The sequence below is a fragment of the Archangium sp. genome (assembly GCF_045802675.1).
In the GTDB taxonomy this organism is placed as follows: Bacteria; Myxococcota; Myxococcia; order Myxococcales; family Myxococcaceae; genus Archangium.
Window position 1 is genome coordinate 1 of the sequence record NZ_JBJMQO010000061.1, and the last position, 49,329, is coordinate 49,329.

General features: G+C 68.7%; 32 protein-coding genes and 3 pseudogenes. 17 read left to right on the plus strand and 18 right to left on the minus strand.

Features of this window, described 5'->3' with window-relative positions:
* On the plus strand, window positions 1-1,539 hold a 1,539-nt coding region (locus ACJ8AN_RS17680), incomplete at its 5' end, for a T6SS phospholipase effector Tle1-like catalytic domain-containing protein (RefSeq protein WP_407756553.1).
* Between the two features lie 9 nt (window positions 1,540-1,548).
* Here the strand turns inward: ACJ8AN_RS17680 and ACJ8AN_RS17685 are convergent.
* Both ACJ8AN_RS17685 and ACJ8AN_RS17690 read right to left on the minus strand, forming a co-directional pair.
* The gene (locus tag ACJ8AN_RS17685) at window positions 1,549-4,740 is read right to left on the minus strand and encodes a tetratricopeptide repeat protein (protein WP_407756554.1); all 3,192 of its coding nucleotides are present in this window, start codon (window positions 4,738-4,740) and stop codon (window positions 1,549-1,551) included.
* A gap of 124 nt (window positions 4,741-4,864) precedes the next feature.
* Window positions 4,865-5,338 carry an N-acetyltransferase family protein gene (locus ACJ8AN_RS17690; protein ID WP_407756555.1) on the minus strand — a complete coding sequence of 158 codons (474 nt, stop codon included), beginning with the start codon at window positions 5,336-5,338 and terminating at the stop codon, window positions 4,865-4,867.
* Between the two features lie 128 nt (window positions 5,339-5,466).
* Here ACJ8AN_RS17690 and ACJ8AN_RS17695 point away from each other — a divergent pair, with 128 nt between their 5' ends.
* The 3 genes from ACJ8AN_RS17695 to ACJ8AN_RS17705 are packed head-to-tail and all read left to right on the plus strand — an operon-like array spanning window position 5,467 to window position 7,467.
* Entirely contained in the window at window positions 5,467-6,336 is an 870-nt protein-coding gene (locus tag ACJ8AN_RS17695) for a WGR domain-containing protein (RefSeq protein WP_407756556.1), read from the plus strand.
* Window positions 6,337-6,355: 19 nt separating this feature from the next.
* Window positions 6,356-6,766, plus strand: a complete 411-nt coding sequence (locus tag ACJ8AN_RS17700) for a hypothetical protein (protein ID WP_407756557.1) — start codon at window positions 6,356-6,358, stop codon at window positions 6,764-6,766.
* Complete coding sequence (locus tag ACJ8AN_RS17705; protein WP_407756558.1) at window positions 6,763-7,467, plus strand: hypothetical protein; 705 nt, start codon at window positions 6,763-6,765, stop codon at window positions 7,465-7,467. Before ACJ8AN_RS17700 ends, ACJ8AN_RS17705 begins: the two co-directional genes overlap by 4 nt.
* A 9-nt stretch (window positions 7,468-7,476) precedes the next feature.
* Here the strand turns inward: ACJ8AN_RS17705 and ACJ8AN_RS17710 are convergent, their stop codons facing one another.
* The 3 genes from ACJ8AN_RS17710 to ACJ8AN_RS17720 form a co-directional block, all read right to left on the minus strand.
* Complete coding sequence (locus ACJ8AN_RS17710; protein ID WP_407756559.1) at window positions 7,477-8,307, minus strand: hypothetical protein; 831 nt, start codon at window positions 8,305-8,307, stop codon at window positions 7,477-7,479.
* Between the two features lie 311 nt (window positions 8,308-8,618).
* Window positions 8,619-8,951, minus strand: a complete 333-nt coding sequence (locus tag ACJ8AN_RS17715; protein WP_407756560.1) for a fatty acid desaturase — start codon at window positions 8,949-8,951, stop codon at window positions 8,619-8,621.
* Window positions 8,875-10,521, minus strand: coding sequence for a glycosyltransferase family 39 protein (locus ACJ8AN_RS17720; RefSeq protein ID WP_407756561.1), 1,647 nt, complete (start codon window positions 10,519-10,521; stop codon window positions 8,875-8,877). Before ACJ8AN_RS17720 ends, ACJ8AN_RS17715 begins: the two co-directional genes overlap by 77 nt.
* A gap of 385 nt (window positions 10,522-10,906) precedes the next feature.
* Here ACJ8AN_RS17720 and ACJ8AN_RS17725 point away from each other — a divergent pair, with 385 nt between their 5' ends.
* Complete coding sequence (locus ACJ8AN_RS17725; RefSeq protein ID WP_407756562.1) at window positions 10,907-15,178, plus strand: protein kinase domain-containing protein; 4,272 nt, start codon at window positions 10,907-10,909, stop codon at window positions 15,176-15,178.
* Between the two features lie 72 nt (window positions 15,179-15,250).
* Here the strand turns inward: ACJ8AN_RS17725 and ACJ8AN_RS17730 are convergent, their stop codons facing one another.
* Window positions 15,251-15,658 (minus strand): hypothetical protein, encoded by a 408-nt coding sequence (locus ACJ8AN_RS17730; protein ID WP_407756563.1) that lies wholly within the window; start codon window positions 15,656-15,658, stop codon window positions 15,251-15,253.
* 240 nt (window positions 15,659-15,898) lie between these two features.
* Between ACJ8AN_RS17730 and ACJ8AN_RS17735 the strand changes: the two genes are divergently transcribed.
* The 4 genes and pseudogenes from ACJ8AN_RS17735 to ACJ8AN_RS17750 all read left to right on the plus strand — a co-directional run.
* Window positions 15,899-17,062, plus strand: coding sequence for a cyclic nucleotide-binding domain-containing protein (locus ACJ8AN_RS17735; RefSeq protein WP_407756564.1), 1,164 nt, complete (start codon window positions 15,899-15,901; stop codon window positions 17,060-17,062).
* Window positions 17,063-17,667: 605 nt separating this feature from the next.
* A complete protein-coding gene (locus ACJ8AN_RS17740) occupies window positions 17,668-18,480 on the plus strand; it encodes an acyl-CoA desaturase (RefSeq protein WP_407756565.1) in 813 nt (270 codons plus the stop codon).
* A 141-nt stretch (window positions 18,481-18,621) separates the two neighbouring features.
* A pseudogene (locus ACJ8AN_RS17745) lies at window positions 18,622-18,690 on the plus strand (hypothetical protein); the annotation flags it as partial.
* Window positions 18,691-18,943: 253 nt separating this feature from the next.
* Window positions 18,944-19,400 (plus strand): annotated as a pseudogene (locus ACJ8AN_RS17750) (response regulator); the annotation flags it as partial.
* 379 nt (window positions 19,401-19,779) lie between these two features.
* Here the strand turns inward: ACJ8AN_RS17750 and ACJ8AN_RS17755 are convergent.
* From ACJ8AN_RS17755 to ACJ8AN_RS17765, 3 genes are all read right to left on the minus strand, one after another.
* Entirely contained in the window at window positions 19,780-21,225 is a 1,446-nt protein-coding gene (locus ACJ8AN_RS17755) for a B12-binding domain-containing radical SAM protein (RefSeq protein ID WP_407756566.1), read from the minus strand.
* A 66-nt stretch (window positions 21,226-21,291) separates the two neighbouring features.
* Window positions 21,292-22,155: an acyl-CoA desaturase gene (locus ACJ8AN_RS17760; RefSeq protein ID WP_407756567.1), complete on the minus strand. Its 864-nt coding sequence runs from the start codon at window positions 22,153-22,155 to the stop codon at window positions 21,292-21,294.
* A 108-nt stretch (window positions 22,156-22,263) separates the two neighbouring features.
* A complete protein-coding gene (locus tag ACJ8AN_RS17765) occupies window positions 22,264-22,704 on the minus strand; it encodes an alpha/beta fold hydrolase (protein ID WP_407756568.1) in 441 nt (146 codons plus the stop codon).
* Between the two features lie 132 nt (window positions 22,705-22,836).
* Between ACJ8AN_RS17765 and ACJ8AN_RS17770 the strand changes: the two genes are divergently transcribed.
* On the plus strand, window positions 22,837-23,244 hold the full coding sequence (locus ACJ8AN_RS17770; protein WP_407756569.1) for a c-type cytochrome: 408 nt from the start codon (window positions 22,837-22,839) through the stop codon (window positions 23,242-23,244).
* A 65-nt stretch (window positions 23,245-23,309) separates the two neighbouring features.
* Here the strand turns inward: ACJ8AN_RS17770 and ACJ8AN_RS17775 are convergent, their stop codons facing one another.
* The 3 genes from ACJ8AN_RS17775 to ACJ8AN_RS17785 all read right to left on the minus strand — a co-directional run bounded on the left by ACJ8AN_RS17775 (window position 23,310) and on the right by ACJ8AN_RS17785 (window position 25,547).
* Complete coding sequence (locus tag ACJ8AN_RS17775) at window positions 23,310-24,191, minus strand: aldo/keto reductase (protein ID WP_407756570.1); 882 nt, start codon at window positions 24,189-24,191, stop codon at window positions 23,310-23,312.
* Window positions 24,191-25,006 carry a hypothetical protein gene (locus tag ACJ8AN_RS17780; RefSeq protein WP_407756571.1) on the minus strand — a complete coding sequence of 272 codons (816 nt, stop codon included), beginning with the start codon at window positions 25,004-25,006 and terminating at the stop codon, window positions 24,191-24,193. The genes ACJ8AN_RS17775 and ACJ8AN_RS17780 overlap by 1 nt, the downstream gene beginning before the upstream one ends.
* An 88-nt stretch (window positions 25,007-25,094) precedes the next feature.
* A complete protein-coding gene (locus ACJ8AN_RS17785) occupies window positions 25,095-25,547 on the minus strand; it encodes a Spy/CpxP family protein refolding chaperone (protein ID WP_407756572.1) in 453 nt (150 codons plus the stop codon).
* Window positions 25,548-25,946: 399 nt separating this feature from the next.
* Here ACJ8AN_RS17785 and dnaE point away from each other — a divergent pair, with 399 nt between their 5' ends.
* The 5 genes from dnaE to ACJ8AN_RS17810 all read left to right on the plus strand — a co-directional run bounded on the left by dnaE (window position 25,947) and on the right by ACJ8AN_RS17810 (window position 37,747).
* Complete coding sequence (dnaE, locus tag ACJ8AN_RS17790; protein WP_407756573.1) at window positions 25,947-29,522, plus strand: DNA polymerase III subunit alpha; 3,576 nt, start codon at window positions 25,947-25,949, stop codon at window positions 29,520-29,522.
* Window positions 29,523-29,589: 67 nt separating this feature from the next.
* Window positions 29,590-30,417, plus strand: a complete 828-nt coding sequence (locus ACJ8AN_RS17795) for a crotonase/enoyl-CoA hydratase family protein (protein WP_407756574.1) — start codon at window positions 29,590-29,592, stop codon at window positions 30,415-30,417.
* A gap of 5 nt (window positions 30,418-30,422) precedes the next feature.
* Window positions 30,423-31,226: an SDR family oxidoreductase gene (locus tag ACJ8AN_RS17800; protein ID WP_407756575.1), complete on the plus strand. Its 804-nt coding sequence runs from the start codon at window positions 30,423-30,425 to the stop codon at window positions 31,224-31,226.
* A gap of 140 nt (window positions 31,227-31,366) precedes the next feature.
* Window positions 31,367-36,973: a lamin tail domain-containing protein gene (locus ACJ8AN_RS17805; RefSeq protein WP_407756576.1), complete on the plus strand. Its 5,607-nt coding sequence runs from the start codon at window positions 31,367-31,369 to the stop codon at window positions 36,971-36,973.
* Between the two features lie 321 nt (window positions 36,974-37,294).
* The gene (locus ACJ8AN_RS17810) at window positions 37,295-37,747 is read left to right on the plus strand and encodes a hypothetical protein (protein WP_407756577.1); all 453 of its coding nucleotides are present in this window, start codon (window positions 37,295-37,297) and stop codon (window positions 37,745-37,747) included.
* A 74-nt stretch (window positions 37,748-37,821) separates the two neighbouring features.
* Here the strand turns inward: ACJ8AN_RS17810 and ACJ8AN_RS17815 are convergent, their stop codons facing one another.
* Window positions 37,822-40,338, minus strand: a complete 2,517-nt coding sequence (locus tag ACJ8AN_RS17815; protein WP_407756578.1) for a glycogen/starch/alpha-glucan phosphorylase — start codon at window positions 40,336-40,338, stop codon at window positions 37,822-37,824.
* Between the two features lie 378 nt (window positions 40,339-40,716).
* On the opposite strand from ACJ8AN_RS17815, the gene ACJ8AN_RS17820 reads away from it, so the two are divergent.
* A complete protein-coding gene (locus ACJ8AN_RS17820) occupies window positions 40,717-41,304 on the plus strand; it encodes a TIGR02265 family protein (protein WP_407756579.1) in 588 nt (195 codons plus the stop codon).
* A gap of 18 nt (window positions 41,305-41,322) precedes the next feature.
* Here ACJ8AN_RS17820 and ACJ8AN_RS17825 read toward each other — a convergent pair whose 3' ends face one another.
* From ACJ8AN_RS17825 to ACJ8AN_RS17845, 5 genes are all read right to left on the minus strand, one after another.
* Complete coding sequence (locus tag ACJ8AN_RS17825) at window positions 41,323-42,399, minus strand: class I SAM-dependent methyltransferase (RefSeq protein WP_407756580.1); 1,077 nt, start codon at window positions 42,397-42,399, stop codon at window positions 41,323-41,325.
* Between the two features lie 165 nt (window positions 42,400-42,564).
* Window positions 42,565-43,740 (minus strand): peptidoglycan DD-metalloendopeptidase family protein, encoded by a 1,176-nt coding sequence (locus ACJ8AN_RS17830; RefSeq protein WP_407756581.1) that lies wholly within the window; start codon window positions 43,738-43,740, stop codon window positions 42,565-42,567.
* 208 nt (window positions 43,741-43,948) lie between these two features.
* Window positions 43,949-45,442, minus strand: coding sequence for a SpoVR family protein (locus ACJ8AN_RS17835; RefSeq protein ID WP_407756582.1), 1,494 nt, complete (start codon window positions 45,440-45,442; stop codon window positions 43,949-43,951).
* Between the two features lie 27 nt (window positions 45,443-45,469).
* Window positions 45,470-46,579, minus strand: coding sequence for a DUF444 family protein (locus ACJ8AN_RS17840; RefSeq protein ID WP_407756583.1), 1,110 nt, complete (start codon window positions 46,577-46,579; stop codon window positions 45,470-45,472).
* Between the two features lie 15 nt (window positions 46,580-46,594).
* Entirely contained in the window at window positions 46,595-48,655 is a 2,061-nt protein-coding gene (locus tag ACJ8AN_RS17845) for a PrkA family serine protein kinase (RefSeq protein WP_407756584.1), read from the minus strand.
* Between the two features lie 316 nt (window positions 48,656-48,971).
* Between ACJ8AN_RS17845 and ACJ8AN_RS17850 the strand changes: the two are divergent.
* Window positions 48,972-49,329 (plus strand): annotated as a pseudogene (locus tag ACJ8AN_RS17850) (hypothetical protein); the annotation flags it as partial.

Sequence of the window (49,329 nt, forward strand, 5' to 3'; positions counted from 1 at the left end):
GGCGAAGACCGGCTCCAATGGGCGATGGGCAAGCTGGAAAAGCGCATCAAGGACTCGGGCGGCAAGGGGGGCACGATCAACGTGGCGCTGTTTGGCTTCTCCCGTGGTGCTACACTGGCACGCGCCTTCGCCGTGCGCATCGCCAAGCTCAGCGAGAAGAAGTCAGGGGTCTGGCATTTCATTCCGGCCCGGCAGCCCATCCGGTTGTACTTCCTCGGGCTGTTCGACACCGTGGCTTCGGTTGGTTTGGCGATCAGTGCGAACAACAACGGGGCAATCGGTCAAGTGAGCCCGGGGGGGGCGATGAGCCAGCGCTATTCTCCGTCCATGGGTTCCCGCGTGGACCCGAACTCTCCCTGGGCAATCGCCACCGGAGCCACACCCGGCGCCGACCCGGCCAAGGGGTTGTTCGACGGTCATAGCTCCTGGGCGGATGAGCTGCACGTTCCCGAGATGGTGGAAGGATGCTTCCATCTGGCGGCCGGCCATGAGATTCGAAACTCCTTCCCCCTGGACAGCGTCCTCCAGGGAAACTTCTACCCGAAGAATTGCTGGGAGATGATCCTTCCCGGCGTTCACTCGGATGTGGGCGGTGGCTACCGCCCGGGTGAAGGGGCACGAAGCTTGAAGCCCGGCTCGATGCTGAGCCTCATTCCGCTGCGGCTCATGCGCGACACCGCGCTCCACGCCAAGGTTCCCCTCCTCAAGACCATCCCCGATAAGAAGCGATTGAAGGACTTCGGAATGGATGAGGGCAGCGCGGGTGAATACAAGAAGCTCCTGGAGCGCTTCAATCACTACATGAATGCCGTGAAGGGCGGAGCGGGCGAGCCGCTGGGCCGGCAGGTGCTGGCCCACATGCGCGTCTACTACCAGTGGCGCTTCTACAAGATCGCCGCCAACATGAAGGCGTGGAAGGCCGGGCTGCCGACGCAGGACGAGGCCATTCTGCGTGAATACGAACCACGCTGGGCCGCGCAGAAGTCAGCAACGCAAGCCGAGATGGACAAGCTGGATGCTGAATCGAAGAGATACCACGATGACTATGACAAGGCCATGTGGAGCATGATCCGGCAGTCCAGGCCCGAGTATCAAGGAGGACCCACCCGGGAGCAGCTCGACGGGGTGCGGAAACTCATGGACACCTCGAAGCAGAAGCGCAACGAGTACCTCGGCGTCAAAGCCGTCCAAGACACGCTTCCCGGCTCGGATGGCTCGTTGGAGAAGAACCTGCGCCTCTATGACGCGCAACTCCTGACCGATGCCCTGATGCTCAAGTTGATGTCCTTCACCGGGAAGCTGCGCCCCCATTACAAGGCGCTGCTCGATGCCTACGAGGCCGAGTTCAAACACAACAAGGGTCTGCGCGACGAGAAGATTATCGCGTTTTTCGACGAGTCCGTTCACGACTCGTTGGCCAGCTTCGCCGGGGATGCAACGCTCCCGTCCGACCCTCGCGTCATCTTCATCGGAGGCAACACGCGGTTGCAGTATGCCGTGAAACAGCCACAACGCCCCTCGGTCTCGCAACTCGCCTGAAAGACTCCCTCACGGAGGGGGCGACAGCGCCGTTGATACGGGCATGGCCGTCTTCGGGCCGTGCCGGTCGAGCAGGGCGTCCAGCTCGGCGAGCGCCTTGGCGTGGACGGTGGGCGAGTGGGCGAAGGTGGCGCGCGCCGTCTGGGCGAGCTTCAGGGCCCGCTCGGGTTGCTGTCCCGCGTCCCACAGCGCGCGGGCCAGGGCGAACTGCGTGGTGGCCCGGTACGCCGGGCGCACGGGTTGGTTCTCCACGACAGCGAGCACGCGCTCGAGCACGGCGACGGCCTCGGTGGCCCGGCCCAGCCGCTGCAGCGCCTCGCCCTTGCCCTCCAGCGGCAGCACCCCAATGGGCGAGTCCACGCCCATCTTCTCGAAGAGCGGCCGCTCCTTCTCGAAGAGCGTGAGCGCTCGCGCGGGGTCTCCCAGCTCGAGGTAGGTGCTGGCGATGCTCACGCGGATGAGCGCCGTGGTGATGTGCTCGGGGCCCAGGCTCTTCTCGCGCAGCTCCAGCGCCTGCTGGCGCAGCTTGAGGGCCTTGTCGTACTGGCCTCGCGCGTCGTGCAGGTCCGCCAGCCCGCCCAGGGCCTTGATGTAGACGTGCTCGGACTGCCGCAAGTCCTTCTTCGCCAGGTCCATCACCTGCTGGAAGGTGCGCTGCGACTCGGACAGCCGCTCCACCATCATCTGCATCTCCGCCACGTTCACCAGCGCCCGCATCAGCTCCGGGCTCTCCGGGCCCGTGCGCTCGTGGAACAGGCGCGCGGCTTCCTCGTAGTGCTTCAGGGCCTCGGCGTCGTGGCCGTCGGTGGCTTCCAGGTCGCCGTAGGCGATGTGGAAGTTCGCCCACTGCTCCGAGCCGTTCCGGTACGCCTGCTTGCCAATCTCCTGCACCCGGTCGAGCAGCTGGCGCGCCTCGGGGGTACGCCCCTGGATGGCGTACATGTTCGCCAGGTTCATCAACGGCTGGGTGAGGAAGGGATGGTCGGGCCCGAGGTTGTTCTCGCCCAGGCGCACCAGCGTGACGAGTGCCCGCTGGGAGTCCTCCACGCGGTCCAGGTTGTCCAGCGCGGCCAGCGAGTTGGTGGCGTAGCGCAGGGTGGTCGCGTGCGCGGGGCCGACCGTCTGCTCCGCCAGGGCGAAGGCCCGGTCGAAGGCCTCATAGGCCTCGGGGAACTTGCCCTGGTGGTAGAAGACCAGGCCCCGGTTGTTGAAGAAGATGGCGCGCAGCTCGCCGTGCTCGCCCAGCCGGTCCAGCGAGGCTTCCGCGAGGTGCTCCCAGCGCTCGGTCTCCTCCTGGCTGCCGCGGCTGCTGTAGTAGCCCATCAGCCGCACCGCGGCCGCCGTCGCCACGGTGTCGTGCCGCGAGCCGTGCGCCAGCCACAGCGCCCGCAGGAGCAGCGGCGCCACGCCCTGGTTCTCCTCGGAGAGGATCTGCGTCCAGGCCTTCATGAAGAGGGCCTCGGCGTGGAGGGGGTTGTAGCCGAGCGTCGCCACCCGGGCCTCCACCGCCGTGGCCAGCTCCAGGGCCTCCTTGTACTTACCGGCCTCGACGAGCGCCTTGACGCGGGCGAGCTGGCCGCGCGCCACGTTCACGGACTTGCGGACGATGGCGTCCTCGGGCGGCTTCACCTCGGCCATCAGCGCTTCCACGTCCGCGCAGCCCTGGAGCGGGCGCAGGGCACTGGTGGCGGAGATGGCCCTCTCCACCACGGTGGCATCGGCGTCGGTGAAGACCTCGGTGAGCGCGGCGAGCTCCTGCCGGCGGCTCTCCAGGCACGCCATGCGCAGGGACATGACGCTCTCGGACTGTTCGCCGCGGATGCGCGTGGCCTCGCACGTGTCCTGGTGCATGTCCGCCCACGCCTCCGTGTACGCGGCGAGCGCCGTGCGCACGCGGCTCCAGGTGTCGGGCGCGTAGGACAGGCCGGTGCCCACGAAGGCCTTCTCGATGGCCCGCTGGCGCGGCGTGTCCCAGATTCCCGTCAGCTTCTGCTGGCTGCCGGTGCACAGGTTGGCCAGGCGCTGGCGCCACGAGGTCCACGCCATCACGCTCGAGCCGATGACGAGCAGGCACAGGGCCACGCCGCCCACCCAGCGGCGGCGCACCCGGGCGGGGTCTCTCTCCAGCACGGCCAGCAGCGCGTCCAGTGAGGGGTAGCGCGACTCGGGCGCGGTGTTGAGGGCGCGCAGCAGGGCGCGGTTCACCCAGGGCGGCACCTTGGAGTAGGACGGCGGCGGCTTGATGCGCCCGGCCAGCACGTTCTCCCGGCGCTCGCTCGCGGAGGCCCCCTCGAAGGGGCGCTCGCCATAGAGGGCCTCCCACAGCGACACCGCGAAGGAGAACTGGTCTCCGCGCGCGTCGGCGGTGGCGCCACGGAATTGCTCGGGCGCCATGTAGGCCGGCGTTCCCATCACCGCGCCCCGCTGCGTCAGCTCCAGCTCCAGCAGGCTGTGCGGCTTGACGGGGCCGGTGCCCGGGGAGGGCGTGCTCTCGACGGACACGGGCTCCGGGGGCGCGTGGTGCTCGCGCGCGAGGCCGAAGTCCGTCACCCGGACGCGGCCGTCCTTGCCCACCAGCACGTTGGTGGGTTTGAAGTCGCGATGCACGAGCCCGGCGGCGTGCGCGGCGGCCAGTCCCCGGCCCGCGTCGAGGAAGGCCGCGAGACTCTCCCTCCACGTGCGCGGCTTCTCCCGCTGCCATTGCAGGAGCGTCTGGCCCTCCACCAGCTCCATGGCCATGAAGACCTGGGCGCCGTGCTGGTACACGTCGTAGACGGCCACCACGTTGGGGTGGGAGAGCCGGGCCATGGCCTGCGCCTCGCGCAGCAGCCGCGCCCGTCCCGAGGCCAGCTCGGTGCCTCCCTCCAGGTCATCGGGCGGCAGCAGCTTGAGCGCCACCTTCCGGTCCAGCACCGAGTCGTAGGCGGCGTACACCATCCCCATGCCGCCCTCGCCCAATGGGTCGAGCACCACGTACCGGTCCAGGGGCGTGCCCCGGCCCAGCGTGGGCATCCCATCAGGTCGGGTGCGGGAGACAGGCTCCGCCGGGTTCTCCGTGCCGAGGTTGACGGTGCGGCGCTCGTCCTTCACGAGCGTGCGGCGCTCATCCGTCTCGACCGTGCGCCGGTCCTCCGGCACGGCCGTGCGGCGCTCGTCGTCGGTGACGAGCGTGCGTCGCTCTTTGTCGTCGAAGGACCCCATGCAGCCTCGCTCCCGTGCAGGATGTCACGCCCGGGTGGAGGCGAGAATGCATCGTTGCGCCGATTCCGTAATCAACGGGCCACGACGCCGTGCGGCAGGCCGCTCGGAGGGCAACCGGGCCCGCTCACGCGGCGCGCGCGAGCCGCTGCAATGCGTCGCCGGTGACGCGGAAGACGGTCCACTCGTTCATCGGCGCCGCGCCGAAGGACTTGTAGAACTGGATGGCGGGCTCGTTCCAGTCGAGCACGGACCACTCGAAGCGGCCGCAGCCGCGCTCCACGGCGAGCTTCGCCAGGTGCGACAGCAGCTTCTTGCCGTGCCCCTTGCCCCGGGACCCGGGCAGCACGAAGAGGTCCTCCAGGTAGAGGCCCGGCTTGGACAGGAAGGTGGAGTAGTTGTGGAAGAAGAGGGCGAAGCCCACCACCTGGCCGCCGTCCTCGGCGAGAACCACTTCGGCGTAGGGCTTGGGGCCGAAGAGGTGCTGATTCAGGTCCTCCTCGCGGAGGACGACCTCGTGGGAGAGCTTCTCGTACTCGGCCAGGGCCCGGATGAGCCGGGCGATGGCGGGGACATCCGCGGGGGTGGCAGAACGAATCATGCGCGGGACACTACCGCCGCGGAGGCGCGGGTGAAGCGCCATCCGCGTCGTCTGGAGTGGGAGCGCCACCGCCGCCCGTAGTAGCGTCCGCCGGGCATCCGCACACCCGGTACGGGAGGGGCAGCACCATGCGCAGGTTCGAGTTCGTCGAGGGCACCAGCGCGAAGTTCTGGATGGCCGAGGTCCAGGGCAGCACCTTCGTCGTGGTGTACGGGAGGCTCGGCACCGAGGGCCAGCGCAAGGAGAAGGAGTTCGACGACGAAGAGAGCGCCCGGCGCGAGTACGACCGCAAGGTGGCCGAGAAGCTGCGCGAGGGCTACCGCGAGGTGTCCTCCGAGGCGCCCCAGGCCGCTCCCAAGGGGGCGAAGGGCGCGGCGGCCGCCGCCCCGAAGCTCTCGCTGCCTCCCCGCGTGCGAGGGGGCAAGCCCTCCGCCGAACAGGTGACCGCGGCCGTGGCGGCGCTCACCACGCTCGACGCGCTCGTGGGCGGACGGAGCTGGAAGGTGGCGCAGCAGGCCCGCGGGGCCCGGCGCGCGCTCCGGACGCTCGGAGGCGTGGACCCGGCGAAACACCCGGCCCTGGGCACGGTGTTCACGTCGTTGATGGCGAAGGTGGTGGCGCCGCGCGGCGAGCCCCGGCTGCCCCTGTGGGTGGCCATGGAGCTGCTGTCCGAGCTGGACGCCTCGGCCTTCCCCCGGACGCTGGAGCAGTGGAAGCGCGCGCCCGCGGGGGCTCCGTCCCAGGCCGCCACGGCGCTGCTGTCCCGTCAGGCCGAGGCGCTCGGCGAGCCGGAGCTGGCGCTGCGCGTGGGCACGCTGCTGGAGGAGCGGCCCCGGGCCCAGGGCGGTGAGGGCTGGGAGAAGCGGTGGAGCGAGCTGCGCCCGCACCTCGAGGGACACCTGGTGGCGGGAGGCAGCTCGCTGCCGGCGTGGCTGCGCTCGCTGGATGCGGGGGAGGACTCGCGCCTCGCCGAGCGCCTGTCCCGCCTGGGTGCGTGAGCGGTGTAGCGTGAGGGACATGACCACGTCCCGCTGGTGTTTGTGGCCCGTGCTCGCGCTGTGCGCGGCCGGGTGTGCTTCCGGAAAGGGGGCCTCGCGCTCCTCCTCGGGTTCCGCCACGGAGCAGCGCGCCGCGGAGCTGGAGGCGCGCAACGCCGAGCTCCAGGCCGAACTCAGCGCCAGGCAGGCCGAGCTCGTGAAGTCCTTCCAGACCGTGTCCCAGGCGGAAGGCGCCGCCGGGCTCAACAACCTCGCCTGTGTCGGGGTGTCGCCGGTGAGCGCGCCGGTGCCGGGGCTGCCCCGCTCGGGTGCCGAGCATGCCCGCTTCTCCCTGCGTGGCCAGTCCTACCGCCTGATGGCCACCTTCGCCGCGTCCCGCACGCAGGGCGCGTGGCGCCTGGCCCCGGGCACCTGCAAGGTGGGGCCATGAGGGCGCTCCGCCTGGGCCTGTTGGCCCTCTGGGCCCTGTGCGGCGCCGGTTGCGCCTCGGGTGCCGCGCGCGTGCGGTCGGCCGAGCTGGAGAACCAGCGCCTCACCCGCGAGCTGGAGGCCACGAACCGCGCCCTCCAGTCCGTCACGTCCTACGCCGAGGAGCTGCGCGCTCCGGGCAAGGCGGGGCGCTCCTTCTCCATGTACTACTCGCCCGCCGCCCTGCAGCAGCTGGCCTCGCAGCTGTTCCCCATGAGGATGGCCGCGCGCAGCTTCCACCAGCAGCTCGACGGGGACGTCATCATCGAGCGCCTCACCGACGTGCGCTTCGGCCCCGCCAACACGCTCACCTGCAAGGCCCTGATGCGCGGCGAGAACATCCGCTACACCGGCAGCGTCCCCAAGGCCTACCAACAGGAGGTCCGCAAGTTCCAATCGGGCGTGGCCGCCGGCGTGGTGGTGGACCTGCTGGTGGAGCTGTCCCTGGGCAGCGACAACACGCTGCAGGCCCAGGCCCACGCGTCGCACACGCGTCTCAACGCCAACTCGAGCCCCAACTCCGAGAGCATGTTGAGGCAGCAGATGAACGAGCGCGTATTGCGTACGCCCTTCGTCTTCGACCTCACCATCCCGGGCGGCAACGCCGTGCCGCGCCGGATGGTGCTCACCACCAACCACCTGGTGGTGACGTACGCGCCGTAGCGCGCGCCGTCAGTTCCCGCCCGCGGCCGTGTTGGGGGCGGGGGCGGGGGCGGGCTTCGACAGGTCCGCGATGCTCGCGGGCTGCTTGTCCATCTCCTCCACCGGGTAGCCTTGCGCCGCCTCGAGGTAGCGCGGCGGCTTCACCTTGCGGCGATCCTTCTGGCTCAGGCCCTCGGGAGACACCAGCGTCGGCTCGCCCCCGTTGGCGCCGGACTGGACGATGTGCCCATCACAGAAGAGCCACTCGGTGCGGCCGTCCGCGAACCGGCGCGCGTAGTACAGGTCGGTGCTGCCCACCTCGGGGTTCTTCGCGCACCACGTCTGGCGCGCCGTCTTCTCGCGCTCGGGCGCCTCGGCCAGCCACTTCTTCTGCGCCTCCTGTACCGCGAGCAACTGCGTGGCCGCCTCCATCCGCGCCCGCGACTGCTCCACCAGCTCGCGGCCCTGCTTCGTCAGCTCGGGGAAGGCCCCGGACTTCGCGTAGCCGCACTTGCCCACCGCGCCGAGGTTGGCCTGGTACACGTCCAGCACCTTGCCCAGCGAGCCCGAGGCCTCCTGGAGCAGCTCCACGGCGCGCCCATGGTCCACCGAGTGCGGGTTCTTCACCTGCTCGGTCGAGGACAGGAAGTCCGTCAGCAGCTTGTTCACCCCGCCCAGCTCGTCCGCCACCGTGCGCGGCTCCGCGTCACAGATGTTCACCCGGGCCTTGGAGTAGTCGCGGTAGTCCGCGCTCGCGAGCCCGAGGCTGTAGCGCACCGGCGCCACCTTCTTCGCCGCACACGCGCCCAGCGCCAGGCTCATTCCTCCGATGATCCACAGCTTGCGGTTCATGAAATTCATGGCGCGGGACTCTATCGGACGGAAATCGTCCGGTCGATCCGCTGTGAGCTCCAAGCAGTTTGTTTGCACCACGAGCACGGCCGCTTCCTCGCTCCATAGGCGATGGGCACGCCGCGGCTCAGCTCACCCGGGCGAGCAGGGACTCGGGCACACCGATGCGCTGGGGCTCGATGCCCAGGCGCACCATCTGCTGCGCGTCCCAGGCTGCCGGGTCGGGTGCGTGTACGTGGAGATGACGGCGATCCGCATGGGCGTGCCTCGGACGAAGAAGAGGGGAGTGGGAGGGGCGCAGCTTCGGAGATGGGCGTGCTTCAGGCCGCGCGGGCTTCCGGCTGGGACTCGGGAGCGCGCTGGCCGGGAAGCTTCACGTCCCACGCGAGGCCACACCCGCGCAGCAGCCGGATGAAGGCCCAGCCCGGATCCAACTGCCACCACGCCTGGCCGTGCCGCGCCGAGCCCGGGAAGGCATGGTGGTTGTTGTGCCAGCCCTCGCCGAGCGCGAGCACGCTCACCCACCACACGTTGCGGCTGTGGTCCTTCGTGTCGTGACCGCCGTGTGACGGCGCCTCAGAAGCAGCGCGTGGCGCCCTCGGCGTCCGGCTGGGGCCGGTGGGCCAGCGGCAACCCCTTGCGGGCGAAGACATTGTAGTGCCACACCCAGCCGAAGGGGCTCAGGTCCGAGGGGATGCTGCACAGGTACTCGTACTGCTCGGTGAAGCCCGGGGCCTCGATGAGGGCGCGGTCCTGCTCGTAGGCCGCGCGCAGCGTCAGGGGCCTGCCCTCGAGCCAGACGCGTCCCTGGAGGAGCCACGGCAGCTCGCCATTGAGGCGCAGCACCACGAACGAGGGCTCGTCCGCGAGCACCACCCGGGCGATCTCCCGCGCCCCCGCCTTGTCCGGGAAGAAGAGGTAGCCCTGGTAGCCGCCATGGCTGGTGTGCAGCACGCGCGCCACCCGCGCATCCGTCAGGCCGCCCGTGTCGATGACGCGCAGCCCGGAGCGGTAGGCCACCGCGCCCACGTCGAGCATCGCCACCGAGGTGCCCGGCCCGGCCAGGGACATGAGCCACGGGCCGAGCGGCTCGCGCGCCCGGACGGAGGCGCGGGTGCCCCAGTGCACCTCCTCGAGCACGCTCCGCAGCTCGAGCAGGGCGGCGGGCAGCACCGCGGCGGCCGCGAGCAGCACCAGTCCCGCGCGGGCCGGAGTCCGTACGCCCTCGCGCGGCCGCTCGCCGAGCAGCTTCCAGATGAAGACGAGGGTGGTGGCGGTGCCCACGGCGGCCAGCGGCACCAGCGGCACGAGGAAGCGGTAGTGCGGAATCCAGTCACCGCCCACGGAGGCGATGTACCCGGTCCACACCGTGGCCAGGAGCGCGAGCAGCCGGAAGCGTGGGTCCGCCTTGAGCGCGAGCGCCCACAGGCTCAGCAGCGCGAGGTAGCCGTAGTGCGCGGTGCCGTACCCGGCGAGGTAGTCCAGCCCGGAGGCGAGGCGGCCCGTCGCGTCGAGCGGCACCTTGGCGAGCAGCGTGTTGGGCGTGAGCGAGCCGAACCACTCCGCCTTGAGGGCCTGCACCGGCACCACGAGCACCAGCGTGGGCAGGGCGAGCGCGAGCCAGCGGCGCCAGCGGTCCGGCTCCTCGCGCCAGCGCCACAGCGCGCTCACGCCGATGAAGGCGAGCGGCAGGCCTCCCTCGGGGCGGAAGAGGAGGGCCAGGGCGAGCGCGAGTCCCGCCAGGCCCTCGTCCCGGGGCGAGCGGGCGCGCACGTGGAAATAGAGGCCGAGCGCCACGAGGGCCGCGAAGGGCGCCGTCTCGAGGCCGTTGATGCACGCCACCGCGACGCCCGTGTGCAGCGCCACCAGCAGCCCCGCGAGCACTCCGGCCGCGCGCGAGCCGCTCAGCTCCCGGGCGAGGGCCATGGTGACGCCCAGCAGCACGAGCCCGCACAGGATTCCGAACAGCTTCACCGCCAGCAGCGGCTCCACGCCCAGGCGCAGAAGGGCGGCTTCGAGCACCACCATCGCCGGACTGGTGAAGCCCTCCACGCGCTCGCCCGGGTTGAAGACGGGCCCGTTGCCCGCCGCGAGGTTCTCCGCGTAGCGCAGCAGGATGAAGGCGTCATCCACCCGCATCGGGAAGAAGAGCAGGGTGTGGACCACCAGCAGGAGCCCGAGGACGGAGAAGGCGATGACGTGGGCCCGGGTGTCGCGTGACATGAGGCGGCGGAAGATACCATCCGCGGCCGGGCTATCGGCTGGAGATCGCGGTGGAGAGGGGCAGGGCCCGCTGCCGGTCCGGCGTGGAGCGGTGCTCGGGGAGTGCCTCGTTCATCCAGCGCACCACCCGGCCCCAGCGCGTCCAGGCTCCAGCGCGCCGCGGCGAACAGCCGGTAGTCCGCCGAATGGTGCTTGGGTCCGCTGCTCCCTACCGCTACCAGCACCCCGGTGAGGCCGTCATCAGGCGAGCTGGAAGGCGCCACCGGGAGCGGAGGCTACGTAACCCACCAGCTCACCCTCCACTCGCTCATCCTGACCGCCCGAAACTGCGAAACTCGAACTTAGACACTGCTCGGGGGGTGGCATCGCAGCATATGATCTGCCGATGTCAACAGCGCCGGAACTCGAAGTGGGGGGAACGCTCAACCGACGATTCATCGTCGAGCGGCGTCTCGGTGCGGGCAGCTTCGGCATCGTCTACGAAGTCTACGACAAGCAGCGAGAGCTCAAGGTCGCCCTGAAGCGGCTTCGCCAGTTCGACGCCTCGACCGTCTACCACTTCAAGCAGGAGTTCCGCTCCCTGGCGGACGTGACGCACCCGAACCTGCTCGGACTGCACGAGCTGTTCTCCATCGACGACCAGTGGTACTTCACGATGGACCTGGTCGAAGGCGTGGACTTCCTCGAGTACGTCCGCGGCGCCTCCGAGCAGCTCCCGAGCTCGGTGCCCTCCGGCCCGGAGTCCGGCTACCTCCCGACGATGCGCAGTCAGTCCCAGCCGGAGCGGGACACCCACGTGTCCGGGGGGAAGGTGCTCCAGGCGGTTCCATCGGTGAGAGAGCTGCCGCCGCACGACTCGGGCAATAGCGGGCGTGGCACGCAGGTCTTCGGCCAGGTGGCGCCTGCCCCGATTCCATCGGTGAGAGAGCTGCCGCCGCACGACTCGGGCAATAGCGGGCGTGGCACGCAGGTCTTCGGCCAGGTGGCGCCTGCCCCGACTCCACCGGTGAGAGAGCTGCCGCCGCACGACTCGGGCAATAGCGGGCGTGGCACGCAGGTCTTCGGCCAGATGGCGCCTGCCCCGACGGAGTCGCAGAACCTGGACGCCCTGCCGCTCGGGAGAGGGCTGCCCTCGGCGCCGGTGCACATGCCGGGGACTGACCCGAACGATTCTATCTCCGTGGTGGAGACGCTGAGGTCGGAGGGGAGTGGCGGCCTCCCTGTCGGTTCGCGGCAGCTCCCCGAGCGGCGACATGGAGGGACGCTGGACGAAGCTCGCCTGCGCAAGGCGATGACGCAGCTGGTGGCCGGCCTCGGCGCGCTCCACCAAGCGGGTAAGCTGCACCGGGACCTCAAGCCCTCCAACGTGATGGTCACCCGCAGGGGCCGCGTGGTGGTGCTCGACTTCGGCCTGGTGGCGGAGCTCTCGCGCGAGAACGTCTACCGCGGCCTGGAGATGGTGATCTCCGGCACCCCGGCGTACATGGCGCCGGAGCAGGCCGTCGGCCGCGACCTCACCCCGGCCGCGGACATGTACGCGCTGGGGGTGATGCTCTACGAGGCGCTCACCGGCGAGCTGCCCTACGGCGGCAGCGCGCGCGACATGCTGCTCCAAAAGATGAACGAGGATCCACCGGATCCCCGCACGTTCGACCGCCAGCTGCCGGAGGACCTCTGCGAGATCTCCATGCGGCTGTTGAGCCGCGATCCCGCGCAGCGGATGACCGGCGCGGAGGTGCTGGCGCGCCTGGGCGGCGAGGCCGGCGCCGTTCGCGCGCCCGAGCCCCTCTCCCGGCGCGACCAGGACACCGGCATTCTCGGCCGCGAGAGGCAGCTGGCCGCCTTCGCGGAGGGCCTGACCGGCGCCCGGCAGGGCAACACGGTGCTGCTCTTCGTCCACGGCACCTCGGGCATGGGCAAGAGCGTACTCGTGCGCTCGTTCCTCGATGCCCTCTCCCGGGAAGGCCAGGCGGTGGTGCTCGAGGGCCGCTGCTACGAGCGCGAGCAGGTGCCGTACAAGGCGCTGGACAGCCTGATCGACTCGCTCACCCGCCACCTGATGCTGCTGCCGCCCAGCGACGCCGAGCAGTTGCTGCCGCGCGACATCCTCTCGCTGGCCGGGCTGTTCCCGGCCCTCAAGCGCGCGCAGGTGATCGCCAGCATCCCGGCACGGGAGCCGGCCACGGACCCGCACGAGCTGCGCCGCCGAGGCACCACGGCCCTGCGTGAGCTGCTGCTCCGGCTCGCCCGCCACCGGCCGCTGGTCCTGTTCATCGATGACCTGCAGTGGAGCGACAGCGATAGCGCCGCGTTGCTGTCCGATCTGCTCAGCCCACCGGAGTCGCCGGCGCTGCTGCTGCTCGCCAGCTACCGCACCGAGGACGCCGAGCGCAGCGCGGTGGTCACGGCGCTCAAGCCACGGCGCGGCCAGCAGACGGGGGCGCGCTTCCGCGAGGTCGAGGTCGGCCCGCTGAGCCCCGAGGACGCGGGCAACCTCGCGCTGGCGCTGCTGGGCGAGGACCACCCCAACGCGCGCAATGACGCGACGACGATTGCCCGCGAGTCCGCGGGCAGCCCGTTCTTCGTGGCCGAGCTCTCCTGGTACCTGCGGGCGCTCCGCCGCGAGGGGAGCGTGCGCCCCGCCGACTGGCTGTCGCTGAGCCGGGTCATCGCCGAGCGCGTCGAGAAGCTCCCCGAGCAGGCCCGCCACCTGCTGGAGGTGATCTGCGTGGCGGGGCGGCCGCTGCCGGTCGCGGTGGTGAGGAAGATCGCCGACCTGCCCGCTGCCTCCGAGTTGGAGACGCTGTCGCTGCTTCGCGGCGAGCGGTTCGTCCGCACCAAGGAGCCGGATCTGGTGGAGGCCTTCCACGACCGGATCCGCGAGGCGGTGGTGGCGAACCTGCCCGCGCCGACGCTCCAGGGGCTCCACCTGCGGTTGGCGGAGACGCTGGAGGCCGCGAGCGCGAAGACCGCGCCGGGCGTGCTCGCCTACCACTTCCTCTCCGGGAACAACCTGGCGAAGGCGCTGCGCTACAGCTTGTTCGCGGCGCGCGAGGCCCAGGCGCAGTACGCCAACAGCGAGGCGAGCTACCACTACCGGCAGGCGCTCCAGCTGCTGACCTCGGGCGCCATCCGCGACGAGAAGGAGGTCGCCAGGCAGGTCCGGAAGGTGAAGGAGGCGCTGGCGCACACCCTGCTCCAGGCGGGCAGCTACGCCGAGTCCGCCGCGATCTTCCAGGAGTGCCTCGCCACCGAGAAGGACCCGCGCGCGCGCGCCGAGCTCCACTCGGGGCTGGGCCGCGTGCGCCAGGAGCAGGGCGAGTCGGGTACGGCGATCCAGGAACTGGAGAAGGCGCTGCGGCTGTTCGGGCTGAAGGCGCCGAGGTCGCTCGTGGGGCTGGGGCTGAAGATCCTGGGCGAGGTGCTCCTGCGCGCGTTCGGCACGCTGCTCCCGTGGCTGCTGCTGCGGCCAGTGTCCGAGGAGCGCCGTGGGGACTACCTGCGGCGTCTGGACACGCTGGTCGCGCTCATCAAGATCTACTACTTCGTCGACATCAACAAGCTGACCTGGGCCACGCTGGTGCTCAACAACATGGCCCAGCGCGTGCGCTCGGACTATGCCTCCAGCCTGGCGCGGTCCTACTACGGGACCCTGCTGTTCGGGGCGGGGTTTCTCGAGAGCTCGGTCAAGAAGTGCGAGGCGGGAGTGGAGCTGGCCCGGCGCGCGAAGGACCCGGCGACGGAGGCGATCGCGCTGTGCCGGCTGGCCGTACAGGCCACCTTCGCGAACAAGCTGTCGCGGGCGGTCACGCTGCATGAGCAGGCGGGCGGGATGCTCCGGCAGGTGGGCGAGATGTGGGAGCTGCAGACCAGCTTGATGATGCTGGCCACCAGCCGCTTCTTGAAGTCGGAGTTCAAGGCAGCCGAGGGAATCTATATCGAGATGGGCGCGCTGGGGCTCCAGCTCAATGCGCTGATGCACCAGGGCTGGTCGCACGCGTGGGCGCCATTCTGCCGGTACCTGCTGGGCACGCAGGACGCCGCGAGCGTCAGCTCGGAGATCGAAAAGGCGCACGGCATCAGCGTGCAGGTGAAGGACCTTGCCAACCAGTGCGCGGCGCTGAACCACCTCGCGAACATCGCGGTGCGCGAGGAGCAACCGGAGGAGGCCGCCCAGCTCGCGGACCGGTTGTTCCGCACCATCTGGCGCTACCATGTGCTGGTGCCCTTCCTCCAGATCGGCCTGGTGGATGCGGCCGAGGCCGCGCTCTACGCGCTGGAGACGGGAGCCACCTCGGTGAAGCGCTCGCGGCTGTTGAAGATCGTGCGCCTCTCGCTGCTCAAGGCGCAGTTCGTCGCCGGTCGCTACCCCTACCTGGCCGGGCCGACCCTGCGGGTGAAGGCCCGGTACGCCCGACTGAGGGGCCGCACCCAGCAGGCCGAGTCGCTCTTCCGGCGGGCGCTGGAAGTCTTGAAGGATACGCCCAACCGCTGGGAGAAGGGCGTGGTCTGCTACGACGCCGCGGTGGCGCTGCCGCATCTGCGCGAGGAGATGCTGGAGAAGGCCGAGGTGATCTTCACCGCGATCGGCGCCGAGGCCGAGCTGCGGCGGGTGCGGCGCCTCACCGAGGCTCCCGCCGAGCCGAGCGAACGGTAGAGCGCGCTCGATGCGATGATCCTGGCCGGGGCCCGCCTCGCGGGCCGCGAGGGCAGCTCCACGTGCTCCAGCTCAGGCCAGAACGGAGAAACGGATCCAGGCGGCGGCGACCGCCGCGGCGCCATACGTGAGGATCTCCACGTCCTCTGTCCACGGCTGGGTGCGCTCGAGGGCACCCCAGATGTGGATGGCCGTCATGATCCCGCATACCAGGTAGATGAAGTCGAAGAGGGGGAGGTGGGCCTTGGGATCGGGGATGGCGCGCACGACGATGAGGATGGCGGCCAGGGCGAGCCCTCCGAGACACCGGCCGAAGTAGACGGTGAGCCAGGTGTTGCCCTCGGGCATCGGCCAGCGGAACCAGCGGGCCCACCTCAAGGGCATGAACAGCAGGGGCAGCGCGTAGAGGCAGGAGAAGGAGATGGTGACTACCAGGAGGAACCAGCTCGCGAGCGGGTAGTCGGCATTGATCAAGGGCATGGCGTGGGCAGGCGCGGCTGGCTGCAGCCGCGACAGACGAAGCCTACCCTTCTCCTGGGGCAACGCATAAGGCGAATAGACGGCCTGTGGAGGGTGAGGGCAAGCGCCCCGGCCTCCGGCTCACCGGGGCGACGTCCTCCGCCGGGGTTCTGTCTACGTCCGCCTGGCCGCCGACTTGCTGGGCTTCCCGCCCCTCCTCCGAGGACCCCGGGTCCTCGTGGTACGGTGCGCGGCAGAGCCATGAGTCAGCCGAATCCGACCCGACCCGACGTGCTCTCCTTCTTGCGGCGGCAAGCACTGACGGAGAAGCTGAGCGAGGCAGAGCTGCAGGCCCTGGTCTCCGTGGCGGAGCATCGCCTGTGCGCGGACGGGGAGGTCATCGTCCACGAGGGCGAGCACCCCGACGCCGTCTTCGTGGTCCTGCGGGGGCAGGTGGACGTCTCCAAGGACGTGACGCACCTGCCTGATCCGGACGATGAGTACCCCGACGAGCAGACCCTCACCCAGCTGGGCGAGGGCGCGATGCTGGGGGAGCTGTCCTTCCTGGATGGAGAGCCGGCCTCGGCCACCCTGCGGGCCAGCGGGCCCTGCGAGCTGCTGCGGGTGACGCGCAAGGGGCTTGCCCAGGCCTCCTCCATGACTCCCACCCTGGAGGACAAGCTCTCCGTCGCCATCGCCCGCATCATGGTGCGCCGGCTGCGAGCCATCAATCAGAGCCATGTCGAGGCCCTGCACCAGCGGCTGCAACAGGCGCACCTGCGCAACCAGTTCGCCATCTTCTTCGTGATCACGCTCGTCCTCTTCGGCATCGCCTCCGCGGTGCAAAAGCTCATCAATCCGGGGCTGCCGCCGCTCTTGCAGATGCTGTACTCGTGGGGCATGTTGCTGCTCACCTTCGCGCCGATTGGCTGGTTCGCTTGGCGCCTGCGGCTGTCCCCAAGGACGTGGGGGCTGAGCTGGCGCAACGCCGGCCGCAGCGTGCGGGAGTCACTGGTGCTGACAGCCGGCCTGGTCGCGCTGGCCGTGGGCTGGCGCTGGCTCAACAGGGCCCCCCAGGAGCCGCTCGTCACCTGGGGCTCCTTGGCCAACTACTCCCCGGTGGAGTTCGCCGCCTTCTTCTTCGCCTACGGCCCTCACAGCTTCCTGCAGGAGTTCATCGGACGGGGCGTCATCCAGGGAGCGCTCACCCGGTTCCTCCCCGAGTTCAGGCCGGAGGTGCCCGTGGTGTTGACCTCGGCGCTCTTCGGAATCTTCCACCTGTACGTGTCCGTCGCGTTCGCCCTCATCACCTTCGTGGCGAGCCTCGTCTTTGGCATGCTCTACCGTCGGCACGGCACCCTGGTGGGGGTGACAGTGCTGCACTACTTCATCGGCTGCGTCTCCATCAGCCTGGGCTTCAACTGAAACTGAGCCCAGGGCGGCGGAGCTGCGCCAGGCTCAGCACCACGCCTGCCGCGGTGCTCCCCGTGCCGGGGCCAGCTGACGCTCGCGTCCGTGAGCGGCTTGACCTGGTTGGGCTGCATGTGCCCCCAGTGTGCCCCTCCAGCGGGGTTGGAGGCAGCACATGGGGGAACGGCGTGGGACGGGGCGGGATGACGCGCGTCCTGCTTGGGGTTTTCCATCGCCTCGTCTACGGGTTCGAATCCGTGCCGAGGACCGAAGAGGCGATTCGGGAGCGAAACGCGAAGATGGGCGCGGAGTTTTGAGCACAGGGAAGCGCGCGCTCGGGTGAGCCCGGTTCCCGAGCCAGCGTTCCTGTGTTGTCAGGCTCGCCGCTCATCTCCGCCGGGCGGCGTGAGGGCGAGGTGCACCGCATCGCCGCGGCGGGAGACCCGGTGCCGCTGAACTCAGTCCAGCTTGGACAGGAGCTCGTTGATTTGAAGCGTTTCGCCTCTTCGGCATTGGCCATATGCTCACCGCACGTCGGTATCCGCTCTCGAATGGGGCGCCCCGAGCCCCGCGGTGGAGGCTTCATGCAGACATCCAGCCTGGCAGCGAGACCCGTCCGGATGAACCCGGTCGTCGGACTCATCCTGGTCATCTACCACGGGCTGGCGCTCGCGGCGTTCGTGCTCCCGTGGCGCCTGGACTGGGTGCTCGCGGGCTTCGGCGTCTTCATGCTGGTCGGGCTGGGGACGACCCTGGGGCTCCATCGCAAGCTGACGCATCGCTCCTTCGAGTGCCCCCGCTGGCTGGAGTACGCGCTCGTCACCGCCGCCATGCTGACCCTCCAGACCAGCCCGCTCGAGTGGGTGGCCAACCACCGCCTCCACCACGGGAATGCCGACCAGGAAGGCGACCCGCACACGCCGCACAAGGGCTTCTGGTACAGCTACCTCGGCTGGGTGGTGGATGATTTGTCCACGGACCGCGAGGCCTACAAGACCTACTGCCGCGACCTCGCCCAGGACCGCTACTACCTCTGGCTGCTGCGCTACCGGTGGATTCCGCACGGGCTCCTCCTGGCGCTCATCGTCGCGGTGTGGGGCTGGCGGGCCGTGCCGCTCGTGATGTACCTGCCGCTCAAGCTGTGGATGCACGCCCAGTACACGGTGAACGCGGTGTGCCACGCGAGCCGCCTCGGGTTCCGCTCGTACGACTCGCCCGATGAGAGCCGCAACGTGTGGTGGGTGGGGCTGTGGGCGCTGGGCGAGGGCTGGCACAACAACCACCACGCCTACCCGCGCTCGCCGCTGCTCGGGCGAGGGCCGTGGCAGCTCGACGTGGGCGGGCTGGTGCTGCGGCTGCTCGTCAAGCTGCGACTGGCCACGTTGCATCCCGCCGCGGCGGCGGTGCCCGCGAGGGAGGCTCCGGAAGACTGAGGCCCCGGCTCCTTCACGGCGCACCGCGAGCTCGGGCTACACATGACGCGCGAGACCGGGCCCGCCGAGCTGCGCGGCTGAGTGCCCCGCGCGCCCCCCAGGGTGGTGGAGCCGGACTCCTCTGATAACGTGCATTCCTTGATGGACTGCCCGGACGAGACCACACTGAGCGACTTCCTCGAGGGGCTGCTCGCGGAGGAGCACCGGGGGCGCGTCCTGGCGCACATGGAGGGCTGCTCCGAGTGCCAGCTGCTGGTGGCCTTGAGCGCCAGCGCCGCCGAGCACGCGCCGGAGGCCTCCCTGGACGCCCCCTGGCCCCGGGGGCCACGCTCGAGCGCTACGTGGTGCTCGAGCGCATCGGCCCGGGCGCCATGGGCGAGGTGTACGCGGCGTACGATCCGGAGCCCCAGAGAGGGTGTCAAAGGATTCAAACGGCTTCAACGACGTCGGCTCTTGCAGCATCATGGTGAACGTGAACAACGCATCCACCCCGTTCATCCGCGGCCGCATCCTGGTGGTAAACGACCAGCGCAACATGCGCACCATTACCGCGCTCATGCTGCGCGCCGAGGGCTACTACGTCATCGAAGCAGCCTCCGGGGAGGAGGCACTGTCCATGCTCGCCATGGGAGGAGTGGACCTGATGCTGACGGACCTGAAGATGGAGCCCATGGACGGGCTCACCCTCCTCCAGCGCGCGCTGAAGCAGATCCCGCGCCTCCAGGTCATCATAATGACTGCCTTCGGCTCCAGCGAGAGCGCGGTGGAGAGCAGGCGCCTGGGGGCGTACGACTACATCCAGAAGCCATTCAAAGAAGGCGAGTTGTACCACAAGGTGGAGCGCGCATTGGAGCTGTCGCGGGCGAGGCTGTTCGAATGAGCGCCACAGCCTGAGCGCGCGGGTGGGCGGCAGCCCGGCTAGCGTATAAGAAGGATGGGAGGCGTGTTGAGGGAGAGGGCTGGAGCAGAGAGGTCGAGGAGGGCCGCTGAAGGGGGCCGGCCGAGTGGTGCACCAGGCCGGTGGAGAGGCCGCGCAGTCCCTTTGGGGTACACGCCGGCCCAGGCCGTCCTCCCAGGAGGGGTGCGGCAGGGGCCCTGGGCCTCTTGGCTGTCTTGAGACTCAACACCACGCGGCCTGAGGGGGCGCTCGCGCCGGGGCCAGGCTCGCACTCTGGGAGTGCAGGCGGCAGGTTCGAATCCCGCCGCCTCCACTGGAAGTAGCAAGGCCCCGGCCGCCAGCAGGCGAGCCGGGGTCCTCTTTTTCCGCCGAAGCCGCCAGCGCCAGCGGGGCGAGCTGGCTCAGCTCACCAAGGACAGCGGGGGCCCCGGCGGGATGATGCGCTGCGGCTCCAGCCCCAGCCTCGCCATCTGCTGGACGTCCCACTCCTCGAGCGCGTCCATCCCGGCGATGTAGCGCCGCGCCTTGTTCTTCACCGGGTTGCGGATGCTGAGGATTTCCGGCCCCGAGAAGAGGATGGTGCTCTTGTAGCGAGGCATGTCGCTCATCGCCAGCTTGGACCAGTAGTGCTTGGCGATGTTGGGCAGGCTGCCCAGGGTGTGGCACAGCCGCTGGAAGTGCTCCACCACCTCGGAAGGGTGCAGGTGCTTCGGGCGGTGGCAGAGCGTGTAGCCGTCGTAGTCGCGGCTGAGGGTGCCGGGCAGCAGTCGGCCCTCGGAGGCCACCTCGCGGAAGAAGGGCGTCTCGGGGTAGGGGCAGACGATGCCCAGGAAGGTGATGGAGAAGTAGCTCAGGTCCGCGAGGTACTGGGGCACCTTCTCCAGGTACTCGTTGGTGTCTCCGTCCGAGCCCACGATGAGCCCGAAGGACAGCAGGATTCCGGCGGAGAACGCACGGCGGATGACCGCTTCCACCTCGGACAGCTTGTTCTGGCCCTTGTTCATCGCCTCGATGGAGTCGGGGTTGAGCGACTCCAGGCCGGTGTAGATGTAGCGGCAGCCCGCGCGGGCCATCAACTTCACCAGCGCCTCGTCCTTGAGCACGTTGAAGGTGAGCGCGCAGCCCCACGTCTTCTTGAGCGGGATGAGCGCCTCGCACAGCTCGCGCAGGTACTTGGGCGAGCCCCCCAGGTTGTTGTCCAGGAAGACGAACGCGTCATCCAGCAGCCCGAAGAAGTTCTTGTTCCAGCACATGCGCGTCTGGATTTCGTCGATGACCTCGGACACCGGCCGGTAGCGGTAGCGCTCGTGCCCGGTGAGCACGCAGAAGTTGCAGCTGAAGGGACAGCCTCGCGAGGCTTCAATCCCCGGCAGGCGCACCTTGTTGTGCGTGAAGTCGATGAGGTCATAGCGGTACGGGCGGATGTCCGTGACGCCCTTCGAGGCCAGGGCGTAGCGCTTCTTGAGCTGGCCCTTCTGGAAGTCCTCCACCAGCGCGGGCACGTTGGGCTCGGGCTCGCCGGTGATGACGGCGTCGAAGTATTTCTCGCAGTCGTCCGGGAAGTGGCTCGCGTGGCGCCCGCCCGCCACCGTGACGATGCCCCGCTGGCGCAGCAGCGTGGAGAGCACCTTCGTGTGCTCGTAGTACGAGTGCAGGTACGAGAAGAAGACCAGGTCCCACTCCCTATCGAGCGGGATGTCCATCTCCTTCTCGTTGTAGAGCTCGATGTCCGCGTCCTCGGGACAGAGCGCGGCGATGAGCTCGGGCACCGAGGACTGCATGATGGACGGCTCCTTGATGTGGAGCCGGGTGGGATGGGTATAGGTGGAGATGATGGCGATCCGCATGGACGTGCCTCGGGTGAAGCAAAGGGAAGTGGGGAGGGGCGGGGGCTTCGGGAACGGGCGCGCGCTTCAGGTCGCCCGGGTTTCCGGCTGGGGCTCGGGAGCGCGCTGGCCGGGGAGCTTCCCGTCCCACGCGAGACCGCACACGCGCAGCAGCCGGATGAAGGCCCAGCGCGGATCCAACTGCCACCAGGCCTGCCCGTGCGGCGCGGAGCCCGGGAAGGCGTGGTGGTTGTTGTGCCAGCCTTCGCCCAGGGCGAACACGCTGACCCACCACACATTGCGGCTGAAGTCGCGCGTGTCAGGGGTGCGGAAGCCGAGGAACCGGACGTGGCACACCGAGTTCACGCAGTAGGTGCTGTGCATCCAGAGCACCAGCGGCAGGAAGAAGCAGGCGGGCAGCGCGCTCCAGCCGAGTGTCAGGCCGAGCAGCACCACCGTGACGGCCTGGGGCACCATGCGGTAGCGCAGCAGCCAGAGGTAGTAGCGATCCTCGGCGAGGTCGCGGCAGTACTTGCGCCAGGCCTCGGAGTCCGTGGAGTCCTCGTCGAGGATCCACCCCAGGTGCGAATACCAGAGGCCGCGCAGCGGGGAGTGGATGTCCTCCGGCAGGTCGGTGTGGACATGGTGGATGCGGTGGATGGAGGCCCACAGCAGTGGGCTGCCCTGCCCGGAGAGCATGGCGAGCGTGACGAGCCCATACTCGACCCAGCGCGGACAGCGGAAGGCGCGATGACTGAGCAGCCGGTGCAGCCCCACCGTGGTGCCGAGCATGATGCTCACGTGCAGCCCGATGACCACCGGCAGCGCGAAGGGCGGCCAGGGAAGCCACAGCGAGGAGGCGGCGAGCCCGTGCACGAGCACCATGTAGACGGCGATGGCGGTGTGGGTGCGTGAGCGGCGTGACGGCTCTGAAGGTGTAGCGGAGGACATGAGGGCGGACTTCCATCGGAGGCGAATGGAGACGGTCTCCGGTCAACCGGGTGACTCTAACGGGCCTGGATCGATTGAGCCATCCAGCGCACTGCGCTTGCCGTCGCGCTACAGGATGTACCCGAAGCCCACGAGGTCCAGCGCGAGCACCCGCGCGTGCTTCGCCAGCTCGGGCGCCGCCGGGAGCCAGTTGAGGTAGCTGCCGCCCAGGCCGTGCAGCAGCACCCGCGTGCGCCCGCTCCCGCCGTAGTCGGCGTAGTGCACGGGGCCTCCGAGGTCCACCGTGCGCAGCCGCACCGGGTACGTGCGCGACAGGGTCGTGGTTCCAGGCGCAACGGGGGCGTCGGCCGGGCGCGCCGTGGCCGCCGGAGTGTCCGAGGCGCGTTCGCCCTGGACGAGCACGAGCCCTCCCTTGGGCCCACGGGGCTGCTCGGGCAGGGTGTAGTGCGTGCGCCAGAGCGTGAGGTACTTGCGGGCCTCGGACTCCCAGCGCGCATCGTCCCAGCCCAGCTTCCCCAGGTGGGTGCGCCCGGCCCTGGCGCTCTCCACGGTAGACGGGCGGCGGGCCCATCGAGGGCGGCAGTGGGCGGGGCGCCTGCTCGGGTGGCAAGTGTGGCGCGGTGCAGTCGAGCTACTACAATGGGCGCGTCGAGCCAGGAGGCTCACAGGGAGTCGCAACGCATGAGTACGAAGTGGATGGGGCTGGTGCTGTCGTTCGTGGTGGGAGGCGCGGCTGTCGCGGCCGAGCCTCCGCCGAAGGCCACGCCGGCCCTGATCGAAAAGGGCAAGGGCGTATACGCCACCTACTGCCAGACGTGCCACGGCATGAAGGGCGAGGGTGACGGGCCGATGGGGACGTATCTGAACCCCAAGCCGCGCAACTTCCTCACCGAGCCCTTCAAGCAGGGCAACAAGCCGGAGCAGATCTTCCAGACGCTCGGCAAGGGCGTGCCGGGAAGCGCGATGGTGGCCTTCGTGAACCTCCCCGAGGAGGATCGCTGGGCGCTGGCCCACTACGTCGTCGAGCTGCAGAAGCAGGGCAAGCCCGCGGACGCGAAGGGCGCGAAGAAGGCCACGCCGAAGAAGTAGGCGGCCGGTTTCCCGGGAGTCGTGGGCCCCCTGGTGCAGGCAAAGGCCAGGGGGCTCTGCTTTGCTCAGATGAGCCCGTCCCAGCCCTCGCCGTGGCGGCGGAACGCGCCGCGGATGCGCTCCACGAGGGGCTCGGGCAGGGGGCCCTTCTCCAGGGCGCGCAGGTTGCGCTGGAGGTTCTCCGCGCGCGTGGTGCCCACGATGCAGCTCGACACCCCGGGCACGAAGGCGGCGAAGCGCAGGGCCAGCTCGCTCCAGTCCAGGACCTCGGTTTCCATGGCCATGGCGCGCATCCGGTCCCAGTACGTCGCGATGTCCGGGGCACCGGGGCGCTCGGAGAAGCGCCAGGGCGCGTTGCCCAGGGGCCGCTTGGCGATGACGCCGATGCCCCGCTCGCGCGCCACGGGCAGGCCCCAATCCATCACCTTCTGGTCGAACACGTTGACGGACGTCTGCACCGAGCCGAACGCCCCCGAGTACAGCGCCCAGCCCAGGGGCGCGTTGTCCCCCGAGTACGCGGCCACGCGCACCTTGCCCACCTCCACGGCGCGCTGGAGCGCGTCCACCACGCCGGGGCGCTCGAGCACGTCCACCGGGCACGAGTGGAAGTGGACGACATCAATGACGTCCGTGCGCAGCCGGCCCAGGGCCAGGTCAATGCCCTGGGTGATGCAGGGGCCCGTCCAGTCCTCCACGCCGGGCACGCCGTAGCCGCACTTGGTGGAGAGGACCACGTCCCCGCGCCGCCGCTGCAGGTAGCGGCCGATGCGCTCCTCGGACTGCCCGTAGCTGGGCGCGGTGTCGATGAGGTTGATGCCCGAGTCCAGCACCCCGTGGAGGAGGGCCTCGGCCTCGGGCTCGGACAGCTCTGGACTTCCCACCGGCCCCGCGCCAAATCCCAGGACGGAGACGTGAAGGCCGGTGTTGCCCAGAGGTCTGCGAATCATCATGTGCTCCCGTTGCCACCCCGCGCGGCCAGGTCGATGAAGCCGCGAATCCAGATGAGGTTGATGGCGTGGCAGGCTTCTAGCGGAGTCGCCGTGGTGGTCTCCAGTGCCGCGGCGAAGGGCACCCCGCTGCGCAGGAAGAAATCGGTGACGCTCCCGTCGTTGTACTCGATGAGGCCGTCCGGGTCGGTGCGGTTGACCTCGTCCACCTTCTCGTTGCGGATGACGCGGGCGTACGCCGCCGCGGCCTCCATGTGGCGGCGGAAGGGCGCCTTGTCCCCGAAGGTATAGGCGTACGTGGCGGCGCCCGGCAGGTAGTTGTCCTGGTGGATGTCGAGCGCGGCGGCCGGGGCGGGGTAGCGCGCGATGTCCGAGCGCACCGCGCGCGTCTCCTTGGGCCCGCCCTCGTACAGGGCCCAGCGCAGGAAGGCCTCGTCGCGGGTGAGCTCGCCCTTCCACACGCCGGGGGCCGTCTCGTAGCGCAGGAAGTCGTTGTTGGGCTTCTCGCCGCTGCGGTTGTAGCGGGTGCCGTCCTCGAAGCCCGAGGGGTTGATGCACGGGTACACGCGCAGCCCCACGCGCCGTTCACGGGCGTACACGGCGATGTCCTCGAAGTACTGGCACAGGGTGAGCGGGCCGGCGGGCTCCTCCCCGTGGAAGCCCGAGGTGATGACCAGCCAACGGTCCCCCGGCAGGGTGAGCCGGAAGAGCGGGTACTCGACACCGCCCTCGACGACTCGGGCGTACTCGTTCACCTCGGCGATGTCGGCGTAGCCGCGGATGCGGCGGGCGTATTCTTGATAGTTCTGGGGCACCCCGCCAGGGTACTCACCCGGCACCGGGCCGGGGGGCCGGATTGGACCCCGGTCCAGCCCCATGTGTGCTACCGCATGCAATCACCCGCTACCGGGCGTTCATGTGCTCACGGACGTCGGCCGTCACCTGCTGGCGCTGCTCGGGGGTGAGGACGCGGTGGGCCTCCAGGGCGGCGTCGGCCAGCTTGTGGGCGAAGGCCCGGAAGGCGTCCACGCGCGCGTCCACCAGGGCGTGCACGGCCTTGCTGTCCGGGTTGGGCAACTCCCACTGCTGGAGCAGCTGCTCCTTCGCGCCCTTCTGCTCCTCGAAGAGGCGCTTGCCGTCGTCGAAGAGCGAGTCCTTCAGCCCGTGGAGGGCCTGCTTCTGGGCGTCGGTGGCCTTGAGCTCCTCGAGCCGGTCATCCATCCGCCAGGTGATCATCTGCTTGACGCGCTCGGGGTCGCGAGGGCCCCAGCCCATGTGTCCGCCGCGGAAGCCCGAGAGGAGGACGACGGCGAGGACGGCGGAACCGGCGACGAGCAGCTTGGACGTGGTCTTCATGGCGTGATGCTCCAGGGGCCCCGCGAGGCCCCGCTTTTCCTGCGTGGACGCCGTCAATCGGCGATGGTGGACAGATTGCGCGGGGCTCATTTCGGGCGCTTTTTCGCCGGGTAAAGAAGTGTGAAGGGCTCGCGGGGGCGGGCTCCGGGCCCGTGAGGTCCCCAAGCCCGCTCGCCCGCCGGGTGGCCTGGCGGGAGGCCGCCGGGGTGCCATCCCAGGTAGCAGGCCCCGTGCTCCGTGCCCGACCTGATGGCTCCTTCACCGCCTGTGTGGGGCATGGCACAACGTGCCGGGGCCGATTTTCCGGCTCCGGACGCGTCGTCCGGCCAGAAACTGGCGAGCCCGGCGGCCCTGAACAAATGTGATGCTGTAGCCCCTCTTCCACACTACTTTCCTGCCATGTCCTTTACCCATCTCCACCTGCACTCCCTGTACTCGCTCCTCGATGGGGCGATCCGGATGAAGGACCTCATCAAGACGGTGAAGGAGAAGGGGATGACGAGCGTGGCCGTGACCGACCACGGCAACATGTTCGCCACCATCGACTTCTACAAGAAGGCCAAGGACGCGGGCATCAAGCCCATCATCGGGATGGAGACGTACGTCGCGGGTCCGAAGGGGCGCAAGGACCGCACGGAGAAGGTGGGCCACCACCTCATCCTCCTGGCCAAGAACAAGGACGGGTACGACAACCTCAAGTACCTCTCGTCCATGGCCTACCGCGAGGGCTTCTACTACCACCCGCGCATCGACAAGCAGCTGCTCAAGGACCACAGCAAGGGTCTCTTCGCGCTCACCGCGTGCCTGGGTGGTGAAGTGACGGGCGCGGCCTTCCGCGGGGACATGGACCACGCCCGCAAGGCGGCGCTCGAGTACAAGGAAATCTTCGAGCCCGAGCACTTCTTCCTCGAGGTGCAGTCCAACGGGATGCCCGAGCAGGAGAAGGCCAACGAAAACCTCAAGCAGCTCGGCCGCGACCTGGGCATCGGGCTGTGCGCCACCGCGGACGCGCACTACATCAAGAAAGAGGACGCGCGCGCCCACGAGCTCCTCATGTGCATCGCCAGCGGCAAGACGCTCGCCGACGGCAAGCGCATGAAGCACTCCACGGACAAGCTCTACGTCACCAGTCCCCAGGAGATGCTGGAGTACTTCAAGGACACCCCCGAGGCCGTCCACAACACCCAGCGCATCGTCGAGCAGATCAACCTGGAGCTGAAGCTGGGCAAGCCCATGCTGCCCACCTTCCAGGTGCCCGACAGCCACTCGCCCGACAGCTTCATGGCGGAGCTGGCCCGCGCCAACCTCGAGGAGCGCTTCAAGGAGATCGACCTGGCGAGCTATCGCGCCGGCCAGCCGCCCGTGGACCGCGAGCCCTACAAGGCCCGTCTGGAGCTGGAGATCGGCGTCATCCAGAAGATGGGGTTCAGTGGCTACTTCCTCATCGTTCAGGACTTCATCAACTGGGCCAAGCAGAACGGGATTCCGGTGGGGCCGGGCCGTGGCTCGGGCGCCGGTTCGCTCGTGGCCTACTGCCTGCGGATCACCGACCTGGATCCGCTCCCGTACAACCTCCTCTTCGAGCGCTTCCTCAACCCCGAGCGCGTGTCGATGCCCGACTTCGACGTCGACTTCTGCCAGGACCGGCGCGACGAGGTCATCAAGTACGTGGGCCGCAAGTACGGCGAGAACAACGTGGGGCAGATCATCACGTTCGGCTCGCTCAAGGCCAAGAGCGTGCTGCGCGACGTGTGCCGCGTGTTCGCGCTGCCCTTCAGCGAAGGTGACCGGATCGCCAAGCTGGTGCCCGAGGTGCTCGGCATCACCCTCAAGGACGCCATCGAGCAGGAGCCTCGCCTCAAGGAGATGATGGAGAAGCCCACCGCCATCGGGCAGGTGGACGGCAAGGACGTCACCACCAAGGACGTGCTGGAGATTGCCCTCGCGCTCGAGGGCCTGCACCGTCAGCCCGGCATGCACGCGGCCGGCGTCGTCATCGCCGACAAGCCGCTGTGGGAGTTCGTCCCCACCTACCAGCCTCCGGGTGAGGACACCCTCATCACCCAGTTCGCCAAGGACGAGGTGGAGGCCGCGGGCCTGGTGAAGTTCGACTTCCTCGGCCTCAAGACGCTCACCGTCATCCAGAACGCGCTCAACCTCGTCAACCGCACCCCGCCCAACGGCAAGCCCATCCTGCGCGAGGACATCCCGCTGCAGGGTGACGCGGAGGTCTGGAAGCTGATGGCCGAGGGCGACACGGCCGGCGTCTTCCAGATGGAGTCCAGCGGCTTCACCGAAATGGTGATGAAGCTCAAGCCGTCCTGCTTCGAGGACGTCGTCGCCGCTGGCGCGCTCTACCGCCCGGGTCCGCTCGACTCGGGCATGGTGGACGTCTTCATCAACCGCAAGCACGGCCGCGAGCCGGTGGTGTACCCGCACCCCGCGCTGGAGCCCGTCCTCAAGGACACCTACGGCGTCATCGTCTACCAGGAACAGGTGATGCAGATCTCCCAGGTGCTGGGAGGCTACACCCTGGGCCGCGCGGACCTGCTGCGCCGCGCGATGGGCAAGAAGAAGGCCGAGGTCATGCAGGCCGAGCGGGCCGGCTTCCTCGAGGGCTGCAAGAAGAACAACGTCGACCTGAAGGTGGCCGGCGAAATCTTCGACCTGATGGAGAAGTTCGCCGAGTACGGCTTCAACAAGAGCCACTCGGCGGCCTACGGCCTGGTCACCGTCCACACGGCGTGGCTCAAGGCACACTACCGCGTGGAGTTCATGGCGGCCCTTCTCACCAGCGAGAAGGACAACACCGACAAGGTGGTGCTGCACATCGGCGAGGCCCGGCAGTCGGGCGTGCAGGTGCTGCCGCCGGACGTGAACCAGTCGGACATGGCCTTCGGCGCGGTGGAGGGAAAAATCCGCTTCGGCCTGGGCGCCATCAAGGGCGTGGGCGAGGGCGCCATCGAGTCCATCGTCGAGGCGCGCAAGGAAGGGCCCTTCAAGAGCCTGTTCGACTTCTGCGAGCGCGTGGACTCGCGCAAGGTGAACCGCAAGGTGCTCGAAGCGCTGGTGAAGGCGGGCGCCTTCGACTTCGAGAACCGCCCGCGGCGCCAGCTCTTCGAGACCATCGAGCGCGCGATGAGCCGCGGCTCCAGCAGCCAGAAGGACAAGGCCGCGGGGCAGAGCTCGCTCTTCGGGATACTGGGCGGGGGCGCCTCGGCCGCCGGCGGCGCGATGAAGAACGACTACGCCCAGGTGGAGGAGTGGCCGGAGAAGGAGCGCCTGTCGCTGGAGAAGGAGTCCATCGGCTTCTACGTGTCGGGCCACCCGCTGCACCAGTACGACAAGGAACTCAAGCGCTACGCCCGGCCCATCACCGCGGTGCAGCGCGCGCGCAAGGACGAGAAGCTCACCATCGCCGGCATCGTGGCGGCGCTGCGCGAGCGGCCCACCAAGACGGGCAAGCGCATGGCGTGGGTGACGCTGGAGGACCTGTCCGGCTCCATCGAGCTGGTGTGCTTCCCGGGCAAGGACGGCACGCGCAACGTCATGGGCAAGGACGGCAAGTGGACGAAGTCGGGGCCCAAGCCCGGCTTCGAGCACTGGGAGCCGCTGCTCAAGAGCGATGACCCCATCCTCGTGACGGGCACCGTGCAAATCAACCAGCGCGACGAGGACACGCCCGTGGTGGAGCTCATCGTCGAGGACATCCAGAGCCTCAAGGCCGTGCGCGAGAAGCGCACCAGGCGGCTGGAGCTGCGGCTGCCGGTGGACCTCGCCACGGACGAGCGCATGGCGAAGCTGGCGGAGCTCGCCAAACAGTACGCGGGCGCCACGCCGGTGGCCGTCAGCCTGCTCTTCACCAACGAGGCCGAGGCGCTCATCGGCAACACGGCGCTCAAGGTGCAGGTGAGCGACGAGCTGATTCAATCCGTGGAGCGGCTCTTCGGCATGAAGGTGGTCGAGTTCGGCTGAGCGCGGGCGTGGACGCTGCCCGGGCGTTCTGTTCATAGTGGCCCTTCCTCACGAGGGAGGGCTTTCCATGGCCACGGCATACGCGTCTCTCCGGCTCGAGCAGGCGGAGGGCATCGCCGAGGTGGTGCTCACCGGCCCCGGCAAGGGCAATGCGCTCGGACCGGACTTCTGGCGCGACATGCCCGAGGTGCTCCGGGCGCTCGACGCGGATGACTCGGTGCGCGTCATCCTCCTGCGCGGCGAGGGTGCCCACTTCACCTATGGCCTGGACCTCATGGCCATGACGGAGTCGCTCGGGCCGCTCATCATGGGCGAGGGCAACCTCGCGCTCGAGCGCACGAAGCTGCTCCAGCTCATCGAGAAGATGCAGGCCGCCACCGAGGGGCTCGCCCGCTGCCGCAAGCCGGTGCTGGCGGCGGTGCACGGCTGGTGCATCGGCGGGGGCATGGACCTCATCGCCGCGTGCGACTTCCGCTACTGCTCCCGCGAGGCGAAGTTCTCCCTGCGCGAGGTGCGCGTGGGCATCACCGCGGACCTCGGCGCGCTCCAGCGGCTGCCGCGCATCATCGGCGAGGGGAACACGCGCGAGCTCGCCTATACCGGCGGCGACGTCGACGCCGAGCGCGCCCTCCAGATGGGCCTGGTGAACCAGGTGTTCGCCACCCCCGAGGAGCTGCTGGCCCAGGCCCGGGCCACCGCCCGGAAGATCGCCGACAACCCCCCGCTCGTGGTGCAGGGGGCCAAGCAGGTGATGGAGTACTGCGCGGACAAGTCCGTGGCGGACGGCCTGCGCTACGTGGCGGTGTGGAACTCCGCCTTCCTTCAATCCAATGACCTCGCCGAGGCCTTCGCCGCGTACGCCGAGCGGCGGCCTCCGCGCTTCCAGGGGAGCTGAGTCACATGGCACAGGGTGTTTTCCGGGACGGTCTGCTCGCGGGCAAGGTGGCCTTCGTCACCGGGGGGAGCAGTGGCATCAACCTCGGCATCGCCGAGGCCTTCGTGAAGGCGGGCGCCAAGGTCGTCATCAACGGCCGCAACGTGGAGAAGCTCGAGGCGGCCGTGAAGGGCCTCCAGGCGCACGGCACCGCCATGGGCCTGTCCGCCGACGTGCGCCAGTACGACGCCATGGAGAAGTCCTTCCAGCAGGCGCGCGACGCGTACGGGGAAATCGATATCCTCGTGTGCGGCGCGGCCGGCAACTTCCCCGCTCCCGCCGTGGGCATGTCCTCCAACGGCTTCAAGTCCGTGCTGGAGATCGACGTGCTCGGCACCTTCAACGCCTGCCGCGCCGCCTTCGAGCACCTGCGCAAGCCGGGCGCCTGCGTGCTCAACATCTCCGCGCCCCAGGCCTACCTGCCCATGGCCATGCAGGCCCATGTGTGCGCCGCCAAGGCCGGTGTGGACATGCTCACCCGCACCCTCGCCATCGAGTGGGGTGGGGTGGGCGTGCGCCTCAACTCCATCACCCCCGGCCCCATCGAGGACACCGAGGGCATGCGCCGGCTCGCCCCCTCCAGCGACTCGCACGAGAAGCTCTCCCGCGCCCTGCCCCTGCAGCGCTTCGGCACCAAGCAGGATATCTCGCAACTCGCGCTTTTCCTGGCGTCGGACGCGGCCTCGTACATCACCGGCTCCATCATGGTGTGCGACGGCGGCCAGTCCCTGCTCGGCTCTGGCCTCATGCTCCAGGCCATGGGAATGTGAGAATCCCACGGCAGCAAGGTGCCGAGCTCGTCTCCTGACGCTTCGTTTTTCCAGCAAGAGAGTGTCTGGTAGAACGCACTGCGTCCCCGCCACTTTTCCCCCCCTGGCGGGTTCGGTTCTTCCTCAATCAGGAGACGTTCATGATGCATGGCCCCCCCACGCTCACGCGATTGGTCGCGTGGAGCGTGTTGTTGCTCGGTCTCACTTCCGGGTGCGGCGCGAGTTGTGGTGGAGACCCCGTCACCCCGCCCCCCGTCACGCGCGAGATGCCGGACGCGGACCGCTCGTCGGTGGCGGTGAGCAAGGCGCTGGGCGTGAGGGCCAATGGTACGGAGTCCGTCGGCATCCAGGTGACGGTGCGCAAGGCGGACGGCACGGCGCTGGCGGGCCGCACGGTGAAGGTGTCCGTCTCCGGCGAGGGCAACACCGTGACGCAGCCGGCGGGCTCCACGGATGACGAGGGCGTGGCGACGGCGAAGCTGACGTCCACGGCCGCGGGCACGAAGAAGGTGACGGTGTCGGTGGAGGCCGAGGGCGGCCCGGTGACGCTGTCGTCCCAGCCCACCGTCGAGTTCGTCGTGCTGCCGGCCTCCAAGCTGGCCTTCACCTCGGCACCCGCGTCCGGCACGGCCGGCGCGACGCTGGGCGTGTTCGAGGTCACCCTCCAGAACGCCGATGGCGAGACGATGACGGACGCGAGCTCCACCGTGACGGTGGCGCTCGCCTCCGGTCCGGCGGCGGCCACCCTGAAGGGGACGGCGTCGGCGGTGGCGGTGAACGGTGTGGCGCGCTTCTCCGAGCTGGTGCTCGAGAAGGCCGGCGAGGGCTACATGCTGGTGGCGAACGCCGAGGGCCTCACGGGCGCGGCGAGCCCGATCTTCACCGTGGCTCCCGCCGCCGCCGCCTCGCTGGCGGTGACGGCCTCGGCGGAGCCCGTGATGGCGGGCAGCGCGGCCAGCCTCGAGGTGGTGGTGCGCGACGCCTTCGGCAACGAGGCGGTGGGCTACACCGGCACGGTGGGCTTCTCCTCGGATGATGCGTTGGCCACGCTGCCGGCGGACTACACGTTCACCGCGGCCGACCTGGGCCGCCACACCTTCACGGACCTCGTGCTGAAGCAGGTGGGCACCCGCAGCGTGACGGTGCAGGACTCGGTGGACGCGGCCCTCACGGACTCGGTGGAACTCGCCGTGGTGCCGGGTGCCGCCAGCCAGCTCGTCTTCACCCAGCAGCCGCGCAACCACTCGGTCCGTGCGCCGTTCGGGGTCCAGGTGGTGCTGGCGGACGCCTTCGGGAACCGGGTGCTCGCGGGGGCTCCGGCGGTGTCGCTCTCGCTCAACAACGGGGGCACGCTGGCGGGCCTCGTGTCCGTGGCGCCGGTGGATGGCGTGGCCTCCTTCTCGGGCCTGTCCATCGCCGAGGAGAATTCGGGCTACGTGCTGACGGCCTCCGCGGCGGGTGGCGCGTCCGGCCTCAGCGAGGCCTTCACCATCATCGACGACGTGAAGCCCTCCGTGCCGGGCCTCGCGCAGACGGGCGCCACGCCCACCTCGCTCACCGTGCGGTGGACGGCGGTGGGGGATGACGGCGATGCCGGGATCGCGAGCGGCTATGACCTGCGCTATTCCACGGCGCCCATCGCCTCGGACATGGACTTCGACGCCGCCACCCCGGTGTCCCTGGGGGTGAGGGTTCCCCAGCCGGCCGGCAGCATCGAGTCGGCCACCCTCACCGGCCTCACCCAGGGCACCACCTACTACGTGGCCCTGCGGGTGACGGACAACGCGGGCAACGCCGCGCTCTCGGCCTCGCTCATGGCTTCCACGCCGTCCCCCACGGCCTCCAAGCTCGCCTTCACCGTGCAGCCCAAGAGCGGCACGGCCGGCACGCCCCTGGCCACCATCCAGGTGGAGATCCAGGATGCCGATGGCCTGGTCGTCGGCAACGCGACCTCGGCGGTGGCGCTCACCGTGAAGGGCGTCACGGGCTTCGATCCCTCCCCCGTGGCGGCGGTCAATGGCGTGGCCACCTTCACCAACGTGCGCATCGACAAGGCGGGCACGGGCTACACGCTGGAGGCCACCTCGAGCGGCCTCACCCTCGCCACCAGCACTTCCTTCGATATCGCTCCCGCGGCGGCCGCGAGCCTGGAGCTCTCGGGCCTGCCCTCGACGGTCGTCGCCCGTACCGAGCAGAGCGTGACGGTGACGGTGCGCGACGCCTACGGCAACCTCGCGGAGGGCTATACCGGCACGGTGTCGTTCGCCTCCAGCGACGCGGCGGCCACCAGTCCGGCGAGCTACGCCTTCACCGCCGCGGACAAGGGCCAGCACACCCTCCCGGGCGTGATTCTGCGCACCGAGGGCTCGCAGTCCCTCACGGTGTCCGCCCCCGGCCTGACGGACGGCAAGCAGACGACCGAGGTGACAGCGGCGCCCGCGGGTAAGCTGGTGCTGACGGGCCTGCCGTCGGAGGTCATCTCGGGCGACACGGTCTCCGTCACGGTCGAGGTCCTCGACGGCTTCGGCGCGCGTGACACCGCGTACACCGGCACGGTGCACTTCACGTCCTCGGACGCGAGGGCCGTGCTGCCCGCGGATTACGCCTTCACGGGCACCGACGCGGGCCTCAAGACGTTCTCCGTGAAGCTGCTCACCGCGGGCGCGCCGTCGGCCACCACCTCGCTCACGGTGACGGACACGGTGAAGGCGGCGTACACCGCCACGGCCAGCACCACGGTGAAGTGGAGCGGCGTGGCGAAGCTCGTGCTGGAGTCCCCGGACACCGCGAAGGCCGGCACGCCGGTGAGCGTGAAGGTCTCCGCGCTGGATGCCCAGGACAACCTCGTGAAGGACTACTCCGGCACGGTGGCCTTCTCCGCGGACGCGGACCAGGCCGTGCTGCCGGCGGATTACGCCTTTACCCCCACGGACTCGGGCAGCCGCCTGTTCAGCGTCACGCTGAAGAAGGCCGTCTCCACGAAGCTCACGGTGACGGACGCGGCCAATTCCCTGAGCGACTCCCATACGCTGGCCGTCTCCGCGGAGTCGGCCTCGGAGCTCGTGCTGGTGGTGTCGCCCACCGGGCCGGTCCTCGCTGGCACGGCGCTCTCCTTCGACGTGACGCTGAAGGACTCCTTCGGCAACCTGGCCACCGGCTACCGGGGCACCCTCGGCTTCACCTCGAACGACGCGCAGGCGGTCCTCCCCGCCAGCACCCCGTTCACCTCCACGGACGCGGGCCACAAGGCCTTTTCCGTGACGCTCAAGACGGCGGGCGCGGACCAGACGGTGTCCCTGCAGGACGGGGCCAGCCCCTTCCTGGCCGCGACGGCCCACGTCCAGGTCGACCCGAATACGCCCGCGAAGCTCGCCTTCGTCGCTCAGCCCACGAACGCCCGGGTGCGCACGGCGCTGGCGCCGGTGAGCGTGCGCATCACCGACACGTACGGCAACACCGTCAACACCGGCACTCCGGATGTCACCGTGGCCCTGGCGGGTGGTAATGCCAGCGCCGTGCTCTCGGGCACGCAGCCGGTCAAGCCCGTCGCGGGCATCGCCACCTTCACGGACCTGTCCGTGGACCAGCAGGGCACGGGCTTCCGGCTCGACGCCATGGGCGGGTCCCTGAACGGCGCCAGCAGCAACACGTTCACCATCACGGACGACATTGCTCCGGCCACCGTGTCGCTCTCCGTGTCGGACAAGACGAGCACCCAGCTGGCGCTGAGCTGGACGGCTCCGGGGGATGACGTCCTGGTGGGCGACTCCACCAGCTACGACCTGCGCTACTCGACGAGCCCCATCACCGCCGCGAACTTCGATGCCGTCACGGCGAGCCTCACGGGCCTGTCCCAGCCGCGGGGCTCCACGGAGTCCGTCCTCGTCACCGGGCTGAAGCCCTCGACGCAGTATTACTTCGCGCTGAGGATCAAGGACGACGCCACCAACGCGAGCCTGTCCTTCGCGAACGCGGCGGACACGACGACCAACGTGGACCCGTGCGCCGGCTACGTCTGCCCGGTGACCGCGCCCACCTGCGCTCCGGACGGGGTGTCGCGCATCACCTACACGGAGACCTGCGTCGACGTGAGCAACACCGCCACCTGCCAGGAGTCGCAGACGTCCACCGCCTGCACGGGCAGCAATGCCGTCTGCTTCAACGGCACGTGCGACACGGCGGCGAAGCCCGCGGCCAACCAGCTGCTCGTCACCGAGGTGATGCACTCGCCCTCGAGCACCGCGGCCACCCCGGCCACCGAGTACTTCGAGGTGACGAACACCACGAGCAACCTGCTCAACCTCAGCGGCCTCACGGTCACCTACAAGAACGCCGCCGGCACTCCGCGCTCCTTCCTGGTGGACGCGGGCGGTGTCCCGCAGGTGATCGGCCGCAAGGGCACCTTCGTCCTGGCGTCCGACAAGAACACGGCCACCAACGGTGGGGTCTCGGCGAGCTACCAGTACCCGGGTACCATCGTGCTGGACGGCTCGGGGCAGATCACGCTCGTCAATGGCGGCACGACGGTGACGGACTTCGGCTACACGTCGAGCTTCCCGCAGACGGCGGGCAAGGCGATGAGCCTCTCGTCGCTCATCGTGGGCACCCGCTCCGACGGTTACCCCTGGTACTGGTGTGACTCGGACGTGCTGCTGTCGGGCGGCGACTACGGCTCGCCCAACGCCGCCAACTCCGCGTGCGGCATGACGGCCACCCCGTCGCTGAACTTCTGCAACATCCAGTCGCCGAAGACGGTCCCGTCCACCCCCGTGGGGACGCCCATCACCATCACCAGCCAGTTCCGCGGGGTGAGCGTGACCGACCGGAACATGGCGGGCAACGACATGTACCCGTTCGTGTTCGCCGAGCTGGGTTACGGCACGGCCTCGACGTCCGCCACCACCTGGACCTGGGCGCCGATCGCGTACGACGGCAGCTACAGCCCCCCGGTGAGCGACTACGACCAGACGGTGGGCACGCTGACCATTGGCACCGCGGGCTCGTACAACTACGGCTTCCGGTACTACTTCAAGGACCCGGTCACCGGGACGGCCTCGGCCTACGTGTACTGCGATGCGAACGGCATCGCGGCTCCGGCCAGCGGCGTCTTTGGCACCGTGACGATCACCTCGACGACTCCGCCGGGGATCGCCAACCACGTGGTCATCAGCGAGTTCTCCGGAGGCAATGGTACGGGGACGGCCGCGACGGACGAGTTCATCGAGCTCTACAACCCGACCGATAGCCCGGTGGACCTCAATGGGTGGACGGTGCAGTACAAGTCGGCCACGGGCACCACCTACAGCAGTTCGGTGACGATCCCCGCGGGGACCTTCATCCAGCCCAAGAAGTACTTCCTGCTCGGGGGTGCCAACTACAGTGGCACTGGCACTGCGGCCAAGGATCTCGGCTACACCTTCGACACGTCGGCATCGACCACGGCGGGTGGTCACGTGCGCATCGGCCCGGGCCTCGATCCGGCCAACGCCAACGACCCGAAGACCGTGGACAAGCTGGGGTGGGGCACCGGGAATTCGCCCGAGGGCACCGCCGCTCCGGCGCACCCCGCCGTGGGTGGCAGCCTCGAGCGCAAGGCGGTCAGCACCTCCACCTCCGCCACCATGGCCGTCGGCGGCACCGATGCCTCCCGTGGCAATGGCTACGACACGGACAACAACTCGACGGACTTCGTGACCCGCGCGGCGCGTCAGCCGCAGAGCTCCACGAGCGCCACCGAGACGCCGTAGTCGCTCACACCGTTGAGCGCTGAGAGGGGCCGCTCCGGGTAACCGGGGCGGCCCTTTTTCTTTGAATTCGAGAAGAGCGGCACCCCGGCTCCGGGCGTGACAAGTGGGCGTTGGCTGGTGGACATCGGACACCGGTTCGTTTCAGGTGGAGGGCTGTCCGTGGGGGGCCCCATCGTGGCGGCGGAGCTTCGGCTGTAGGGTGCCCGGGCGCCCCGCCGTGGAATGGCCGAGCACGGCGCCAGGGCACGGAGGCAGCGGCGCCAGGTGTTTCTCGAACAGTCATCTTCCGTTCCACCGAAGGCCGCCCATGTCGGAGGAAACATGAGCGCGCGCGTCACCTTCGACGACTCGCTCTGGCCCCTGCTCATCCTCCGCGCCAACGGCGTGATGACGGACAAGCAGTACGAGGGGTTCCTCACCCACTCCAGCACCTTCGTGGAACGGGGCGAGCGCTACGTCAGCATCACGGACATCGCCCAGGTGGGCATTCCCTCGGCCGCCCAGCGCGCCATGCAGGTGGAGTGGCTGCGCAAGCACGACGCGGAGCTGCGCGAGCGGGTGCTCGGCAACGCCAGCATCATCACCTCGGCGCCCGTGCGCCTGTCGCTGAGCCTCGTCTTCCACCTCAAGCCGCTGCCCATGCCCAATGCCGCCGTGTCCGACATGGACTCGGCCTTGCGGTACGTGATGGGCAAGCTGGAGGAGCACGGCCTGCGCTCGGACGCCGAGCGCATCCGGCACCACTTCGGCCTTCCGGGCGCCCAGGCGGGGTGAGCCCCGCATACACGAAGGCCCGCGGGCGGGGTGCGCGCCGCGGGCCTCCGGGGTGACGCCGTCAGCTCAGGGGCTCACGAGCCCGCGGTGGGCGTCTGCTTCACCTGCCAGATTTCCTCGGCGTACTGCTTGATGGTGCGGTCCGAGGAGAAGATGCCCGACTGGGCCACGTTGTGGATGGCCATGCGCGTCCACTTGTCCTGATCCTTGTAGGTGCGCGCCACCTCCTGCTGCTTCGCCGCGTACGCGCCGAAGTCGGCCAGCACCAGGTAGCGGTCCTCCTCCAGCAGGCTGTCCACCAGCGGCTTGAAGAGGTTCTTGTCCTCGGGCGAGAAGAAGCCCGAGCCGATGAGATCAATCGCCTCGCGCAGCTCCACGTTGCGCTCGTACTCCTCGCGGGGCTGGTAGCCGGCGCGCTTGCGGGCGATGACCTCGTCGGCGGTGAGGCCGAAGAGGAAGAAGTTCTCGTCGCCCACCTGCTGGCGGATCTCCACGTTGGCGCCGTCCAGCGTGCCCAGCGTGAGCGCGCCGTTCATCATGAACTTCATGTTGCCGGTGCCCGAGGCCTCCATGCCCGCGGTGGAGATCTGCTCGGAGACGTCCGTGGCGGGGATGATGCGCTCGGCGAGGCTCACCCGGTAGTTGGGCACGAAGAGCACCTGGAGGCCCGTGGTGCCCGCGTCGCTGTTGACCACCTCGCCGATGCCGTTGATGAGGCGGATGATGAGCTTGGCCAGGTGGTAGCCCGGCGCCGCCTTGGCGCCGAAGAGGAACACGCGCGGGGCGATGATGGTGCTCGGATCCCTCCGGGCCTTCATCCACAGCGACACGACGTGCAGGGCGTTGAGCAGCTGGCGCTTGTACTCGTGCAGGCGCTTGATCTGCACGTCGAAGATGGCGTTCGGGTCCAGGTTCACCCAGCACTGGTCTCGCAGGTAGCGGGCGAGGTCTTCCTTGTTCTGCTTCTTCACCTCGGCGAAGGCCTTGCGGAACTCGGCGTCCTCCGCGTGCGGCGCGAGCTTCTGGAGCTGATCCAGGTCCGTGGTCCACCCCGGGCCGATGCGGCTGGTAATGAGCTTGGACAGGCGGGGGTTGCTCCACGCGAGCCAGCGGCGGGGCGTCACGCCGTTGGTCTTGTTGTTGAAGCGCTCGGGGAACATCTCCGCGAAGTCCGGGAGCACGTCGCGGCGCAGCAGGTTGGTATGCAGCTCGGCCACGCCGTTGACGCTGTGGCTGCCCACCACCGCCAGGTGCGCCATGCGGATCTTCTTCTCCGGGCCCTCCTCCACGAGGCTCATCCGGCGCATCCGGTCATGGTCGAACGGGTAGCGGATCTGCACCTGGCGCAGGAAGCGGTGGTTGATTTCGTAGATGATTTCCAGGTGGCGCGGCAGCAGGCGCTCGAAGAGCGTGGCGGGCCACTTCTCCATGGCCTCGGCCAGGAGCGTGTGGTTGGTGTAGCCGAACGTGGCCTGGGTGATGTTGAAGGCGTCGTCCCACTGCAGGCGCTTCTCGTCCACGAGCACGCGCATCAGCTCGGCCACGGCGATGGCCGGGTGGGTGTCGTTGAGCTGGATGGCCGCCTTCTTGGGGAAGTCGTTGAAGTCGGTGTGGCTCTTGAGGTAGCGCCGGACGATGTCCGCGATGGAGCACGCCACGAAGAAGTACTGCTGCTTGAGGCGCAGCTCCTTGCCGGCCTGGAAGGCGTCGTTGGGGTAGAGGACCTTGGAGATGACCTCCGAGTCGTTCTTCTCCACCACCGAGCGCTCGTAGTCGCCGGCGTTGAAGAGCAGGAGATCGAACTCCTCGCTGGCGCGCGCCTGCCACAGGCGCAGGGTGTTGACGGTGTTGTTGCCGTAGCCGGCGATGGGCGTGTCATAGGGCACGCCCACCACGGTCTTTCCGCCCACCCAGCGCGCCACGGGCCGGCCGTCGGCGCCCTGGTGGTGCTCCACGCGGCCGAAGAAGCGCACCGGCACCGCCTTCTCCGGGCGGACGATTTCCCAGGGGTTGCCGAACTTCAGCCACTCGTCGGCGCGCTCCACCTGGTAGCCGTCGACGATGTCCTGGGTGAAGATGCCGAACTCGTAGCGGATGCCGTAGCCCATGCCGGGGTAGCCCAGCGTGGCCAGCGAGTCGAGGAAGCACGCCGCCAGGCGTCCCAGGCCGCCGTTGCCCAGGCCCGCGTCCGGCTCCATCTCGATGAGCGAGGTGAGGTCCACCCCCACCTCGCGCATGGCCTGCTCGGCGGCCTCGTACATGCCGATGTTGATGAGGTTGTTGCCCAGCGCGCGACCCAACAGGTACTCGGCGGACAGGTAGTACGAGCGCTTCACGTCCTGCTCGTAGTAGGTGCGCGCGGTGCGGACCCAGCGGTCCGCGAGCCGGTCGCGCACGGCGAGCGACAGGGCCATGAAGCGGTCGTGGGCGGTGGCCGTCTCGGGGTTCTTGCCGCGCGAAAAACGCACGTGCTCGAGGAAGCCGCGGCGCACGTTGCGCGGGTCCAGCCCGGTGCGGTTGGGCTCACGTCCCGTGTCGTTCGTATCGGACGCGGAGGTGGGCGGCAGGTCGGCGACGGGGAGGGTGGACATACGAGGTGCTTTCGGTTCGTGATGGGAAAACGTTGAGCCCGGTAGGGTAGAACGAGCCGCAACACCTCGCACCGAAAGAAAAAATGCGTGCTCCCAGGGCGGGCGGGCACTCCGGGCCCGGGGGGGCGCTGGAATGCGGCTCGGAGTCCCGGGGTTTCCGGGGAACGGACCCGCTCCGCCGCCCGGCCCGAGTCCTGGCCTTCTCGCCGCGCCATCACCCGCCGGCCGGCCCGAGGAGCGAGCGGGGCGGCTCTGGCGCTCGGGGGACGTCTCCTCGGAGCGCGCGACGTGCGGAGACCTCGCCGTGCCGTGAAGGACTTGGTAGGAAGCAGGTGCGCCCAGGTCCTGCCCCCGGCCTGGAACCCAGAAGGTCCTTTCATGCCCAGTGACAAGCGCGACCTCGCCCAGCGGGTGGCCCTCTGCAAGCCGGAGGACACCGTGCGGGGCTTCATCTTCAAGTCCGTGTACGGACTGGTGGAGCAGCGCTCGGGCAGCGCGGGCATGGACCGGATGCTGCAGCAGCAGCGGCTCAAGAAGATGCCGGTGGACTTCTTCTCCTACCCGGCGGCGGACTTCCTGCGGATGCTGTACACGGCGGTGGACGTGCTCGAGCCCCTGTACCCCAGCCTGGAGGATGCCTTCCGGGCGTGCGGGGCCTCCACGGTGACGGGCTTCTTCGGCAGCTACGTGGGCAATACGCTGATGAAGCTCGTGGGGCTGGGAGACCCCAAGCGCGTCTTCTCCTCGGTGGACACCATCTACTCCACCCTCGTCAGCTACGGGACGCGCTCCTGCGAGGACCTGGGAGACAACCGCCTCCGGCTGCATTACCGCGGGGACATGCAGCCCATCTACTTCCACGAGGGCGCCCTCACGCAGGCGCTGCTCGTGTTGAGGGGCAATGGCAAGGTGACGGGCCGGGCCGTGGCCCTGGACCACGGGGAGTACCTGCTCGAGTGGTCCTGAGCCCGGCCCGGGTGCCGCTCAGCGCCGCTGGCCCGCCCAGAAGATGTTGGTGTCCGTCGAGTCGGTGGTGAGCTCGAGCGTGCTCATCCCCCGCGCGGGCTCGCCCTCGCACAGCACCTGGAAGCGCTCCTTGGTGCGGTGGATGACGTTCCAGTCGCACACGTACTCCATGAGCGAGCGCCAGGGATTGCGCTGGTGGAGGTTGGTGAGCAGCAGCAGGCCGCCGGGCGCCAGCAGCGAGGACATCATGTCCAGGAAGCGGGTCATGACGTTCTCCTTGAGGTAGTCGAGGATGCCCGCGGCGATCACCACGTCCATGGGGCCGTCCGGGTGGTGGAGCTTGTCCAGGGAGTCGCGGTAGCGCAGCAACTGGTAGGTGGAGACCTGGACGAAGCGCAGTTGGGGCGTGGGGACGCCGCCCCGGGGCATGCGCGCGAGCTTCTCGAAGTGCTTGCGGCAGTAGTCGAGCGGGGCCGGATCGAAGTCGCACAGGGTGTAGGAGCCGGTGCCGCCCATGGCGGTGTGCTCGCGCAGGGTGTGCTCGGGCCCGCAGGCGAACGAGAGCACCCGCAGGGGGCGTCCCAGCTGCTTTTCCCGCTGGCTCAGGTGGCCCAGGAGCCAGGGCGGACGCGCGCGGTGGGCCTTGGCGGGCCCGCAGTCGAGCGCGTACTGGGAGAGCAGCCGGGCCATGGTGGCCACGCCCCGATCCTCGCCATCGAAGATCATCTCCACCGTGGCGTAGTCGCCGGGGTAGCCCAGGGGCTTGTCCACGCACCGCCGGATGAGGGGGCTCTGCAGGAAGAAGGGCTGGACGGCCGAGCGGTGGTGCTCCAGCGCCCGCTCGCGCTCTTCGTCCGTGAGCCGGGTGTCCAGCCCGGTGAGGTGCGCGAAGTGGCTGTTGAGCCAGGCGGTGACCTCGGGGATGCGCCTCTTCAGCAGCGCCGCCTGCTCCTCTTGCATGGCCTGGCGCTGCTGGGGATCCCGGGGGAAGCGCGCCAGGCGCTCGGGGAGCCCGTGTTGCAACTCTTCACTGAGCCGGACGAGCCCACGGTGGAGCTCCTCGGCGGTCTGGATGAACTCGGCGATAGCGGACATTCAGTCTTCGGGGGTTGGGGGGGATTACGCGGGGGCGTAACGGCCCAGCCTATCAGACAGGTCGGCTATCGAGCAGTGGGCTCACCCGCTTTCCCTGGAGTCCCTGGAGAGCGGGAACCAAGGAGCAACCCTACATCCCAGGTCAGATGGTTTAACGGGAAATTTCTACTGCGGGGCGCTCACCGCGGCGGCGGCGACGGAGACGGAGTCGAGCTGCTGGGCGAGAGGGGAAATCTTCGCGTGGAAGTCGGTGAGCAGGCCCTTGGGGAGGGGCTCGGTGCGCGGGAAGTTCTGGTTGAGCGGGTTGACGTAGTGGCCGCTGCGCTTGAGGGCGTAGTGCAGGTGCGGGCCCGTGCTGCGGCCGGTGTTGCCCGAGTAGGCGATGACCTGCTTCTGGCTGACGCGCGAGCCCACGCGCACGCCGGAGCCGTACTTGGACAGGTGCAGGTAGCACGTCTCGAAGCCGTTGGTGTGCCGCAGGCAGACGGTGTTGCCGCCCGCGCCCGTGTTGTTGGCCACGGTGACGGTGCCGTCCGCCACGGCCCACACCGGCGTGCCGATGCCCGCCGAGTAGTCCACGCCGTTGTGCGCCTTCACGTACTGGAGCACCGGGTGGAAGCGGCTGCCGAAGCCGCTCGTCACGTGCGCGTACTTCAGCGGGCTCTTGAGGAAGGCCTTGCGCGCGCTCGCCCCGTCCTCCTGGAAGAAGCTCGCCTTGCCGTCCGGCAGCTCGTAGCGGAACACGCGCTTGCGGCCCACCGACTCGCCCTCGTACGTCGCCGCCAGCACCTCGCCGTAGCGCAGAATCCGGCCCTTGGAGACGAACTTCTCCACCAGCGCCCGCGCCCGGTCTCCCTTGCGCACGTCCCGGTAGAAGTCGATGTCCCAGGCGAACACGTCCGCCAGCACCATGCCGATGACCGGGTCCTCCCCCGCCGCCAGCGCCGCCTCGTAGAGCGAGTTGTTGATCTCCAGCGACACGAGGCCCACCTGCTTCTCCACCTCGATGGCCCGCTTGCTGCCCACGAACTTGTCGCCGTCGCGGCGCACCTGCCACTCGTCCACCGAGCTCTGCCGGTAGTCGAAGAAGTCCAGCTCGCCCGCGCGCATCACCAGGCGGAACTGGTCTCCGACACGCGACTTGCGGAAGTCGAACACGCCCTCGAGCGCGTTGATGAGCGCCCCCACCTGCTCCGGGGGAAGGCCCGCCTGCTGGAGCGCCGCCGCGAGCGGCTGGTTGGGCTCGATGCGGCGGTTCTTCACGCTGTAGGTGGTCGAGGCTTCGGCGAACGGGGCGGCGAGGAGCACACCCAGGCACAGGACGGTAGCGGCGAGTCTCATGGGGCTCGCGCAGTGTAGTGGAGCTACAGGCCTGTTTCTAACTTCCGGCCGCGCATTTCCCCGTGTCCACGGGGGCTCGGCTGGTTGGCTGGTTCCTTCGCTCCGGGCACACGGTGGATTTGCGGCACGGTGGGAAGGAGCGGGGCCCTCGCTTCCCTCACCCCGTCCCTCTCCCGGTGGGAGAGGGGTAGGGGGCCGAGCTCGAGGGTTACAGGTCGATCTTCTTCTCGGTGTGGTTCTGCCCGTCGAAGCGCAGCAGCACACCCTTGTTGTCGTACTTCGTGATGATGCACGTCGGCCGGCGCCACAGCGACTGCAGGTTGCGCAGCGTCTCGCGCGCGTAGTCGCCCTTCAGGTCCTGCCCGTCGTGCTTGTGCGCCAGCAGCAGCTCGCCCCGGTTCTCGTAGTTGCCGTCCACCACCTCGATGATCGGCTGACCGAAGTTCGTGAGCCCCTGCAGCAGCTTGTTCTTCACCTTCCGGAACTCCCGGTCGAGGATCTCCCACGAGTTGCGCTTCTCGTTGAAGCCGTAGACGAAGAGCTTCTGCTCGATCGCGAACTCGGCCGTGAGGAACGTGTCGATGAAGGTGATGTCGTTGTAGTGCTTGCGCACCTCGAAGATCTTCTCGCGGCCCGCGCCCAGCTTCTTGTCCCACGAGCGGCGCGCGCGCAGGTCATCGCACTCGTCCCACTCCTTGCCGAAGCGGCCCTTGTTCCAGCGCTCCTCGATGTCCCGCCACAGCTCGATGCCGAGCTTGTACGGGTTGAGCGCGCCGGGGCGGGTGCCCATGGTGCCCGAGTGCCGGTCCGCGTAGTCGATGACCTCGTCATCCTTGAGCGCGCGCCGGGTCATGATGGTGGAGTGCCAGTAGCTGGCCCAGCCCTCGTTCATGATCTTGGTCTGGCCCTGGGGCGCGAAGTAGTAGGCCTCGTCGCGGATGATGGAGAGGACGTCGGACTCCCAGGGCTCGAGCGGGGCGTTCTCCAGGAGGAACAGGAGCACGTCGCGCTGGGGGCGCTCGGGGAACTTCTTGGCCCGCTGCTTCTCGTCCTCGACCTTCTTGCGCTGGCTGTCGAGGAACTCGGAGGGGTTGATGAAGCCGCGCATGTACTCGCGGTCCACCTTGAAGCCCTCCACCCGCTCGTTGGACTCCATCTCGTCCTCGGCCCGCTTGGGGTCGGGGTTGCGGCGGATGTGCGGCGCGTGCTGGTCGATGAGGTTCTCCAGCGACAGCGTCCGGTCGATGAAGTCCTCCACCTTCTCCACGCCAATCTTGTCGATCCACCGGCGCACGCGCGTGGCGTGGTTCGCCATGCCGTCGATCATCCGGCGGTTGGTGTGGCGGAAGGAGAAGTTGTTCTTGAAGAAGTCGCAGTGCCCGTACACGTGGGCCATCACGAGCTTCTGGTCCACGTCCGAGTTGCTCTCCAGCAGGTACGCGTAGCAGGGGTCGTTGTTGATGACGAGCTCGTAGATTTTACTGAGCCCGTACTCGTACCCCTTGGACAGCTGCTCGTACTCCATGCCCCAGCGCCAGTGTGGGTAGCGCGTGGGGAAGCCACCATAGGAGGCCACCATGTTGAGCTCGTCGTAGCTGACGACCTCGAAGATGGTCTCGAAGAAGTCGAGGCCGAACTGGCGGGCGTAGCCCTCGATTTCCTCCTTCAGCTTGGCCAACGGCGGGGTGAGGCTCTTGGGCATCGCGAGCTCCGGGGGGCGTGGGCCGCCTTAGCGGCCCTTGCCGAGGAAATCCTTGATGGAGACGTAGATGGCGTCCTTGTCGGCGATCTCGCTCAGGGCGACGTTGGTGGAGTCTCCGATGGCCTCGCGCAGGTCCTTGATGAACTGGCCGCTGCCGTAGGGGCTCTCCACCTGGCCGTAGGCGAACTGATTGACGCCCGGGAGGATGTCCTCGCGGAGCATCTCGATGCACTGGCGCGTGTCATCCGCGCTCCAGTTGTCCCCGTCCGAGAAGTGGAACGGATAGATGTTCCACGCGCTCTTGGGGTAGTCGGCCTTGATGATGTCGCGGCACAGCTTGTAGGCGCTGGAGATCATCGTGCCGCCGGACTCGCGGGTGTGGAAGAAGGTATCCCGGTCCACCTCGCGCGCCACGGCGTCGTGGATGATGTAGCGCGACTCCAGGCCCTTGTATTGGTGGCGCAGCCACGTATCGAGCCAGAAGCTCTCGATGCGGACGATCTCCTTCTGCTCGTCCCCCATCGAGCCCGACACGTCCATCATGTAGATGATGACCGCGTTCGTCTCCGGCAGCTCCTGCAGCTTGTAGCTGCGGTAGCGCCGGTCCTCGCGGGTGGGGATGATGATGGGCCGCGCCGGGTCATACGTCCCCATGGCGATCTGCCGCCGGAGCGCCTGTTTGTAGGTGCGCTTGAAGTGGCGCAGCGACTCGGGGCCGGTGGTGTTGACGCCGGTGTACTTGATCTTCTGGGTGACGATCTTCTCGTTGTGCCGGCGCTCGATGTTGGGCAGCTGCAGCTCCTCCCCGAGAATCTGCGCCAGCTCGTCGAGGGTGACGTCGACCTCCAGGGAGTGGTCGCCCTCTCCCTGGCCGGCCTGGTGCCCATCTCCGGGCTGTACCGAGCCCGGGGAGAGCTGCTGACCCACCTCACCGTCTCCCTGCCCGACGCCGCCCTGCTCCTTGTGGCCGTACTTGAAGTGGGGAATGTCGATGAAGGGAATGGGGATGGCGATGGTGTCCTTCCCCTTCTTCCCAATCATCTCCCCCTTCTGCACGTACTTGCGCAGGTTGGATTTGATCTTCCCGCGGACGATCTGTTTGAAGCGCGAGTGGTCCTGGTGGATCCGCAGCGACACGACAACCCCCTTTGACTACTCCTTGGCGTCACCGCGGGCGAAGATGCTGGCCACGAAGTTGAGCACGTCCGTGGAGCAGATCTCGCAGTAGCCGTAGTTCTTCATCAGCCGGTCCTTGACCAGGTCGATCTTCTCCTGGGTCTCCTTGTCCACCACCGTGGACACGAGGTTCTTGAGCTTGATGCTGTCCTTCTGGTCCTCGAACAGCTTGAGCTCGAGCGCCTTGTGGAGCCGCTCGTTGGTTCGGTAGTTGAAGCTCTTTCCATCCACGGCGAGCGCGCCGATGTAGTTCATGATCTCCCGGCGGAAGTCGTCCTTGCGGCTGTCCGGGATGTCGATCTTCTCTTCGATGCTGCGCATCAGGCGCTCATCCGGCTCCTCGTAGAGGCCGGTGTACTTGTTGCGGACCTTTTCCTTCTGGGTGTAGGCCTTGATGTTGTCGATGTAGTTGCCGCACAGCTTGCCGATGGCGTCCTCGTCGGCGCTGATGGCGCGCTGGACCTCGTTCTTGACGATGTCCTCGTACTCCTGCTTCACCGAGGTGAGCATCTCCTTGAAGCGCTTGCGGGAGTCCTCGCTGTTGATGAGCGAGTGGCCCTTGAGGCCGGCCTCCAGCTCGTTGAGGACCATGAAGGGGTTGATGCAGCCCTCTCCCTTGTCGCTCACCAGGGCGTTGGAAATCTTGTCCTGGATGTAGCGGGCGCTGATGCCCTCGAGGCCTTCACGGGAAGCCTCCTTGCGGAGCTCCTTGATGTTGTCCTCGGTGAAGTTGGGGAGCGTCTTGCCGTTGTAGAGCTTGAGCTTCTGCAGCAGCGAGAGGTTGTGCTTCTTGGGCTCCTCCAGGCGCGTGAGCACCGCCCACATGGCCGCCATCTCGAGGGTGTGCGGGGCGATGTGCTTGCCCTTGATGGCGCGGGAGTTGAAGTCCTTCTCGTAGATCTTCACCTCCTCGGTGAGCTTGGTGATGTACGGGATGTCGATCTTCACCGTACGGTCACGCAACGCCTCCATGAACTCGTTGGTCTCGAGCTTCTTGTACTCGGGCTCGTTGGTGTGCCCGATGATGACCTCGTCGATGTCCGTCTGGGGGAACTTCTTGGGCTTGATCTTGTGCTCCTGGGAGGCGCCGAGGAGGTCGTAGAGGAAGGCCACGTCGAGCTTGAGGATCTCGATGAACTCGATGATCCCGCGGTTGGCGATGTTGAGCTCGCCGTCGAAGTTGAAGGCGCGGGGATCGGAGTCGGAGCCGTACTCGGCGATCTTGCGGTAGTTGAGGTCGCCGGTGAGCTCGGTGGAGTCCTGGTTCTTCTCGTCCTTGGGCTGGAAGGTGCCGATGCCGACGCGGTCCTTCTCGGAGAGGATGAGGCGCTTCACGATCACGTGCCGGATCAGCTTCTCCCAGTTCCCTTCGTACTGGGTGAGGAAGTCCTGGAAGGTCTTCCGGCAGAACGGGCAGAGGCTGCCCGTGTTGGTGATGCGATAGTCGCGCGGCGAGAGGCGGCGGTTGACCTCCGCATACACCGCCTCCTGGCTCTCCAGCGGGATGAGGTGCAGCGGGTCCTCGTGCATCGGGCACCACTGGACGCTCTCGTGGCCGATGGCGGCGAGGTCCGGCTTCCACCCGAACGTGTAGAGCGCGCCCTCCGGCTGGCCCGAGTACTGCTCGACGCCCTTCTTCATCAGCCGCGCGATGGTGGACTTCGAGGAGCCGACGGGACCGTGCAGGAGGAGGATGCGCTTCTCCGTCCCGTAGCCGAAGGCGGCCGACTTGATGTTGTGGACGAGGCGCATGAGGGGCGCGTCCAGGCCGAACACGGCGTCGCGTCCGCCGTCGATGGGGTCGTCGAAGAGGCGGTAGTGCGCGTAGCGCTCGTGCTGGCGCGTGTACTCCGTCACCCCGTGCGAGAGGATCATGTCGAAGAGCCGCTGGTAGGCGTTGCGCGCCACCCGCGGGTTCGCCATGACGACCTCCATGTAGTCGGCGAGCGTGCCCGTCCAGTGGCGCTCCCGATATCCCTGGAGGTCCTGCTTCTGCTTGATGAGGCTGAGGAGGACGTCGGCCCCGGCGACTCCCATATCAGATCCCCCGTGGCGGGGTCGCCCGACCCGGTCAGGGCGTGGCGCCCCGATCCCGCGACGACTAGAGGAAGACGCGTGCGTCGTCGATCAGGGTACGGTAGGACGGCGGCGCTATGCAAGGCCCATCGCCGCCGGCGCGGATCGTCCGTGTATCTTGTGGGACTCCGCGCGCGCACGGATTACACGATCCCGGCGCGCCGTCGCCGCCCTCCGGGGAAAAGCGCGCCATTCCCGCGGGCCTTCGCCCTTCACGCGCGTGGAACCGTCCTTGCACAGTGGGGCCCATCCCCCCGACCCCCGACGAGGTAGGCCGATGGCTTTGAACCTGATGAAGGACAGGGGCACCCCCCTGGACCGCCAGCGATTCACCTGGCGCGAGCTGGTCCAGCCCCCGACGAGCAAGCTCAACGACGACGCGTTCACCCGCGTCCGCGTCATCCTGATGAACGGCATCGAGTCCGAGGCGCTGCGCTTCTCGCACTCCTGCGCCCGCATGAACAAGGACCTGCAGCTCGCGCTGGCGCGCGTGCGCCGGGTCGAGCAGCACCAGCAGACGATGGTGAACTGGCTGCTGCCCGCCGACCTCTCGCCCCTGGAGACGACGATCGCCTTCGAGCAGGTCGCGATCGAGGTCACGGCCAGCGTGGCCCGCCACGAGCCCGACGAGTACC

Bases quoted from the DNA above. Each gene is read 5' to 3' on its own strand.
- ACJ8AN_RS17685 (WP_407756554.1), bottom strand. From the start codon at position 4,740: ATGGGGTCCTTCGACGACAAAGAGCGACGCACGCTCGTCACCGACGAC.
- ACJ8AN_RS17690 (WP_407756555.1), bottom strand. From the start codon at position 5,338: ATGATTCGTTCTGCCACCCCCGCGGATGTCCCCGCCATCGCCCGGCTC.
- ACJ8AN_RS17695 (WP_407756556.1), top strand. From the start codon at position 5,467: ATGCGCAGGTTCGAGTTCGTCGAGGGCACCAGCGCGAAGTTCTGGATG.
- ACJ8AN_RS17700 (WP_407756557.1), top strand. From the start codon at position 6,356: ATGACCACGTCCCGCTGGTGTTTGTGGCCCGTGCTCGCGCTGTGCGCG.
- ACJ8AN_RS17705 (WP_407756558.1), top strand. From the start codon at position 6,763: ATGAGGGCGCTCCGCCTGGGCCTGTTGGCCCTCTGGGCCCTGTGCGGC.
- ACJ8AN_RS17710 (WP_407756559.1), bottom strand. From the start codon at position 8,307: ATGAATTTCATGAACCGCAAGCTGTGGATCATCGGAGGAATGAGCCTG.
- ACJ8AN_RS17715 (WP_407756560.1), bottom strand. From the start codon at position 8,951: ATGTCTTCGCCCGCAAGGGGTTGCCGCTGGCCCACCGGCCCCAGCCGG.
- ACJ8AN_RS17720 (WP_407756561.1), bottom strand. From the start codon at position 10,521: ATGTCACGCGACACCCGGGCCCACGTCATCGCCTTCTCCGTCCTCGGG.
- ACJ8AN_RS17725 (WP_407756562.1), top strand. From the start codon at position 10,907: ATGTCAACAGCGCCGGAACTCGAAGTGGGGGGAACGCTCAACCGACGA.
- ACJ8AN_RS17730 (WP_407756563.1), bottom strand. From the start codon at position 15,658: ATGCCCTTGATCAATGCCGACTACCCGCTCGCGAGCTGGTTCCTCCTG.
- ACJ8AN_RS17735 (WP_407756564.1), top strand. From the start codon at position 15,899: ATGAGTCAGCCGAATCCGACCCGACCCGACGTGCTCTCCTTCTTGCGG.
- ACJ8AN_RS17740 (WP_407756565.1), top strand. From the start codon at position 17,668: ATGAACCCGGTCGTCGGACTCATCCTGGTCATCTACCACGGGCTGGCG.
- ACJ8AN_RS17755 (WP_407756566.1), bottom strand. From the start codon at position 21,225: ATGCGGATCGCCATCATCTCCACCTATACCCATCCCACCCGGCTCCAC.
- ACJ8AN_RS17760 (WP_407756567.1), bottom strand. From the start codon at position 22,155: ATGTCCTCCGCTACACCTTCAGAGCCGTCACGCCGCTCACGCACCCAC.
- ACJ8AN_RS17770 (WP_407756569.1), top strand. From the start codon at position 22,837: ATGAGTACGAAGTGGATGGGGCTGGTGCTGTCGTTCGTGGTGGGAGGC.
- ACJ8AN_RS17775 (WP_407756570.1), bottom strand. From the start codon at position 24,191: ATGATTCGCAGACCTCTGGGCAACACCGGCCTTCACGTCTCCGTCCTG.
- ACJ8AN_RS17785 (WP_407756572.1), bottom strand. From the start codon at position 25,547: ATGAAGACCACGTCCAAGCTGCTCGTCGCCGGTTCCGCCGTCCTCGCC.
- dnaE (WP_407756573.1), top strand. From the start codon at position 25,947: ATGTCCTTTACCCATCTCCACCTGCACTCCCTGTACTCGCTCCTCGAT.
- ACJ8AN_RS17795 (WP_407756574.1), top strand. From the start codon at position 29,590: ATGGCCACGGCATACGCGTCTCTCCGGCTCGAGCAGGCGGAGGGCATC.
- ACJ8AN_RS17800 (WP_407756575.1), top strand. From the start codon at position 30,423: ATGGCACAGGGTGTTTTCCGGGACGGTCTGCTCGCGGGCAAGGTGGCC.
- ACJ8AN_RS17805 (WP_407756576.1), top strand. From the start codon at position 31,367: ATGATGCATGGCCCCCCCACGCTCACGCGATTGGTCGCGTGGAGCGTG.
- ACJ8AN_RS17810 (WP_407756577.1), top strand. From the start codon at position 37,295: ATGAGCGCGCGCGTCACCTTCGACGACTCGCTCTGGCCCCTGCTCATC.
- ACJ8AN_RS17815 (WP_407756578.1), bottom strand. From the start codon at position 40,338: ATGTCCACCCTCCCCGTCGCCGACCTGCCGCCCACCTCCGCGTCCGAT.
- ACJ8AN_RS17820 (WP_407756579.1), top strand. From the start codon at position 40,717: ATGCCCAGTGACAAGCGCGACCTCGCCCAGCGGGTGGCCCTCTGCAAG.
- ACJ8AN_RS17825 (WP_407756580.1), bottom strand. From the start codon at position 42,399: ATGTCCGCTATCGCCGAGTTCATCCAGACCGCCGAGGAGCTCCACCGT.
- ACJ8AN_RS17830 (WP_407756581.1), bottom strand. From the start codon at position 43,740: ATGAGACTCGCCGCTACCGTCCTGTGCCTGGGTGTGCTCCTCGCCGCC.
- ACJ8AN_RS17835 (WP_407756582.1), bottom strand. From the start codon at position 45,442: ATGCCCAAGAGCCTCACCCCGCCGTTGGCCAAGCTGAAGGAGGAAATC.
- ACJ8AN_RS17845 (WP_407756584.1), bottom strand. From the start codon at position 48,655: ATGGGAGTCGCCGGGGCCGACGTCCTCCTCAGCCTCATCAAGCAGAAG.